Origin of the sequence: Streptomyces sp. NPDC020780 (assembly GCF_044334475.1) — a bacterium.
In the GTDB taxonomy this organism is placed as follows: domain Bacteria; phylum Actinomycetota; class Actinomycetes; order Streptomycetales; family Streptomycetaceae; genus Streptomyces.
In genome coordinates this window covers 115,343-173,013 of sequence record NZ_JBIRTB010000004.1, presented here as the reverse complement: position 1 = coordinate 173,013, position 57,671 = coordinate 115,343, and the positions used below count along the sequence as shown (strand labels likewise).

Sequence of the window (57,671 nt, the reverse complement as noted above, 5' to 3'; positions counted from 1 at the left end):
TCGCCCCTGACGGGTGTTGTCGTACATCGACTTCGGCGTTTCCGTGGTCATGGCGCGACTGTCCGTGTAGCGTTTGCGGTAGCTGTCATGGTTCCGAAGTACCGGTCGCCCGTGAGTACGCTTTCGCGGGCTTTTTTGCTGTTCAGAGTCTCTGAGGACCAGGGCGATCACCTCCGGTTCCCGCAAGGTGCGGGAGCCGACCTATGAGTCCCCTTGGAGGACAAAATGGCCAGCGGTACCGTCAAGTGGTTCAACTCGGAAAAGGGCTTCGGTTTCATCGAGCAGGACGGCGGCGGCCCGGACGTCTTCGCCCACTACTCGAACATCGCCGCCCAGGGCTTCCGTGAGCTCCAGGAGGGCCAGAAGGTGAACTTCGACGTCACCCAGGGCCAGAAGGGCCCGCAGGCGGAGAACATCACCACTGCCTGATCCGCTCTCACGCAGACGCCCGCTCCCGCTCACCGGGGGCGGGCGTCCGCGGTTGCGGCGGCCCCGTGCGTCCGGCCGGGCCGACCGGATCGGCGGGCCGCTGGCCGTACCTGCCGTGCCGGCGCGCTCGGCACCCCGTACGCGCACCGGTCCTCCCGTGGCGGAAAGGAAGTGGCGGCGGGTCGGAACGGGCACAAGCCGAGGGGGCTTGCCCGCACGGCGGCCGTGACCGGCCCGAGTGGGTGCCGGTCAGGTGCCGACGTACCGCGCGAGGTGCTCACCCGTGAGGGTGGAGCGGGCGGAGACGAGGTCGGCGGGCGTGCCCTCGAAGACGATCCGGCCGCCGTCGTGGCCGGCGCCCGGGCCGAGGTCGATGATCCAGTCGGCGTGCGCCATGACCGCCTGGTGGTGTTCGACGACGATGACCGACGTGCCCGAGTCGACCAGCCGGTCCAGCAGGCCGAGCAACTGCTGGACGTCCGCAAGGTGAAGACCCGCGGTCGGCTCGTCGAGGACGTAGACGCCGCCCTTCTCGGCCATGTGCGTGGCGAGTTTGAGCCGCTGCCGCTCACCGCCGGAGAGCGTGGTCAGCGGCTGGCCCAGGCTGAGGTAGCCCAGCCCGACATCGGCGAGCCGGACGAGGACGCGGTGCGCGGCGGGTGTGTGCGCCTCACCGGCGCCGAAGAACTCCTCGGCCTCGGTCACCGACATGGCGAGCACCTCGCTGATGTCGCGGCCGCCCAGGCGGTACTCCAGAACCGCAGGCTGGAACCGCTTCCCCTCGCACTCCTCGCAGGGGGTGGCGACGCCGGCCATCATCGCGAGGTCGGTGTAGACGACGCCGGCGCCGTTGCAGTTGGGGCAGGCGCCCTCGGAGTTGGCGCTGAACAGAGCCGGCTTCACGCCGTTGGCCTTGGCGAACGCCTTGCGGATCGGGTCCAGCAGCCCGGTGTACGTGGCCGGATTGCTCCGGCGTGAGCCCTTGATCGCCCCCTGGTCGACCGAGACGACACCCTCCCCGGCGGGGATCGATCCGTGCACGAGCGAGCTCTTGCCGGACCCGGCGACACCGGTGACGACGACGAGCACTCCGAGCGGGATGTCGACATCGACGTCGTGCAGGTTGTGCGCCGACGCGCCGCGGATCTCCAGCGCGCCGGTGGGCTTGCGGACCGTCTCCTTGAGCGTGGCCCGGTCGTCGAAGTGGTGGCCGGTGAGGGTGCCTGCGGCCCGCAGCCCGTCGACCGTGCCCTCGAAGCAGACGGTGCCGCCCACGGTACCCGCGCCGGGGCCCAGATCGACGACGTGGTCGGCGATCGCGATCGTCTCCGGCTTGTGCTCCACGACGAGCACCGTGTTGCCCTTGTCACGGAGCCGCAGCAGCAGGTCGTTCATGCGCTGGATGTCATGGGGGTGCAGCCCGATGGTGGGCTCGTCGAAGACGTACGTGATGTCGGTGAGTGAGGAGCCGAGGTGGCGGACCATCTTGACGCGCTGCGCCTCGCCGCCCGACAGGGTGCCCGAAGGCCGGTCGAGCGAGAGGTAGCCGAGGCCGATCTCCGCGAACGAGTCGAGGGTCTGGCCCAGGGTGGTGAGCAGCGGCGCCACCGACGGTTCGTCCAGGCCCCGCACCCAGACGGCCAGATCACTGATCTGCATCGCGCAGGCGTCGGCGATGCTGATCCGCCCGATCTTCGACGAACGGGCGGCTTCGCTGAGCCGGGTTCCGTCGCACTCGGGGCAGGTGGTGAAGGTGACCGCCCGGTCCACGAACGCGCGGATGTGCGGCTGCATCGCCTCCCTGTCCTTGGAGAGCATCGACTTCCGGATCTTGGGGATCAGGCCCTCGTAGGTGAGGTTCACGCCCTCGACCTTCACCTTGGTCGGCTCCCGGTGGAGGAAGTCCCGCATCTCCTGCTCGGTGTACGCGCTGATCGGCTTGTCCGGGTCGAGGAAGCCCGACTCGGCGTAGAGCCGAACGGTCCAGAAACTGTCCGACTTCCAGCCGGGAATGGTGAACGCGCCCTCGGCGATGGACTTGGAGGCGTCGAAGAGCTGGGTGAGGTCGATGTCGGAGACCGTGCCGCGGCCCTCACAGCGCGTGCACATGCCGCCGGTGCGGGTGAAGGTCGCCTTGACCGCCTTCTTGTTGCCGCGCTCGACGGTGATCGCGCCGCTGGCCCGCACCGAGGGGACGTTGAAGGCGAACGCCCCGGGCGGGCCGATGTGCGGCTCGCCGAGTCGGCTGAAGAGGATGCGCAGCATCGCGTTGGCGTCCGTCGCGGTGCCGACCGTGGAGCGGGGATCGGCCCCCAGCCGTTGCTGGTCGACGACGATCGCGGTCGTCAGTCCTTCGAGCACGTCGACCTCGGGCCGCGCCAGCGTGGGCATGAAACCCTGGACGAAGGCGCTGTAGGTTTCGTTGATCAGCCGCTGCGACTCCGCCGCGATGGTACTGAAGACCAGCGAGCTCTTCCCCGAACCGGAGACACCCGTGAAAACGGTCAGCCGGCGCTTGGGCAACTCGACGCTGACGTCCTTGAGGTTGTTCACGCGCGCGCCGAGCACGCGGATCAGCTCATGGCTGTCGGCATCGTGCGGCTCGGGTGACTGCGGCTCGGTCTTCGGCATCGTGCTCATGGTGTCTCCTGTGCGAAGGGGGCTGATCGCGGTGTTCTCGGTGGTGACGCTCGGCTCGGCCTGCCGACGCCGAGCAGCGTGTCCGGCCGCCCCTCGTCGGTGCCGGCGCCGCGGCTGTCCGGGTATGAGGGGACAGTGGCCGGGGGGTGGTGCTCTCCGGCCCGGTGATCCCCGGGCGTTCTCGGCTCAACTCTGTTCAGAAAAGGGGCGGTCCGGTGTGGCGTGCGGGTGGCCGGCCGCGCCGGGGGAGGCCCGGCGCCGGGTGGTCTTCATGGCGACAAAGCTAGTCGCGGCTCGGGTGCGGTGCTTCTCGATTCCTGATCATTTCTGTCTGTTGTCCCCGCCCGCTGTCCCCGCCCGCTGTCACCGGCGGTCACGGCCGTCCGAGCAGCACCCGCACCTCTGGCTCAGGGTTCGGGACCACCCCTGGCGGATCGCAGGCGGGAGGAAAGCCCGGGTCCGGCATCCGATAAGGTCCTGGGGCCCGCGCAGACGGCGCGAACCGGCCAGTGATCGCCCCCGGCGGTGCGCGCCTCACCGCGGTGGCCGGCTACCTCCAGACCCGCACCGCCGTGCAGGTTAAAGGTCGGGATAAAGTCGGGAGTAAATGCGCTAAGGTTGCGAGGGAGGTGATCATGCCGACCGAGGACGAACTGTTCAACGCGGTGGACGCGTTGCTCCAGGGCGTGCCGGAGCTGCCGTCCCCGCAGGAGCGGGCCCGGCTGCGTGAGGCCGCCGGTGTGACCCAGGCACGTCTGGCGCAGGCCTTGCAGTCGACGACGCAGACTGTGAAGAACTGGGAGAACGGGCGGAGCGAGCCACGCCCCCCGCGCCTGCAGGCGTACCGGCGGCTCCTCGAGGGCTGGGCGCAGAAGTACCCCGCCGCCGGGCCTGCCACCGACCCGACCGACGGCCCCCCCGCCGAGCCTGACGACGGCCCCGCCGCCGGGACGGCCGGCGCGCCCGAGGACGTACCGGCCAAGGGCCTTCTGCCCGCCCCGGCCACCGCGGCCTCCGTCGCTACCCCCCCGGCCCAGGCCGCTCCCGCCCCGCCTTCCCAGCCTGTCGGGGGCCGGGACCGCGTCGCCGAGCGGGCTCGGGTTCCCGCCGTCGCACAGGTCCGGACACCTGATGTCGCGCACGCGCGGCCGGTGCCCGCCGGAAGGGAGCAGGCCGCCCCGACCGTGGACCGTGCGACGGCCGACCCGCACACCGAGGCGGGCCCGCTCGGTGTCCTGGACGGCGACGGGTCGGTGTACTGCGCAAGGGGCCTGGTGCTCGAATGCCCGGCCACCACCCTCCCCGCCCTGGTCGAATGGACACTGGCCGAGGCGAAGCTCGGCGCTCCCCGGCTGCACCGCTGGGGCAAGGACAGCGACCCGCTGATCGTCCTCACGGCGGCGGCAGCGGAACGCCTCGGCCTCCCCGCCGTCCTCGACGACCGCAGGAACCTGCGCCTGCCCGACGAACACAAGGTCATCAGGCAACTGCACCGGGCGAAGTGGAAGCTGACGAAGCGGGGCTTCGGGCCGTGGGCGCGGGTCTACCGCCCGGCCGCCGACGGACGGCGCCGGTGCGTCCAGTTCGCCGTACTGCCCTGGGGAGCGCTGGACACGCGCTCGTGGGGGAGCGCCGAGCGTCTGCCCCCGCAGGACCTGGCAGCGGTCCTCGCGGCCTACGCGTCCCGGGTGATCACCCCGCGTGGATCGACAGCGGTCTCCGGTCTTGAACTGATGACCGCACTGCGTCCCCCCACACGACCGGTCAAGGACGACGCGACCGGCGCGTGGGTGTCAGGCCCGACACCCGGTTCGCTGACCGCACCTGTCGATCCGGCCCCGCCCGAGGCCCCGGCGGAGCACCCCGTGGCCGCCGCCCTCCACGGCCGCACCCACACCCGCACCCCCGCCGAGGTCCTGGACGAGGAGGCGTACGAATGGACGCGCGACCCCCAGCTCCTCACCGACGCCGAATGCGCCCGCCCGTACGCCGTGGGCATCGACGTGAACACCGCGTTCCTGGCCGCCGCCAATCGCCTGGTGGTGGGCCTCTGCGGACCGGTGCACGTCCAGGCGCCCGTCTTCGACAGGAAGACACCCGGCTCCTGGCTCGTCGACCTGTCCGGCATCGAACTCGATCCCCGCCTCCCTTCCCCGTTCACCCCTCACGGAGCCCGGCCCGAGGGCCCCGCCTGGTACGCGACGCCGACCGTCGCCTACGCCCAGGAGCTCATCGACACCTACCGGCTGCCGGTGCGTCTGCGGCCCTCGGAGGCCTGGATCCGCCCTGAGGCCGGCCCTTACCTGGACCCCTGGTACGCCCGACTCAGCGAGGCGTACAAGGCCACCATGGCCGACCTCGGCGTCACCTCCGGCATGGCGGAGGGGGAGTTCCTGAGGGCCATGGAACAGCACAAGCAGAACGATCCGGCCACCGCCGCGGTGCTCTCGGCGATCAAGTCGACGATCAAGGGGGGCATCGGCAAACTGCGCGAACGCCCTCAGGGCGCGCGGTACACGTTCGGCGAACGCTGGCCCGCCCTCGAACGGCCCACCTGGCGGCCCGACATCCGCGCCGCCGTGATCTCGGCCGCCCGGGTCAACATGCACCGCAAGGTACTCAAGACGGCGCTCGCCACCCAGCAGGGCCCGCCGCCCTCCGGCCGTCTGACGCTCGACGACGGTGCACTCGTGCCCATCGCCCTGCTGTCGGACTGCGCGGTCTATCTCTCCGACGGCCCCGGCCCCCTGGACTTCCTGCCCCGCACGACCGACGGGAAGCCCGCTCCGGGAACCTTCCGGCTCGGCGTGTCGCCCGGCATGGTCAAACACGAGGGCACCAGGGAACTGCTGTGGGCCGTGCAGATGCTCGACGAGGGCCTCAATCCCGCCCGCCACATCAAGGGCGACGACCAGGACACCGGAGAGTAGGAACACCGCATGGGCATCCTCTACGACAGCCTCGACCAGGCGGCGGCGAACACCGTCACCCGGCCGGCACCCAAGTCCGCGAACGCGCAGATGCGCTACCTCGTCAAGCGGTTGAAGGGCACCAGAGCCGTGGCCGACCTGCTGGGGATCTCCCAGCGCACCGTCGAGCGGTACGTCAGGAACCAGATCAGGTCACCGCGCCCCGACCTCGCCGCCCGTCTCACGCGTCACGTCCGTGAGCGGTGGCAGCCGCGGGTGAGGGAACGGGCGCAGAGGACGGCCGCGACCTCCACCGGCATCGTCGTGGAGACCAGGGCGCGTTTCGGCTTCACCGCCGCACCGGGTACCACTGACGACGGGCGCATCCGGCGGATCACCCAGCACCTGCCACCGGAGTACGCCGCACGGCTCTTCGACGCCCGGACCGCGGGGGCCACCGAGCAGCAGCTCCGGGCCGTGATCGCCGAAGGACTCCAGGAGCAGTACTTCAAGGACGGCGGCCGGCGCGCCCAGGGGCTGCAGGTCGAGTTCACCGACATCGACTACATGGAGATCGATTTCTGACACCGCCGGTCAACGGTGTGGTTGCCCCGCTGTGAGGAGCCGAAGCGCGACAGCTGTCGCCATGGCCGGCTTGTCGTCACCTGCGGGATGCGGTACCGGAAGGTCGTTCTCTCACCCCTCGACGGCCTCTGCGATCCGCTGTGCGGCCTGGGCAGGGGTGAGGTACGTGGTGTCGACGACCTCGGCCTCGGCGTGCAGCCAGGTGCGGGCCGCCTCGGCGTAGGGCTCGAGGTATCGGAGACGAAACGGGGAGTCGGGGCCGCAAACGGTGTCGCCCGCGATGCGCGCGCGGAGGGTGTCCTGGTCGGCGTGGAGGACGAAGTGCCGGACCTGAACATCGTGCTGGACAAGGCCCGAGCTGATTTCGCGCCAGTACCGCTCGACCAGGACGGTCATGGGCATCACCAGGATTCCGCCGGTGTAGTCGAGGACCCGCCGGGCGGTCTCGACCACAAGCGGCCGCCACGGCGGCCAGTGCTGGAAGTTGTCCGTCGCGGGCAATCCTGGCTTGATGTCCATGAGTGTTTCGCCGACTTTCTCGGCGTCGAACACCCGTGACTCCGGGATCAGCTGCTGGAGGAGCGCACTGGTCGTCGTCTTGCCTGCGCCGTGCGTGCCGTTGAGCCATACGATCATGGACTTGACGCTAGCGTCGTGCGGGCGCGGGGACAGGCAGAGGGGAGAATTCGGTCCGGTCGATCTCCTCTCCCTGACAACCAGCCTGCTTCGACGGCTTCACCTCGCCGGCTCACTCGGCTCCGCGGGAGACAGCTCCTGAGCTCCGGCTCACGTGATGAGCCGAAGCGCGACAGCTGTCGCGAAGGCGGCGTGTGGCAACCGAGATCGTGGCAGGCACCCGCCCCCTGCGTGCGGCCGTCGGCGGGTGCCTGCAGAGAGCTACCGGGAGGGGACCCCTCGGTGTTTGACCTCAACCATGGTTGAGCTTCTAGGTTCCTTCCAGAGCGCCGGAGTGGACCGGCGCTGGCTTTCACGGAGGTTCGTCATGGTCGAGAGCGCAGCGCACATCGAGATCCCCGACCGTTACCGCTATGCGGTGATCCCGCACATCATGGTCGATGACGCCGCCGCGGCGATCGATTTCTACCGACGGGCGTTCGGCGCTCGTGAGGACTTCAGGATCGACGCCCCGGGCGGCGGGATTCTGCACGCGGAGGTCACCATCGGGCGGTCGTCGCTGATGCTGGGCGACGCCAGCGTGGACGAGGCCGAGGCCGGCTCCTTCGCCGCGCCCGCCTCGCTCGGTGGAGGCACGTCCGTCACGCTGCATGTCTTCGTGCCGGACGTCGACAGCCTGGCGAAGCGCGCAGAGGCTGCCGGCGCCGAGATCCTCCAGCCGCCGACAGACATGTTCCATGGTGACCGGACCGTCATCCTCAAGGATCCTTCGGGGCACATGTGGGTGTTTCTGACTCACATGGAAGACGTCTCGGAGGAGGAGCTTCGGCGTCGGCTGGCTGCCGCCGGGTGACCCTCCGCTGACGTCCACGGTGACCACCGGATGGACCGAACCCGGGAACAGCGACTGTGCTTTCCGAGCCGCTCGTGACAGACCGCGAGCCGACCCGGTGGCGACACGTGTGCTGTACCGACTCGAAGATGCCGGTGAGTGGCAGCTCTTGGTGTCCGCGGGCAGTGCGACAGCACGGTCCCGCGCGGTCCTCGTCGGGAGACCGATACCCGAAGCGCGGCGGTCACGGGCCCGTTCCCGGCCGGTGCGACCATGGTGAAGAGGACTGTGGTCAAACCACGCTTCTCCTTGTCATGATGCCGTCCCGTCCGTACAGCACACCGGCACGGGGTCTCGGTGGACGCCTCCGGCACGCCGCGCCGGTCGGGTACGGCACCGGCACCTAACGTCGACGGTATGGACAGTGATCGCCTGAGCTGGCGGCGGTGCTACCTCAGCGGGGCGGTGTTCGCCGTCTGTATGGCGGGCACCACGCTACCGACCCCCCTCTACGGCCTCTACCGGGAGAAGTTCGGGTTCTCCGAACTCACGGTGACCGTCGTGTACGCCCTCTACGCCTTCGGCGTCATCGGTGTGCTGCTGGCGGTGGGCAACGCCTCCGACATCGTGGGCAGACGGCCGGTTCTCCTGTGCGGCCTGGGATGCGCGGCGCTGAGCGCTGTCTGCTTCCTGGGCGCCGACGGACTGGGCTGGCTGTACGCGGGCCGGCTGCTGTCGGGCCTGTCCGCCGGCCTGTTCACCGGGGCCGCCACCGCGTACGTCATGGAGCTGGCGCCCCACGGCGGCGGCTCCAGGGCATCGCTCGTGGCGACGGCCGCCAACATGGGCGGCCTGGGCTGCGGTCCGCTGCTCGCCGGGATCCTCGCCCAGTACGCCGCCTGGCCCCTCCACCTGCCGTTCGCCGTGCATCTCGCCCTGCTGGCAGGCTCGGTCGCCGTCCTGCTGAGCCTTCCCGAGACCGTGGCGGAACAGCGGCGGCTGAACACCGTTCGGCCGCAACGGCCGGCCCTGCCCGCCGAGGTCCGGGCGGTGTTCAAGCCCGCTGCGATCGCCTCGTTCGTGGGATTCGCCCTGCTCGGGGTCTTCACCTCGGTCAGCCCGGCGTTCCTGGCGGAGTCCCTGCAGGTGACCGATCACGCGGTGAGCGGACTCGTCGTCGCACTGGCCTTCTTCGCCTCGATCGCCGGACAGTCAGCCGTAGGCCCGCTCGGTGTACGGCGCTCGCTGCCCCTGGGCTGCGCGCTGCTACTGGGCGGGCTGGTCCTGCTCGCGGGGGCCCTGTGGGGGGAGCTTCTGCCGCTGGTGGTCCTGAGTGCCCTCGTCGGGGGCGCCGGGCAGGGGCTGGCGTTCCGCGGCGCCCTGTCCGCGGTGGCCGAGGCTTCTCCTGCGGACCGGCGCGCCGCGGTGATCTCGACGCTGTTCGTCGTGGCCTACGCGGGGATCTCCGTACCGGTCATCGGCGTGGGGATCCTGGTGGGACCCGTTGGACTGGAAGGCGCAGGGCTTGTGTTCATCGCGTGCATGGCCGTTCTGGTCACCTCGGCTGCCACCTACCTGCTCCGGCGCCCGCTGCAGTTCAGCACCTGAGTACCCGAGTGCCCTGGCAGGCTCCGGCGAACGCGCCCTGGCCATGACCTCGTCCCGTCCTCGTCGGCATCGCGGCAGGCCGCGAAGGCGACCGGGCGGCGCCGCACGCCCCCGCACCGTCGACCGTGGGACGCGCATCGCCCAAGCCGGTCTCCCCGACCGGGTGATGGCCGCCCGGTCCGGCCGTTGCGACGTGTCCGGGCGTGCGGGCCGTCGTTGACCAGGGCATGAACCTGCGGTCGATGTCCCTGATGGTCGTTGTCCTCGCGAGTGCGACCGGCTGTGTGTCCGTGCCGGCCGGCCCGGCCGGCCCGGCCGTCTCGGCCCCGCCCCGGCCCGCACCGGCCGCGCAGGGCTCGGCCGCCCCCGGCGCACCCCCCGCCGTCCGGGACGTCCTGAGCGACTCCGGGGAGCGACCGGGCGGGAGCGGGCGGAAGAAGGAAGCGAAGCGTACCCCGGAGCACCGAGGTGCCGCGGCCGCGCCGCCTGCCCGGAAGGAGGTGCGGGAACAGCCGCGGCGATACACCCCCGTCCGTCCCCAGCCGCGTCGACCGGACACGTCGGGCCGGGTCCGGCCGGAGCAGACGTACGACATGGGCACCGTCTGCGCGGCCGGCCGCGGGGTCGCCTCCGCCGACATCGTGGGACTGTGCCGCAGCGCGTACGGGCGATGACGTCGTTCCCCCACCGCCTTCAGGTCCGGTGTCACCTCGGCCGGCCGCCGGGCCGCGCCGTCGCGTAGGGCCCAGGGCGTGTCACGCGGCTTCGCAGCGTCAACCCCTGGCCCTCGTACGGCCGTTCCGTAGGGCGGACCCGGCTGGCCGAGACCGGGAACACCCCGCTCGCGACCTGCGCGGCAGCGGTCGGAAGGGAGGGCGACCCGGGCGGCAGGACCCCTGGCTGAAACTTGCGATTAGGTTAGGCTAACCTTTGCCGCGTGAGATCTGGTGAAGAGACGCCCGGTGACTCGAGGCGCGGCCACAGGCTGTCGACCACAGCGATGACCGTGGCGTACGACGGGCTGGACGTCGTACACGATGCGGCCCTGACCCTGCGATCCGGCGAAGTCACCGCACTCGTCGGGCCGAACGGTAGCGGCAAGTCCACCCTCCTGCGCACCCTGGCACGACTCCAGCGGCCCAGGACGGGAACGCTCACCATCGGCGCCGGAACCGACGCCCTCTCCCTGACCTCCCGTGAGTTCGCGAGCCGAGTGGCGTTGCTGACGCAGAGCCGCCCCACGCCCAGTGGTCTGACCGTGCGCGACGTCGTGGAGTTCGGCCGCTACCCCTACCGGGGGCGGTGGGGCGGACGGGACCCCGACGGTCCTGCGGCCGTCGACCGCGCCCTGGACATGGCAGGCGTGAGCGAGCTGGCCGAACGCGGCGCCGAGAACCTCTCCGGCGGGCAGCTCCAGCGCGTCTGGCTGGCCGGGTGCCTCGCCCAGGAGACCGGCGTGCTCCTCCTTGACGAGCCGACGACCTACCTCGACCTCCGCTACCAGATCGAGCTCCTGGACCTGGTACGCGATCTGGCGGACGACCACGGCATCGCCGTCGGCGTCGTCCTCCACGACCTCGACCAGGCGGCCGCCGTGGCCGACCGGATCGTCCTCCTCCGGGCGGGACGCGTCGTCGTCGACGGCCTCCCCGAGGACGTACTCACCCCGGAGCGCCTGACCGACACGTACGGCATCCGGATCGACGTCGACACGGATCCGCTGACCGGCAGCCTGCGCACCCGCGCCATCGGCCGCCACCACACCAGAAGCGAAAGGCTCAGCACCCCCTCATGAGACGTCTCCTGCTCACCGCGGCCGCGGCGACCGCCGCCGCGCTCACCCTGACCGCCTGCGGAACGACCGAGCCGGCCGCCACCGACTCGGCGAAGGGCTCCGACCGCATCACCCTCACCGACGCCTCCGGCACCGACGTCCGGCTCGACGCGCCCGCCACCAAGGTCGTCGCGACCGAGTGGAACGTCGTCGAAAGCCTCCTCACCCTCGGCGTCGAACCCGTGGGTGTCGCCGACGTCAAGGGATACCGGACCTGGAACACCACCGTCCCCCTCGAGAACGCCCCGAGGGACATCGGCACCCGCGGCGAGCCGAGCATGGACGCGATCGCCTCCCTCTCGCCCGACCTCATCGTCGCCACCACCGACCTGCCCGCGTCCGCCGTGAAGCAACTGCGCAAGGTCGCACCTGTCCTCGAGGTGAAATCAGCCGATGCCGCCGACCCGGTCGGGCAGATGCTGGAGAGCCTCGACCTCATCGCCCAGGCCACCGGCACCGAGCAGCAGGCCCGGAAGGCCACGCAGCGGTTCGACGTCAAGGTCGCCGAAGGCAGGAAGGCACTCGCCGACGACGGCCTCGCCGGGACGGAGATCGCCTTCGCCGACGGCTATGTCACCTCCAACCAGGTCTCCGTCCGCCCCTACACCGGTGGCTCGCTCATCGGCGCCGTCAACGAGAAGATAGGACTCAAGAACGCCTGGACCCAGAAGGGCGACGAGAGTTACGGCCTCGCCGCCACCGACGTCGAAGGCCTTACCGCCCTCGGCGACGAGGTCCGGTTCGCCTACATCGGCAGCGACGGTGACAAGAGCAGCACGCCCTTCAGCGGAGCCCTCGCCAAGAACTCGGTATGGACGTCCCTCCCCTTCGTGAAGGCCGGCGAGGTCCACCGCCTGGACGACGGCATCTGGATGTTCGGCGGCCCCCGGTCGATGGAGGCGTACATCGACTCGGTCGTCGAAGCGCTGACGAAGTAACACGATGGCCGTCACCGCAGAGATGTCCGACGCCGCCCGTCCGTCGACGGCCGCGTCCCGGGCGGGCGCGGCCGCGGTGGCGGCCGCCCTCGTGCTCCTGGTCGCCGCCCTCGCCGTCGCCGACATCACACAGGGGACGGCCGCTGTCGGCCCCGCAGAGGTCTGGAAGGCCCTCACCGGCCGCGCCGAGGCGTCCGACGCATCCGTCGTCGTGGCGTCGCGGCTGCCCCGGATGACCGCCGGACTCCTCGTCGGTGCCGCGCTCGGCATGGCGGGCGCCGCCCTCCAGACGGTCAGCCGCAACGTACTGGCGTCCCCCGACACCCTCGCGGTGAACGCCGGTTCCTACCTGGCGCTCGGGCTGGTCGCCGTCACCGGCACGTCGCTGCCGCTCCTCGCGTCCTCCGGGGTCGCGTTCGCCGGAGGTCTCGCGGCGGCGGCCGTCGTGCTCGCGCTGTCCGGTCTCGGGGCGGGCACCGTCCGCCTCGTACTCGCCGGAAGTGCCCTGGCCCTCGGCCTCGGATCGGTGACCCAAGGCCTGCTCCTGCTGTTCCCCGAGCAGACCGAGGGCCTCTACCAGTGGAACCAGGGCAGCATCGCCCAGAACGGGTTCGACGCCGTGGTGCGGATGGCACCCGTGGCCCTCGCCGGCCTCGCGGGGCTCCTGTTGACCGCGCGTCGGGTTGACGCCCTCGCCCTGGGCGACGACCCGGCCCGCGGACTCGGGGTTCCGGTGCGCTCCACCCGCGTCACGGTGGTCGTGTTCGCGGCCCTGCTCTCCGCGGCGGCGGTCACCCTCGCCGGTCCCATCGGATTCGTCGGACTGTGCGCCCCCGCCCTCGTCCGCCCGCTCGGGCGCCGCTTCCGCGCGTTCGGCCGCGCCCGTGCGCGTGTCCCCTTGGCGGGTCTGGCCGGTATGACGCTGGTTCTCGGGTCCGACGTGCTGCTGCGCGCCGCCGTCCCGGCGGACTCGGCGGTGCGGGTGCCCACCGGCGTGGTCACGAGCATCGTCGGCGCCGTGTTCCTGATCGGGATGGCGGTCCGGGCCCGGGACACCTCCGACGGTGCCGCGCAGGACCGGTTGCACATCCGCAGCCGGGCGGTGTTCCTCACGACCACGGCCCTCCTCGCCCTCGTACTCGTCGGCGTGACGGTCGCCGCCGTTCTGCTGGGAGACAGCCCGCTCCTGCTCGGCGACGTCGTGAACTGGTCGCAGGGCCGGGCCGGTCAGGCCGTCTCCTTCGTCCTCGACACGCGTACGCCCAGGGTGCTTGCCGCGCTTTTCGCCGGTGCGGCACTCGCGCTGGCAGGGACACTGGTGCAGGCGGCGACCCGCAACCCACTGGCCGAGCCCGGTGTCCTCGGGGTCACCGGAGGGGCCGCGCTCGGGGCCGTCATCCTCGTGACCACCGTTCCGGCCGCCGGTTCGTGGGGCGTGGCCGGTGCCGCGTTCGCGGGGGCCGCGGTGAGCGCCGTCGTCGTCTTCGGACTCGCCGCGCGCGGCGGATTCCCGCAGAGCCGACTCGTGCTGGTCGGCATCGGGTTCGCCACCGGCACCACGGCACTGATCAGTCTGCTCGTCGTCCTCACCGACCCGTTCAACGCGACGAAGGCGCTCACCTGGCTGTCGGGATCCACCTACGGGCGGACACTGCCCGACGTCCTGCCCCTCGCGGTCGTCCTCGCCGTGGGCTGTGCCGTCGCGTGGGCACGGCGCGGGGAACTGGACCTGGTGTCACTCGACGAGGACACTCCGAGGCTCCTCGGTCTGGACCTTGCGTGCGGACGGCTGGGCTTCCTTGTGCTGAGCGTGCTGCTCAGCGCCACCGCCGTCGCCGCCGCGGGAACGATCGGCTTCGTGGGGCTGGTGGCACCGCACGCGGCGCGAGCCCTCGTAGGCCGGCGGCATGTCCGGGTCGTGCCCGTCGCGGTCCTGCTCGGAGCCCTGCTCGTCTGCACGGCGGACCTGCTCGGCCGCACCGTGATCGCACCGGCCCAACTGGGTGCCGGTCTGATGACAGCCGTGATCGGAACGCCCTACTTCCTCCACCTCCTCGTCCGCAGCCGACGGTAGGGGCGGGACGCGTCCGGTCGTAGTCGTAGTCGCAGTCGCAGTCGGGTGCGGGCCCCTTCCCCGTGCGTGCCGGAGGAGGGGCTTCCGCACGGGTCGGCCGGCCCCGGTCCGCCTGAGGCGCCGGGTTGTCAGTGCCGGGTGCGAAGCTACGGGTATGGACGAGCAGATCATGCGTAAGAGGGTCTACGGAGGCGACCACGACGATCCCGACCCCGGCCCGCGGCCAGGGCGGTCGTACGTCGAACTCGTGGGCGGCCCCTTGGACGGCCTGCTCCTCGACGTCACCGGCCGGACCGCGGAACAGTTGCGCCAGGGCGTCTCGCTGCCCACGGAACTCGGCCGCTACGGGGCGGGTGGACGGGCGCTGTACGAGCCACGTGTCGATGACCCGCGCCTGTTCGACTGGGACGGTGACAGCCCGTGAGACCCCCGCGCGTGCCGGCTCCGCTTTCGGTTCCCCGTGCGTGTCCGGGCCACAACCGGTCAGGGCGCCCCGGCTGGTCCGGGCGGTCCGCAGTGCGTCCGGCACGGGGCCGGGCAGGCCGCCGCAGCTGAGGTGTCCGGCGGGAGCCCGATCCGGTCTCCGGCGCCGGTGACCGGCGGCCCGTCCCGGGCCGTACCACGACGACCTGCCGCGGAACGCGGAACGGGCCTGCCCGACCGCCGAACAGCCCCGTGCGGGAGGAGGCTAGGCCGGCACCGGGGCATCGTCGTCGGAGACGGCGGGAGCCGGGGCGACCGGGCTGTAGAAGACGGACCGTCCCTGCTTGGAGCGTTCCAGGATGCCCTGGGCGACACCCTGCTCGAGGGTGTTGCGCACGACGGTGACCTGCACCTTGCGCTTCGGGTGGGACTCGGTCAGAGCGGCGGCGACCTCGGAGGCCGACTTCGGCTCCCTCTGGCCCGCCAGATATCCGGCGATCAGCTCGCGCCAAGTCGGCTCGCCCGCAGCGCTCTTGGCAGGTGCCTTCTTCTTGGCAGCGGGCTTCCGCTCCGTCTCCACCTCGGCCTTCGCCGCGCGTGACACCTTCTGCGGCGCTGACTTGCCCTTGGGGCGGCGCGCTGCCGGCACGGACGCCGACTTACGGGACCTGGCAGCCGACGGGGTGCTCCTGGAGCTGCCGCCGAGCACCTCCTGCATCTTGCTCAGCACCTGCTCGCTGTCCTGCAGCTGGACGAGCTCGTCCTGCAGCCTGGTCAGGTCCGCACGCACGCGCTCCTGCTCACTCCGGTTCGCCGCGAGATCATCGGCGACCCTCTGCGCGTAGTCGGCGGTGACACCTGACGGGGGAGCGTTTTTGGCCATGAGTGCCTCGTTCTTCGATGTGTGTGAAACGGGTATAGCGGCTGATGCTACCCACACCAACGAAGAGAACGCCCCGGTGGACACCATCCCGACACACTCATTCCTCACTCGCAGGCCATCGCTCTTCCGGCAACTTCCCCTGACACAGGCTCCGGTGGCGTGAAGTCGACGGCCGTACGCGGCACCGAGCGTCCGCCGGATCTCCCGGCAGTCTCATGGCCGCGCGGCCCCTCCCGTGCGGCAACCCGCCGGTTCTGCCGCTCCTGGGGAGGCGTGACCGGTGTCATCCGGCGGCCGACCGCAGCCCGGTGGGAAGTGGTTCCGGTCGAGCGCCCCGGGGAGGTCCCGGACGCAGGTCCACCACCGCCTCGGGACCGGTCGGCTCCAGGAGCAGGTCATGATGGCGGCAGTGAAATGCGGGCAGGGGGGCAGACCGGTGTGCCGTCGCCGCCTGCGGACGAAGGAGAAGTGCGATGAGCGGACACGGCGCCGAAGCCGTCCGGACGGGACCGCTGCGGCAGGTGATGCGAGGGCGGGACCCCGGCGAGGCCCACCGGGCATCGACGCCGTTGGAGCTTCTGTTCGACCTGACCTTCGTGGTCGCCGTCTCCCGCGCGGCGGCACAGCTCCATCACTCGCTCACCGAGGGCCACGTCGGTGCCGGGATCGCCGCGTATGCTGCGGTGTTCTTCGCGATCTGGTGGGCGTGGATGAACTTCACCTGGTTCGCCTCCGCGTACGACACCGACGACGTGCCCTACCGGCTGCTGACACTGCTGCAGATGGCCGGCGTTCTCGTCCTGGCCTCCGGCGTGGACGCCGTGTTCACCGACCACGACTTCACCGTCGTCGTGGTCGGCTACGTCATCATGCGGGCGGCACAGATCACCCAGTGGCTCCGGGCCGCCGCGGAGCACGAGGAGGGTCGCGCCGGCGCACTGAGGTACGCCGCCGGAATCGCCGTGGTACAGGTGGCGTGGATCGCCCGGCTGTGGACCCCGGACGCATGGGCCTGGACCACCTTCCTGATCCTCGTCGCGGCAGAACTGGCCGTGCCGGCCTGGGCCGAGGCGCGGGGCGGTCCGACCACCTGGCACCCGGGTCACATCGCCGAGCGCTACGGACTGCTCACCATCATCGTCCTCGGTGAGGTGATCCTCGGCTCGCTCGCAGCCGTCCGGAGCGCGGTGGCCGGCCAGGGCCTGTCCGCGCCCGTCCTCATGATCGCCATCGGAGGGCTCCTGCTGGTCTTCTCCCTGTGGTGGCTCTACTTCACGGGAACCGACGCCGGGCTGACGACCCTGCGTACGGCCTTGATCTGGGGCTACGGCCACTACGCGGTCTTCGCCGCGCTGGCCGCGATCGGCGCCGGCCTGGAGACCGCCCTGGGCGCTGTCGAACACCACGGTCACCTCTCCGGCCGGGGGGCCGCCCTCGCGGTCGCCGTTCCCGTGGTGATCGCGCTGCTCGTGCTGGGGGCGTTGCACCGGGTCACCGCGACGGGCACCGTGGGCCACGCCCTGCCGGTGGTCACCGGCGCGCTCGTGGTGCTGGGTCTGGGCTTCGCCGTGCCGGTACTCGGAGTCGGCGGCGCCGTACTGGGGATGGGTCTGGCCATGAGCGCCACGCTGGCGGCTCACCTCTTCGCCGTACGCCACCACCGGGCCGTGAAGTGATCCACGGCCTCCCCCCGTTCGCGGCCAGACGCCTGGTAGCCGTCGCCGAGGAAGGCGGCCTCGCGTGCGCCGTCGCCCGACTGCGCCTGTTCCTCACGGCGTTGACGGGTTTGCGGTGGGCCGGCCCGTCGACAGGACGGAAGAGACCGGCGAAGCCCCGAACAGCCCTTGTGCAAGGGTGACTTTCGGCAGTTCCGGTGCGCTCCGGCGCCTGCGTACCGTGGTGCGCGTGGACAGAGCGATGATCGAAGCCGTGGCCCGGCGAGCCCTGGGGCCGGGAAGTCTGCTGACCCTCGCCGCCGCGGCCTGTGTCGGGCTCAGCGCCGCCAGCTCATGGTGGGCCCTGCCGGCGGCAGCAGCGGCGTTCTTCGCCGGGCGGGAGCCGGGCAGGACGGGACCGGCGCTCCTCGTGCTGGCCGCGGTCGTGGCGGGCGGGGTGGTGGCGGTGGCCCTGGTTCCCTCGTGGCTGCTGATGGCCGGGCGTTTCGTGGCCGTGGGGGTGGTCGCCGCGATGCTGCCCTGGTTCGTCGGCCGATTCTGGCGGCAGTACCAGGAACTCGTCCGGGCGGGCTGGGAGCGGGCCAACCGCCTGGAGCGCGAGCACCAACTCGTCGCCGAACAGGCGCGGTCCCGGGAACGGGCCAGGATCGCCCAGGACATGCACGACGTCCTGGGCCACGACCTCAGCCTCATCGCACTGTCGGCGGTGCGCTCAAGCTGGCCCCCGGGCTGGACGAGACCCATCGTGCCGCCGCAGGGGAGATCCGCGCCAGGGCGGCCGCGTCGGTGGAACGGCTCGGAGAGGTGATCGGCATCCTGCGGGAGCAGGCGGGCGACGAGCCCACGCGAGCTGCCGATACGGGCATCCGCCGACTGGTCGACGACGCCGCAGCCGTGGGGATCACCGTCAGCCTGCGGACCGAGGGGGACCCCGGCGCCGTGCCGCCCCAGGCCGCGCGGGCAGCCCACAGGGTCGTTCAGGAAGCTCTGACCAACGCGGCCAAACACGCCCCTCAGGCACCGGTGAGCGGACGAGTGGCCCACACGTCCGAGGAGACGACGGTCCACGTCCGCAACGGCCCCGCCCCGGCGGGAGGCGTCCCGGCCGGCGTTTCCCGCACGGGGCGGGGACTGATCGGCCTCGACGAGCGGGTACGTCTGGCCGGCGGCCTCTTCGGGCACGGCCCTTCCGGGGGAGGCTTCGAGGTCACCGCTCGCCTGCCGCACCGGCCCACCACCCGGCGTCCGGCCGCAACCTACGAGGTGCCGCCTCCGACACTCCCTGTCGAGCACGCACATGCCCGCAGCCGGGTGCGTCGGGCGCTGGCCACCGCCGTCGTGCTCCCTCTCACGGCATGGGCCGTCCTGAGCGCCGTGCTCATGGGGTGGGACATCCGCTCGGCCCGGATGTCCGTGCTGGACGCCGGTGTCACCCCTGACGATCGTCGGGGGCCGAAGCGGACCACCGCTCGGCCGGTGAAGCCCGTCCTCGCACAACGGGCCCACCGCTCGGCCGGTGCGGAGCACCACAGCGGAGCCCGGACCGGCCGGGCGGCCCCGTAGGCGGTCGCACGCCGCGCCGGGCCGTGCGGAGAGACGGCCCGGCACCGCTTCCCGGCCGTACGGGCCGGAGCGGGCCGCGGTCCCCGGCGTAGCCCGCGGCCCGTGCGGTGCCACTCCCGCGGACGTCCTACAGGCTGTCGCCGAACGCCTCGGCCAGTTCACGCCATTCGGCCCGTGGCAGACCGGCCCCGCCCTGGCCGTCGGTGAGTACCTGGAGCGCCACATGGTCGGCACCGGCGTCGAAGTACTCCTGTGTACGGGCCTTCACCCGCTCGGTGCCGCCGAGAGCGAAGAGGGCGTCGAGGAGCCGGACGCTGCCGCCGTCCTCGAAGTCGCTCTCCGTGAACCCCAGGCGCAGCAGGTTGTCGGTGTAGTTGGGCAGTTGGAGATACATCTGCAGCATGGTCCGCGCCGTCGTGCGGGCCCGGTCGAGGTCGGTGTCGAGCACCACCGAGAGTTCCGGTGCGAGCAGCGCGTCCGGGCCCAGGGCCTCGCGCGCCTCCGCCGTGTGCCCGGTCGTGACGAGGTAGGGGTGCGCGCCCAGTGCCCGGTCTCTCGCCAGCTCGAGCATCTTCGGGCCGAGCGCCGCGAGGACCCGGCGTCCGGAGTCCAGGGGCGGTGTCGCGGCGTCGAGCCCGTCGAGGTAGGCGACCATCGCGCTGTACGGCTTCGCGTACTGCGGGACCATCGGGCCGTGGCTGACGCCGAGACCGAGGACGAACCGCCCGCGCGCGCTCGCGTCCATGGCCGCGACACGCGAGGCCACATCCTCGGCGGTGTGGTCCCAGATGCTCAGGATGCCGGTGGCCACGGTGATGGTGCGGGTGGCCGCGACGACAGCGGCGGCGTCGTCGGGTGAGGGACTGCCCCCGATCCAGACGGTGCCGTACCCCAGCTCCTCGAGTTCGGCGACCGCCTCGGTGATCGCCCCCCTGCCGTCGCCGTCCGTCCGCGACACGTGCAGGGCGGCGCTCCAGATGCCGATCCGTCCGAACGCTTCGTCTGATGCAGAAGTCATGGTGTGATCAACCGCGGTGGGCACCCTCTATTCCCGACCGGGCGGGCGTTCATCCGTTAGGCGGCACGGCCCCGGTCCACGCGGAGGTACCGGCGGGCCACCTCGACGGAACGCCTCACGGTCTCCGGCGCGGGTTTCCCGGCCGCGGCGACGACTGCGCCCGGCCCGCTGTCCTGCGCGCCACCGGCGCCCACCCTCTCCGGTCCCGGCCGGCAGACGGTCATCACCGGCGTACGGCGGACGACCTCGTGAAGGACAACGCCTTCACCGCAACGCGTTCGCGCGGGACCCGCGCCGGAGGGGACCGGCCCTCAGTCCACCTCGGGCAGGTGGCCCGACTCCAGAGTCCGCAGCGCGCGCGAGGCGTCGAACGGCAGGATCGTCACCGCTACGTGCGGCAGGTGGACCAGCGCCTTCGCCATCGCCTCGCCGGTCCCGCGGTGGAGCAGCTTGCCGAGAGCGCCGGCGTACAGCCGCCGGGGCACGAGCACGGTCAGCGACGTCTCCCCGTCCCGGGTGGTGCGTACGGCCAGTTCCCGCATCGCCTGGCGCAGCCGGCGGTCCGGGCAGGCCACCAGCTCCAGCGGCACGGATGTCGCGGACGTCGACTCCCAGACGGCCGACAGATGTCGTGCGTGGGTCTCGTCGATCGCGAGGTGCACGGCCTGGATCTCGTCGGGCCTGAGTTCATGGGCGTACCGCAGGGCCTTCAGCGTAGCCAGGTCCAGCGTGTCCACGAGGACGAACACCCGGTGGCGGCGCGCCCCCGGGCGGTCGGCGCCCGGCGGCAGCCGCTGCAGGGCGGCGGTCTCGCGCCGGTACTCGCGGTTGATGCGGATCAGCGCCCAGACACCGAGCGGGAAGACCACGACGACCAGCCAGGCGCCCTCGGTGAACTTGGTGAACGCGAAGATCAGTACCACTGCCGCGGAGACGGCCGCCGCGAGCACGTTGACCGTGATCTTCGACCGGCGCCAGGGCTCACGCCGCCGCAGGTGGTACGCGGTGAGTCCGGCCCCGGCCATGGTGAAGGCGGTGAACACCCCGATCGCGTACAGGGCCACCAGTCTGTCCACGCTGGCGCCCGTGGCGAGCAGCAGCGCCAGCGAGACGACGGTGAGCGCGATGATGCCGTTGGAGAACGCGAGCCGGTGGCCCCGCCGGGTCAGCAGCCGCGGCAGGAACCGGTCCTCCGCGACGAAGCTGGCCAGGATCGGAAAGCCGGTGAACGGTGTGTTGGCACCGGTGTAGAGGACCAGTGCGGTCGCCAGCTGTACGAAGACGAGGCCGGCCGTGCCCAGCGGCCCCTGACCGAAGGCGAGGTGCGCCTCCTGAGCGATGACGGTCGGGGTGCCGTCGGTGTACGGCACGGCGTGCGTGAAGTGCGCGAGCGTGGAGACACCGAGGACCAGGACGGCCAGGACGACGCTCATGGTGATGAGGGTGTGCCGCGCATTGCGGCCCTGCGGTTCGCGGAAGGTGGAGATGCCGTTGGAGATCGCTTCGAGCCCGGTGAGGGACGAACCACCGTTGGCGAACGAGCGCAGCACGATGAAGAGCGTGGCACCCTGCAGCCAGCCGTTCCCCGGGGTACCCAGCGGCACGACACCGGCGGCCCGGAGGTCGGCCTGCGGCAGGTCGCCCGCGAGCCCGCGTACGGTCGCGACGAGGAGGACGAGGCCGATGGCGGCCATGAAGAGATAGGCGGGCAGCGCGAACATCCTGCCCGCCTCGCGGACTCCGCGCAGATTGCCGTACGCGAGCAGCATGATGACCGCAACGGAGACCGGCAGCTGCAGATGGTCCAGCCCCGTCCAGCTGTTGCCGACGAGGTGGGCGAGCGAGATGAGGGCGTTGGTGCCGGCTGACACCTGGACCGCGACGGTGACGATGTAGTCCACGAGCAGCGCCACGGCGGCGATCTGCGCCACGTTCGGGCCGAAGTTCTCCCGGGCGACCACGTACGAGCCGCCCGCCCGCGTGTAGATGGTGACCACATCGCTGTAGCAGAGCGTCAGGAGCAGCAGCACCAGCAGGATCGCACCGGTCACCGGCATGACCACGGTGAACGCTGCGGCCCCGATGACCGGCACCAGCACGCGGAGGATCTGCTCGGATCCGTATGCCGACGAGCTGATGCAGTCGGAGGCGAGCACCCCGAGCGCCGTCCGGTTGCCCAGCTTCTCGTCGCGGATGTGCTGAGTGGTGAGCGGCTTCCCGAGGAGGCGTCGCTTGACGCGGTACATCGGCCGGTCGAGGGTCATGCGTCCATGAGAACGACTGCACGCTCCCGAGCGGCGCAGGCACCACGGGCGGGCACTCGGACGGCATCGCGCCCCGCGTCATGGAAGAGGGACGAACCGGTCCGTACTCGCGCCCGGGGGCGTTCCGGCAGGCGGGGCCCGAGGCCCGGCCGACGCGAACGTCACCTCCCGCCCACGAGCCGGCCCGTGGGGGGCGGCGACACGACGCACCGTTCTCGCGGGTGTCCCCGCCCGCTTCATGAGCCACCGTGCCCTTCCCTTGCCTCGCGCGTACGTCGCACGCGTGTGTACCCGCACGGGCGACGAGGGGCGTCAGTCCCGCCTGACCACGCAGAGGGCCCAGATGATGAAGCCCGAGATCGCGATCATCACCACCGACCAGACGGGGGCGTAGGGGAGGGAGAGGAAGTTCGCGATGATCACGAGCGCGCCGATGGCGACACCACCGACACGGGCCCACGTCGCGGTACGGACCAGTCCGACGCTGACGATCACGGCGAGTACTCCCAGGACGAGGTGGATCCAGCCCCAGCTGGTCAGGTCGAACTTGAAGGTGTAGTTCGGCGTGGTGACGAAGACGTCGTCCTTGGCGATCGCCATGATGCCTCGGCAGATGTCGAGCACTCCGACGACCAGGAGCAGGACGCCCCCGGCGACCGTCAGACCTCCCGCCCACTCCTGCCTCTCCGGCTGCGCGTGCCGTGTGTGTGTCGCGGTCATGATGGGTCCTCATCTCTGTCGGGGCGCACGCTCAGCGCCCGGCGGCGGTGGTGCCGCCCGTCTCCGGGGGGCCGGCATGCCCGTGGCCGGCCAGTATCAGGGTCTTCGCCCTGCTGAACTCCTCGTCCGTGATGTCGCCGCGGGCGCGTATCTCGGACAGCTTGGCGAGATCGTCGACACTGCTGCTCCGGTCACCGCCCTCGGTCGCCTGCCTGATACGGGCGTCGAAGGCTTCCTGCTGCGCCCGGGCGTGCCTGATCTCCCGGCGGCCCATGTCCCTGCCGCGGGCGACCACGTAGGCGAAGACACCCAGGAAGGGCAGGAGGACGGTGAGCGCCAGCCACCCTGTCTTCGCCCACCCGCTCAGGGCGTCGTCCCGGAAGATGTCGGTGACGACGCGGAAGAGCAGGATGAACCAGAGGATCCACAGGAAGAACAGGAGCATGCTCCAGAAGACGCTCAGGATCGGATAGTCGTACGCCAGGTAGGTCTGTGCGGCCACGTCTGCACCCATGTCGTTCCTCCGTCCCGGCGCCCACCTGGCCGCCGCTCGGTGTCCTTCCCAGTGTGGGCGCGGAAGCGTCCGGTCGCCTCTTGCGCGGGTGAGGCTACGGGGATCCGGGAGGCCCGGCCCAGGCCGCTCAGGGCCGCCGCAGAGGTGACAGGGTTCTCCGGCCTTTCCTGCGGTCGTGCGCCTGCGGACCGGTCCGCGGTCCACCCGTTCGGGTGACCTGCGGCCTCGGGCGTGATGTGTGCAGCGGACCGGGCAGTGCGATGCCAGGGGGGCAGGGGGCAGCCCCACGCGGTGGCGGCCCCGTCCCGGCCCGCCGCTCCGGTACGTCGCCGCTCGCGCGCGCTCGGTCCCTCCGCGACCAGCGGTGAGCTTCCCCGCTCGCGCGGGGCCGGCTCACCGCGTGGCGCCGGGCCGGGCATGACCAGTCCGCCGCCGGTGCCTTGAGGAGTGCGGTGGAGGACAGCAGGGGCCGGATCCCCGGGCGGGCACCGAGGAACGGTCTCCGCAGCCCCTCACGCCGGGCGTCCAGGAGCAGCCTGACCGACGAGTGTGCGAGCCCCCTGCGCCGTCGCCCGCCTCCAGCGCGGCCCGGGCCCTGCCAGGCGCTACCCGGACGGTCGTGGTCACCGCCGGACCGGCCCCGCACCCCCCGTGATGCCGGCGAGCGCGTCGGCCGCCGCATCCGGACGGCCTGCGGCGAGCAGCATGGTCCCGTACACATCCACCGGCCGGGATCCTGCCCTGACGGCACGGGGACAGGTCACTCAGCGCGCCTCACGGCCCGCGCCAGAGGTTGGCGAAGGCGGCGTTCTCGATGGTCCGCCTCTGGCGTACGGCCTCCAGCTCCATCACCGCGTCATGAACGGCGGCCACCACGGTCGCCACCGCCTCGTCGTCCAGGCCGCGTTCGTCGTCGTCCCCTTCGGCGTCGATACCCACGGCCGAGGCGAGGGCGGCCAGGACCGGATCCCCTCCCTTCCAGCGCTCACAAGCCCTGCGGCGGGCAGGCGTATCGACCGGTTCCACTGCTTTCGATCCGAAGGACAGCCGGCCGCCCCGCTTGCGGGCCAGCTCACCCTCTTCCTCCAGTGCGGCCTGATACGTGGCCGAGAGATCCCGGCCCCGGCGCCACAGCCAGTCCTCGATCCGCTCGTAGGGCGGCTGCCGGGCGAGCTGCGCCGCAGCCTCGTCGAGAAGCCGATCGTCCGGCGGGGGCGGCAGGTCCGGCACGATGCGGTCGTCGTCCACAGCAACGCCCCCCGTAGCGATGAGATCGATCAGCTCGGCACCCGCGAGGGCGAGTGACAGGTCGCCCTGCCCCACGGTGTGCTCGGGCCCCGGACCCATGGCGATGATGAACAGGTCTTTCGCCGTGGTCATGAACGGCTCCCCTCGGAGACATCGACGCAAGTGCGCCCCACCTGCCGGCCCACATCCGGAGCTGGTGCGACGGTGGGACGGCCCTTCCGACCAGTATCCTCTCCGCCCGGGCAGCCTGAAGGCGCCCGGAAGACCTGTTCGAACGGCGCTTCGAGCGAGTGATGTTCGCCGGGCGCTGACATCTGCCCCTCCACCCGGCCGGGGAGTCCCGCACCCACGGCGTCTGCTGGTCGAGGAAGCAGCCCACGCCGCAGACATCCTGCACAGCACCCGCCGCCACTCCATCGTCTCGGTCGCCGAACAGCATGAGGCCAGCTCCCCCAGGGCTCGGCCAACCGCACCAGTCAACTCACCGTGTCCGTAGTTCTCTCCGCCGCCAGGGAGCGGATGCGGGGTATCGGTGAGGGCAACAGCCACAGCAGCGACAGGGCTCCGCCGACGGCGGCCACGAGAAGGGTGGCCCGCAGGCCGACGAGGGTGGCCAGGAGGCCGCCGACGATGGCGCCTACTGGCCGTATCCCGTAATTGATCGTGCTGTACGCACCGGCCACGCGACTGCGGAGGCCGTCAGGGATGACAGAGGTCTGCAGGGCGTTGAGGTTGACGTCGAACAGCATGACCCCGAAGCCGGACAGGAACTCGCACGCGGCCAGAGCCCCGACGCGGAGCCAGAACGGGCCGTCCGCGGCGGCAGCGATGGCGATTGGCGCGGGGAAGAGGACCGCTCCCACCATGATGCTGCGCCCCACCCCGAACCGCCGCGAGAGGTGCGGAGTGACCAGAGCTCCGAGGAGGGAACCCGTCGCCCCGACGCCGAACGCGCTACCGATGACTCCCGCGGACAGTCCGAGGGTCCGGCTGGCGAACAGCACCATCAGCCCACTGCCCGCGAGGAAGGTGAAGAAGTTGACGGTCGCCGCGCATCCGAGACTGGCCCGCAGCACGGGGTGACGGACGACGAGTGCCAGTCCCTCCCTCGCGCGCCGCAGGAGCGGAGGCGCGGAGGCGTCGGCTGCCATGGGCGGTTCCAGGACCGACACGCGACCGATCAGGACCGCCGATGCCAGAAAGGTCAGGGCGTCGACGGCGAGTGTGACGGGAGCGGTGAGGGCCTGGACCAGGGCGCCGCCGACGGCCGGCCCCGCGACATGTGAGGCGGATCGGCCGGCGCTCAGTTTGCTGTTCGCGTCGACGTAGGACGCGCGTGGCACGAGACCTGCGAAGAACGGCGGATAAGCGGTGTTGAACAGTACTCCCGCAGCGCCCGTGAGCAACGCCACGGCATACAGCTGACCGAGCGTCACCACCCCGAGCAGGTGAGCCGTCGGGACGCTCAGCAGGACTGCGGCGCGCACCAGGTCGGCGATGATCATCAGGCTGCGCTTGCGGGCCCGGTGGTCGACCCAGGCCCCGAGGAAGAGCGCGAGCAGGTTCGGGACCCAGATGAGGGCGGTCAGCCACGCTACCTGGTTGGCCGAAGCGGTGAGGGCGCCTACGGCGATCAATGGCAGGGCCAGTTCGGTGATCCGGTCGCCGAACTGGGAGACCGTGTTTCCGGCCCAGAAGCGGCGGAACCGTTGATCCCGCCACAGGGATATCGCAGCGATCCGGCCCGGGCCGCTCACAGGGTCTGCCCGGTCTGCTCCTCTGCGTCTTCCGGCAGGACGTACCGCAGCAGTTGGACACCGCGGACGTCGGCCGGCCGCTCGGCCGGGTCCCGAGTGACGTACGGCGCGAGGACCCTCTCGATCCCCTCCTCGATGGCGGCGAGTTCCTCGGCCGAAACGACGAGGCGGGTGTGGGCCAGCCCGGCCGTCCGGCGCCACGCCGGATCGAGTTCGGGCTCCACCTCGGCAGCCCACCGGCTCGGCAGATCGGCGTAGCGCAGGAACATCTGCTGTGACAGCGCCCGTGCGGCCGACCGGCCCTCTTCGTCTCCCGGGTCCTGCGGCGCCTCGAACCGGAAGCCGCGGGCCGCCGCCTCCCACATCCGCCGGCGGCGGTCCGAGCCGGGCTCGCTGTCGCGAACCAGTCCGAAGCCGGCCAGGTGCCGCAGATGCCAGCTGGTCACCGACGGCGTCGCCCCCACGTCCGGCGCGAGCTGGGTCGCGGTCGCAGGGCCGTACCGCAGCAGCCGGTCAAGGATCGCCAGCCGCACCGGATGCGCCAACGCACGCATCGCTTGCGGGTCACTGATCTCGATATCGCCCAAGCAGTTAGGGGAGTCCATGACGTGAGAGTGTCCTCTCGTAATATGTGAGAGTCAACTCTCATATCGCCACGATGTGAAAAGGTCTCACGCGGTGATCCGCATGCCGACGACCGAGAAGTGGCCTCCCGGCATGGCACCCCCACCGGCCGGGCATCTCCCCTCGCTCGTGCCCCGTCACCGTGCGACGGGCTCACCTGATCTTCCGCACGGCTCTCGGGCTTCGACCGGGAGCAGCACCGGAATGTCGGCCGCAACGTGTGGCCGCCGGGCCGGTGGGGATGTCCGTGGCGAGGCGTGTGCGTGTGGTCAGGGCCACCGGCCCGGCGACTTCGTAGGACTCGGCGTGGTCGATGGTGGGGGCACCGGGAGGCGAGCGTTCGCTGTGCCCGCGGCCGGACCGATGCTCCCGAGGATGCGGCCGGGTGACAGGACCCGGCCCCTCGAACTCCGCCGGACGGCAGGCGCCCTGCGGCACGGGGGCGAGGGGTGCCGCAGTAAGCGTGAGTGCCCCCGCTGACTCGTGGCGCCCGGACAACTGCTGCGACCGATGCGGGTGTTAGCTTCTTCCTTGTGGCGGACTACCAGGACGGGACCAGGGCGGCCTACGACGGGGTCGTCGAGCTCTATGCGTCGATGTTCGCCGACCGGCTGGAGACTCAGCCGTTCGCGCGGGCCATGGTCGGTACCTTCGCCGAGCTGGTGCGCGGGACGGGCAATCTGCGGGCAGCCGACGTCGGGTGCGGACCGGGGCATCTGACGGCGATGCTGCACGACTTGGGGCTGGACGCCTTCGGAATCGATCTCTCCCCGGCCATGATCGCCCACGCTCGGCGGGCACATCCGGCGCTGCGCTACGACGAGGCGAGGATGGAGGCTCTGCCGGTCGAGGACCGTGCGCTCGGCGGAGTGCTGGCCCACTACTCGATGATCCACACCCTGCCCGGGGAGCTCCCCGCGCTGCTCGCCGAACAGGTGCGTGTCCTGGCGCCCGGGGGGATCCTCCTCGTCTCGTTCTTCGGGACCGAGGGGACGGAGCCGGTCCGATTCGATCACAAGGTGGCGCCTGCCTACAGCTGGCCGGCCGACCGGTTCGCCAACTTGCTGACCGCGGCCGGGCTCTCCGTGGTCGCTCGGCTGCTTCACGATCCGGTCTCCGAACGCGGCTTCCTCGACACCCACGTGCTGGCCCGCCGCCCCTGAGACCGGACAGGCCCGCGCGCGTCCCTCCGAGGGCCGGCTCAACCGGAGGGCGTGACGGGGGCCGTGGGCCGAACCACCGCTCGGCGGCGCCGGGTCCCTTGAGCCGTTCTAGCGCCTGGTCTTCCGCGCCCCTCCCGGTCGGGAATGCGCCCGTGGCGGCGATCTCCTGTGCGTACCGGGGTGGCGGCACCGCCACGGCGGCCCGCCACTGCGCCCACTGGGCGGTCGAGTGGGTGGGCGCGAGGGGCGCCAGGCCGGCTGACGACCGCACGCTGCCGGGGTGACCGATGGCACCTCTGGCTCCCACCCCTGTCACACGAACGATCTCGCGGCCCTGTTCGGCGATCTCTCTCCGGCGGCCCCATCCGCCTGGCTGGTCAGGTGGGGGCGCGCACCCGGCGTACGGGGGCTCGACGTGATCTTCACATGCTTCTGGTGTGCGCGGGCGTACGCCGGAGGCTATCCGAAAACGTGCGGTGCATATCCAGTTCTAACCGCACCATACGGACATCTGGTGGCCGAATGTTTCCGCAGAGGGCTCTTCGGTAAATCCCTGGCGTGGTCGTGCCTCCTGTCGGCTCATTGCCTACGTGCGGGCAATCTGGTGAATGCGCGCCTTTCCTTGCCCCCGGTCCTCTAATGTGATTGGCGTGAACGGGTGCTGTCGGGTTAACCCTGGATCGGTCAGAGAGTGGGGGTTCGGCGCGGTGGCGCGGAATGACCGACACGATTGGCCTGGGCACAGTTGATGGACATGACGTGGAAAGCGTGAGAACAGGTGGGGGGACGGCCGTGACCAATCCTTTCGATGACGAGTCGGGACGGTTCGTGGCGCTGGTGAACGACGAGGGTCAGTATTCCCTGTGGCCCTCGCATATCGAGGTTCCGGGTGGCTGGCGCGTCTATGGGTCCGAAGGGACGCGCCAGGAATGTCTGGACGTCATAGAAGGAGCCTGGACCGATATGCGCCCCGCCAGTCTGGTGCGGGCGATGGGAGCCGACGCCGGATAGGACGACGGCCGGACGTCGAGGTGTTTCCCCAAGTCAAGCGGCATGGGGGTGCAGCGATCTGATCAGTTTCGCTCTTCCGTGAGCGAAACTGATCAGACGTGATCAAGTGGTTGCCGCCTATTTTCGAATCTGCCTATTTCGCCTGCGCATGCTTTTTTCCGTGCCATGGAAGGCAGTCTTGGGACCCGCCCGCCCATGACGCACGCGAGACGACGCGAGGCGACAGGATTCCCCCCTCGGGCGGTCCGTCGGCATGCCCGTCCCGGCTCATTGGCGGCGCGCGGGTGCCGCATGGCTCATCTCCCCTCACGCCGACCCCGGCATCGACGAGCTGTGCACTCGCATGGTCGGTTCCGCCCGGCTTTTGTTCACCGTCCCCTGAATCTCTCCCCAAAGGTGTGGACCGGCATGCAGGAAAACCGTGTACCTCCGCCGAACACGGCGCCTGAAGACCTTCTCGAACTGACCGCGGCTCAGCAAGGCGTCTGGTACGGGCAGCTCGTCGACCCGCACAGCCCGAAATACAACATCGGAGAATGTTTCGAAATCCATGGTGACCTCGACGAGGAAAGCTTCACCGTGGCGCTCGGCCGGGCCGTGGCCCTGTGCGACAGCCTCCACCTCGAGTTCGTCCCCCAGGGCGAAACAGTGCGTCAGCGCGTCGTCCGCCACCCCACGGCCGACAGCGACCGGCTCCACGTGGTCGATCTGACGAGCTCCGACGACCCCGCCGCCGCAGCCGAGCGCTACATGGCCGGTGACATGGCCGGCGTCGACCGGCTCGATGCCCCACGCCACCACTTCGCGTTGCTGCGTCTCGGCGCCCGGCGGCACTACTGGTACGTCCGCTTCCACCACATCGCCGTCGACGGCCTCGGCGGCGCCGTCTTCGGCCGCACCGTCGCCGACCTCTACGGGCGTGCCGTCCGCGGCGAGAACCTTGCCACGGCCCAGCTGCCCGCCGCGCCACTGCGAGACCTCGTGGCCGACGAGGTGACCTACCGCGATTCGGACCGGTACGAGGTCGACCGCGCCTACTGGACCCGCAAGTTCGCCGACGTGGCGGGCGCGGGTGCCGGAGGTGGCGAGGCGCATGCGCGTGGCGGTCCGGCTCTCGTCCGACGGCGCACCGCCGCCCCGGCACAGAGCGCCCCGGCGCAGGCCCCACTGACACAGACCGTACCCACCCGGACACCACAACCCCAGGCAGCACCGGCCCGTTCCGCCGGGCCCGGGCCCGCGCCCCACACACCCCCGGTCGCGGATGTCCGGATGCACACCGGCGAGACACTCCCCGTCACCGTCCTCGACGACCTGCGCAGGCTCGCCACCGGCAACCGCACGAGATGGACCGCCGTCCTCGTGAGCGCGGTCGCCGCCTACGTCGGCCGCGTCACCGGCGCGCAGGACGTCACCGTGGGCCTCGCCTCCAACGGCCGGCACGGCCGGCTGCGGCACGTCGTCGGAATGACCTCGAACATCCTGCCGCTCCGCCTGACAGTCACCGCCGACATGACAGTCGGCGCCCTGGTGCGCACCGTCGCCGCGGAGATGGCCGGCGCCCTGCGCCACCGCCGCTTCTCCCGCGAACAACTCGCCCGTGAGCTGAACATGACGGACGGCACCGCGCGCCTGACCGACGTCGTCGTCAACATCATGGGCTACGACTACGACCTCGACTTCGCAGGCAGTCCGGCACCCTCCCGCGTGCTGTCCGTCGGACCGGTCGACGACGTGTCCCTCTTCGTCTCCGAACGGGCGGAGGGCGAAGCGCCGTTGATCGGTTTCGACGCCAACCCGGAACTGTACGACCCCGAGGACGTGCGGCTGCTCCAGCGGGCGCTCGTCTCCTACCTGACGGCTCTGGCCCACGCGGATGCCGATACACCCCTTCGCGACGTGCCGTTCCTCGACGGCATCGCCGCCGCGACGCTGCTCGCCCAGGGGCGGGGTGCCGAACTGCCGCGCGCCAGGACGGCCTCGAGCCTGCCGGAGGCCTTCGGCGCACAGGTCCGTCTGACGCCCGGCGCCCCGGCCGTGGTGGACGGTGCCGTCGCCCTCTCGTACCGGCAGCTGGCGCAGGCGGCGGACGGCCTCTCCGGCGCCCTGGCCGGCTGGGGCATCGGTGACGAGGACGGAGTCGGTGTCCTCGTGGGACGGTCGGCGGCCCTGGTGTCCGCCACGCTCGGCACGGTCGGTGCGGGGGCCGCGTACGTGCCCCTGGACGCGGCCTGGCCCGCCGAGCGGCTTCGCCGCGTCACCGAGGTCGCCCACGTCCGCGCTCTGGTGGTCGACGGGACCACCGCCACCCGGCCCTGGGTCGAGGAGGCGGCCGCCACCCTGCCGGTGATCGTCGTCGACGCTCTCGGCCGCGTCGTGCGCGGCGCCCCGCCGCGGCCGGGACCGCTGCCCGGAGTCTCCCGCGCCGACCGGCTCGCCTACGTGATGTTCACCTCCGGCTCGACCGGCCTGCCCAAGGGCGTCGGCGTCACCCACGCCGACGTCCTGGCACTGGCCGCCGACACCGCGTGGACGGACGGTGCGTGCGAGGCGGTGCTGCTGCACTCCGCGTACGTGTTCGACGCCTCCACGTTCGAGATATGGGTGCCGCTCCTGAACGGCGGGTCCGTCGTCGTCGCGCCTGCCGGGGTCCTGGAGGCGCCGGCTCTCGAAGACCTGGTGCGCCGCCACGAAGTGACCGCACTGTTCATGACGACGGCTCTCTTCAACGTGGTGGCCGAGGCCGATCCCATGGCCTTCCGCGGGCTGCGCCTCGTCGCCACAGGCGGCGAGGCCGCCACCCCGGACCTGATGCAGCGGGTGACTGCGGCCGTACCCGGCACGCGCGTCCTGCACGTCTACGGGCCCACGGAGACCACCACGTTCGCCACCCGCCACCAGGTCGCCACCGGCACGCCGGGCGTCCCGCCCATCGGCCGGGCCCTCGACGGGATGCGCCTGTACGTGCTCGACGACACCCTGGCGACGGTGCCGCCCGGTGTCGTGGGGGAGCTGTACGTGAGCGGCCACGGCGTCGCCCGCGGATACCAGGGGCGCGCGGCGCTGACCTCCACCCGGTTCGTCGCCGACCCGTACGACGCGCACGGTGGCCGCATGTACCGCACCGGAGACCTCGTGCGCTGGACCGCGCGCGGCGACATCGAGTACGTCGGACGCGTGGACGGGCAGGTCAAGCTCCGGGGGTACCGCATCGAGCCGGGCGAGATCGAGAACACCCTGCTCGCCGACCCGGCCGTGCGGGCCGCCTGCGTCCTGGTCCGGGAGGACGTACCCGGCGACCGGCGGCTCGTGGCCTATGTCGTGGGAGCACCGGGCACCCGGCCGGACGATGCCGCCCTGGCCCGCAGAGCAGGACGCGCGCTGCCCGCGTACATGGTGCCTTCCGCGTTCGTCAGCCTCGATGCGCTGCCCCTGAACGCCAACGGCAAGGTCGACCGCCGGGCCCTGCCCGCCCCCCACGCCACCGCCACCGCGGGCCGCGCCCCGCGCACCGCCTACGAGGAGGTGCTGGCCGGCCTGTTCGCGGACGTCCTGGGTGTGCCAGCCGTCGGCACCGACGACAACTTCTTCGCCCTCGGCGGCCACTCCCTGCTCGCCACCCGCCTCACCGGCCGGGTGCGTGCCGCCCTGGACGCCGAAATCGATCTGCGTACCCTCTTCGAGCACCCCACGGTCGCCTCACTGGCGGCCGTCCTCGACGCCGGCGGGACGGCCCGGCCGCCCCTCACCCCGCAGCCACGACCGGACGTGGTGCCGTTGTCCTTCGCGCAGCAGCGCCTCTGGTTCCTCAACCGCGTCGAGGGCCCCGACGACACCTACACCGTCCCCCTCGTCCTCGAACTCGAAGGCCCCCTCGACACGGAAGCGCTGCGCGGCGCCCTGGCCGACGTGGTCGCCCGGCACGAGAGCCTGCGCACCGTCCTCGCCGAGCACGACGGGGTGGCCCGCCAGGACATCCTCGGCGCGTCCGCCGCCGCTGCACTCGTCCCCCTCCCCGTCGAAAAGCCCCCGGCCGGAGAGAGCGCCGACACCTGGGCAGAGGAATCGGTACGCCGCCTGTCCGCGGCGCCCTTCGACCTCTCGCGCGACGTCGGCCTCCGGGCACACCTGCTCCGCCTGGGCCCCGCCCGCCACATCCTGCTCCTCGTCCTGCACCACGTCGTCGCCGACGGCTGGTCCCTCGCCCCGCTGTGCCGTGACCTCGGCGCCGCCTACCGCGCCAGGAGCTCCGGCGCGGACACGCCCGGCTGGCCCGTGCTGCGGGCGCAGTACGCCGACTACACGCTCTGGCAGCGCCGGCTGCTCGGCGACGGCCGCGCCCCGGACAGCCTGGCCGCGCGCCAGCTCGCCTTCTGGCAGGAGGCGCTGCGGGGCGCCCCCGACCTGCTCGACCTGCCGCTCGACCGGCCGCGCCCGGCGGTAGCCCGCCACCGGGGCGCCGCGGTCCCCTTCACCCTGCCCGCACCGGAGCACGCGGCGCTCACCCGGCTGGCCCGTGCCACCGGCTGCACCCCCTTCATGGTGCTGCAGGCGGCCCTCGCCGTGACGCTGCACGCCCACGGTGCCGGCACCGACATCCCGCTGGGCACCGCGGTGGCGGGGCGCACCGACGAGGCCCTCGACGACATGGTCGGGTTCTTCGTCAACACCGTCGTCCTGCGCGCGGACCTGTCGGGCGACCCCACCTTCCGTGAACTGCTGGAGAGGGTGAAGGAGTTCGACATCGCCGCCTTCAGCCACGGCGACCTCCCCTTCGAGCGGCTCGTGGAGGCGGTGAACCCGGAGCGCTCCGGAGACCACCACCCGCTCTTCCAGACCATGCTGGTCCTCCAGAACCAGGAGAGGGCAAGGCTCGATCTCCCCGGCCTCAGCGTCCACGACCGGTCCCGGCCCACCGGGGCCAGCAAGTTCGACCTGACGTTCTCGCTCACCGAGGTCGCCGGCCCCTCCGAAGAACCCGCCCCGGCCGGGGGCACGTCGGCAGACGCCCGCACCGCCCCGCGCGGCATCGGTGGCCACCTCGAATACGCCACCGACCTTTTCGACGCCGCCACCGCCCACGCACTGTCCGCCCGCTTCGCCCGCGTCCTCACCCAGGCCGTCACCGACCCCGGCCGCCGGGTCGGTGACCTCGACCCCCTCGCGCCGGACGAGCGGAACCGCCTCCTCGGCCTCGGACGGGGGCCGGAGCCCGCACCGCCCACCCGTACCGCCCCCGAAGCGGTCCGGGAGTGGGCCGTGCGCACGCCCCACGCCGTCGCCGTGCGCGACGAGCACACGAGCCTCACCTACGCCGAACTCGACGCCCGCGCCGACACCCTGGCCCACGTCCTGCGCGGGCGGGGCGCAGGCCGCGAGGACCGGGTGGCGCTCGCCGTCCCGCCGTCCGTGGACACCGTCGTCGCCATGCTGGCCGTACTGCGCGCGGGCGCCGCCTACCTCCCGGTCGACCCGCAGTACCCGCCCGCGCGCATCCGGTACATGCTCGAGGACGCACGCCCCGTCCTGCTGCTCACCACCACGGACGTCCACGCGGTCCTTCCCGCCTGCGACGTACCCTGGCTAGCCCTCGACACCCCGGCCGCCCGCCCCACCGGACCCACCGGGCCCACCGGGCCCTTCCCGCACACCCCCCACCCCGCCGACCCCGCCTACGTCATCCACACCTCCGGCTCCACCGGCCGCCCCAAGGGCGTGGTCGTGCCGCACTCCGCGCTCGCCAACCACATGGCCTGGATGGCGCGGCACCTCGCCGTCACGCCGGACGACCGGGTCCTCGCCCGCACCTCCACCAGCTTCGACGCCTCCGTGTGGGAGCTGTGGCTCCCGCTGACGAACGGCGCGGAAGTCTGTCTCCTCCCCGCCGACGCCAACCGGGAACCCGGCACCCTCGTCTCCTGGATGAGCCGATTCCGCGTCACCGTCGCGCAGTTCGTGCCCTCGCACCTGGCCCTCGTCCTCACCGAGGCGGCACACGCCGCACCGCTCCCCGGACTGCGCGCCGTCCTGTGCGGCGGCGAACCGCTGCCGCGCGCCCTCGCCGACGACGTCGCCGAGCTGTGGCGGACCGAGGTGCACAACCTCTACGGGCCGACGGAGGCGACCATCGACGCGACCGCCCACCGCGCCCACGGACCGCAGACCGACGGGCAGGCGGACGTTCGCACACCCTCCGACACCGTGCCGATCGGCCTCCCCGTCGACACCATGCGCGCCTACGTCCTCGACGGCCGGCTGCGGCCCGTACCACCCGGCGTCACCGGGGAGCTGTACCTGTCGGGTCCCAACCTCGCCCGTGGGTACCTGGACCGGCCGTCCCTGACCGCTGCCCGGTTCGTGGCCGACCCGTTCGACGCCGCCGGCGCCCGCATGTACCGGACGGGCGACCTCGTCCGGTGGAACCGGCACGGACTGCTCGACTACGTCGCCCGTGCCGACGACCAGGTCAAACTGCGCGGCTTCCGCATCGAGCTGGGAGAGGTCGAGGCCGCGCTCCTCGCGATACCCGGAGTCACCGCCGCCTGCGCCGTGATCCGCGAGGACCCGCACGGCCGGCGCGTACTCGCCGCCTACGCCGTGACGGCGGACCCCGCACCGCGCCCCGGCGCCCTGCGCGACGGCCTCGCCGAGACCCTGCCGCACTACATGGTGCCCGGCGCCGTCGTCGTCCTGGACAGCCTCCCGCTCCTGCCCAACGGCAAGGTGGACCGGCGCGCCCTGCCCGAACCCGCGGCCGGGGGCGTCACGTCCGGCGGGCCGGGCGGCGGCACCCCGCGGGAGGACCTGCTCGCCGGCATCTTCGCCGACGTCCTGGGACGGTCCCGCGTCGGACCGCACGACAGTTTCTTCGCTCTCGGGGGGCACTCGCTCCTGGCCATGCGCGTCGTCAGCCGCGTCCGTGCCGTCCTGGGCGCCGAGATCGCCGTACGCACCCTCTTCGAGAACCCGACCGTCGCCGGCCTGGCCCGTGCCCTCGGCACACCGGGCCCGACCCGCCCACCGGTGGTGCCCGTCGCGCAACGGCCGGACCCGCTGCCGCTGTCCCCCGCGCAACAGCGCCTGTGGTTCCTGAACCGGCTCGAAGGTCCCAGCTCCACCTACAACATCCCGCTCGTCCTCGAACTCGACGGCGACCTCGACACGGACGCCCTGCGCGCGGCGGTGCGCGACGTCGTGCAGCGCCACGAGGCGCTGCGCACCGTCTTTCCCGAACGGAACGGCGTCCCGCACCAGGTGGTGATTCCGGCCGACTCCGCCGCACCCTCCCTACCCCTGGTGCCCTCGGCACCCGCCGCACTCGAGGACGCCGTCCTGGCCGCCGTACGCGAGCCGTTCGACGTCGTCGCCGATCCGCCGCTGCGCGCCCTGCTCCTGCGCGCCGCACCCGGTCACCACGTCCTGGTGCTCGTCCTGCACCACATCGCGGCCGACGGCTGGTCGCTCGCCCCGCTCGCCCGCCACCTCGGTGACGCCTACCGGGCCCGGCTGGCGGGCCGGAAGGCCGAGCAGCCGGCCGGAACCCTTCTCCAGTACGCCGACTACACCCTCTGGCAGCACGCGGTCCTGGGGGACGGCACCGAGCCGCACAGCGTCCTGCGCCGGCAACTCGACCACTGGCACACCGCCCTGGCAGGCATGCCGGGTCTGATCGACCTGCCGCTGGACCGGCCCCGCCCGGTCACGGCCGACCCGAGGGGAGCCGTTCACACCTTCGAGGTCCCCTCCCGCCTGCACACCCGCCTTCTGCGCCTCGCCGCGGAGTCCGGCAGCAGCCTGTTCATGGTGCTCCAGGCAGCGGTGGCCACCCTGTTGCACCGGCACGGCGCGGGTGACGACATCCCGCTCGGCTCGCCCGTCGCCGGCCGCCCGGACGAGGCGCTGGAGGACATGGTCGGCTTCTTCGTCAACACGCTGGTCCTGCGCACGGACCTGTCCGGCAACCCGACCTTCAAGGAACTCCTCGTACGAGTACGGGAGTTCGACCTGGCCGCGTACGCCCATCAGGACGTTCCCTTCGAGCGTCTCGTCGAGAGCACCAACCCCGTCAGGGCGCGCAACCACCACCCGCTGTTCCAGACCATGCTGGTCCTGCAGAACCAGGACGCGGTCCACGCGGAGCTGCCGGGACTCACGGTCCAGGACCGGCTCGTGCACAACGGCCTGAGCAAGTTCGACCTCACCTTCGCCTTCACCGAGGAGCGGGCCGGGCTCACCGAAGAACCGGCCGCACCCACCGAGGAGCGGGCCGGACGCGGCCTCACCGCCGGGATCGAGTACGCCACCGCCCTCTTCGACCGGACCACCGTCGAAACCCTCGCCACCCGCCTGGTCCGTCTCCTGGAGCAGGTGACCGCCGACCCCGGCCTGCCCCTGACGGGCTACGCCCTGATGACCCCGGAGGAACAGGCCCACCTCGCACACCGGGGCACCGGACGCCCACTGCCCGCGAGCACCGGGGACGCCACCCTCCCCGTGCTCTTCGCGGCCCAGGCGCGCCGCACACCCGCGGCCGTGGCCGTCACCGACGGCGAGGCCACCCTCACGTACGCCGAACTGGACAGCGTCTCCGCCGAGATCGCACGCGCCCTGGCGGGCCTGGGCGCCGGCGTCGAGGCGGGAGTCGGCGTCCTGCTCACCCGGTCGCCCGCGGTGGTGTCCGTCTCGCTCGGCGCCGTCCGCGCGGCCGCCGCCTACGTCCCGCTGAACGCGAGCTGGCCCGGGGAACGACTCGACCAGGTCGCCGCGGTGGCGGCCGTACAGGTCCTGGTCGTCGACGAGGACGCCCTCGCCACCGTCTGGGTCGCCGAGGCGGCCCGCCGGCTCCCGGTCGTGGTCGTGGACCGGCTCGGCCGGATCCTGCGGGGCGCTCCCGAGCAACTGGCCCACCCACCCGCCGTGCCCGGCCCCGGCGCGCTCGCCTACGTCATGTTCACCTCCGGCTCGACCGGCGCACCCAAGGGTGTCGGCGTCACCCACGCCGACGTGGTGGCGCTCACGGCCGACTCCGCCTGGGACGGCGGCGCAGCCGACGCGGTCCTGATGCACTCCGCGTACGTCTTCGACGCCTCCACCTTCGAGATCTGGGTTCCGCTCCTGCGCGGCGGCCGGATCGTCGTGGCCCCCGACGGCGTCCTGGAGGCCGGCGTCCTCGGCGACGCCGTCCACGAACAGCATCTGACCGCCGTCTTCCTGACGACCGCTCTGTTCAACGTGATCGCCGAGACCGACCCGGGCGCCTTCGCCGGACTGCGACTGGTCTGCGCCGGCGGGGAACCCGTTTCCCCGGACACGATGCAACGGGTCGCCGGCACCGCGCCCGGCGTGCGCGTCCTGCACGTGTACGGACCCACGGAGACCACCACCTTCGCCACCCGCCACGACGTGACGGCCGGCCTGCCGCCCGGTCCGCCGCCCATCGGCCGCCCCCTGGACGGCATGCGCGCCCACGTCCTCGACGGCTCACTGAGCCCGGTACCGCCGGGGGTCGTCGGAGAGCTGTACCTCGCCGGACACGGCGTGGCCCGCGGCTACACGGGCCTTCCGGGGCTTACCGCCACCCGCTTCGTGGCCGACCCCTTCGATCCCGCGGGCGGGCGCATGTACCGCACCGGCGACCTCGTCCGCTGGACCCGCGACGGCCGGATCGCTTACGTCGGCCGCGCCGACGCGCAGGTGAAACTGCGCGGCTACCGCATCGAACCCGGCGAGATCGAAGGGGTGCTCGCCTGCTGCGACGGCGTCGCCGACTCCTTCGTCGTCGTCCGCGAGGATCCGCCCGGCGACCGACGGCTGGTCGCCTACGTGGTGCCCGCCGACGGCGCGCGCCCCGACACCGCCGACCTCGCCCGCGCCGTCGGCCGGTCCCTGCCCGCCTACATGGTGCCCTCCGCCTTCGTCCTGCTCGGAGCGCTGCCCCTCACCGTCAACGGCAAGGTCGACCGGCGCGCGCTGCCCGCGCCCGGGCAGCACGCCCCGGCCGGGCGCAGCGCCCGCGGTGCCCGCGAGGAGATCCTGTGCGGACTCTTCGCCGACGTGCTCGGCCGCGACACGGTCGGTGCGGAGGACGACTTCTTCGCACTGGGCGGCCACTCCCTGCTCGCCACCCGCCTCGCCGCGCGCATGCGCCGCGCACTCGGCGTGGAGATCCCGGTCAAGGCCCTCTTCGAACACCCCACCCCGGCGGCGCTCGCCGCCGCGCTGAACGGAGCGGAAGCGGCCCGGAGCCCCCTGGAGCGGGCCCCGGCCCGCCCTGACCCGATGCCGCTGTCCTACGCCCAGCAGCGGCTGTGGTTCCTCAACCGCTTCGAGGGCCCCAGCGCCACGTACAACGTGCCGCTCGTGCTGCGCCTGCGCGGCCCACTCGACGCGGACGCCCTGGAAAGCGCCCTCGCGGACGTCGTCGAACGCCATGAGAGCCTGCGCACCGTCTTCCCCGAAACCGACGGCGTCGCGCGTCAGGCCGTCCTCGACGCCGCGGGCGCCGACCTCGACCTGACGCCCCGCGACGTGCACCCCGCCCACCTCGAAGAGATCCTGCGCGCCGAGGTGGCGCACGCCTTCGACGTGCGTACGGACCTCCCCGTACGCGCCCGGCTCATGCGGCTGGACACCGAGGACCACGTCCTCGTGCTGCTCGTCCACCACATCGCGGGCGACGGCTGGTCCCTCGCCCCGCTCGCCCGCGACCTGGGACAGGCCTACCGGGCGCGCGTCGAAGGCGTGGAGCCCTCCTGGACGGAACTCGCCGTCCAGTACGCCGACTACACCCTGTGGCAGCGCGCGCTGCTCGGCGACGCGGACGACCCGGACAGCCGGGCCGCACGTCAGCTGGAGTACTGGCGCACCGCGCTCACCGGAGCCCCCGGCCTGCTCGATCTGCCCTACGACCGGCCACGCCCCACCGTCACGGCGTACCGCGGCGACGCGTTCGCCTTTCCCGTCGGCGCGGACACCCACCGGGCCCTGGCGGAACTCGCCCGTGCCCGGGGGTGCAGCCTCTTCATGGTGCTCCAGGCGGCCCTGGCGGTGCTCCTGGCCCGGCACGGCGCCGGGGACGACATCCCGCTCGGCACCGCCGTCGCCGGACGCACCGACGAAGCCCTCGACGACCTGGTGGGCTTCTTCGTCAACACCCTCGTCCTGCGCACCGACCTGAGCGGTGACCCCACCTTCGCCCAGGTGCTCGACCGCGTCCGGGAGTTCGACCTGGCGGCCTACGCCCACCAGGACGTACCGTTCGAGCGGCTCGTGGACTCCCTGAGCCCGGCGCGGGCCCAGAACCACCACCCGCTGTTCCAGACCATGCTCGTCCTGCAGAACCAGGCGGACGCCGAGGTCGACCTGGCCGGGCTCACGGTCACGGAACAGCCCGTGCGCACCGGCATCAGCAAGTTCGACCTGACCTTCACCTTCACCGAGACGCGTGACGCGTCCGGCCGTCCCGCCGGCCTCGACGGCAGCCTGGAGTTCTCCACCGAACTCTTCGCCCGTACCACCGCCCACGCTCTCGCCACCCGGCTGACCCGCCTGCTCGCCGTCCTCGCCGCCGACCCCGGCCGGCGGGTCCGCACCACCGACGTCCTGGACCCGGCCGAGCGGCGGAGCCTCCACCACGCCGCCTGCGCCCCGACCCGGCGGGTGAACGCCCGCACAGCGCCCGAGGCGTTCCGCGCCCAGTGCGCGCGGACCCCCGCGGCGACCGCCGTGCTCGACGGCGCGCACCGCCTCACCTTCGGTGAACTCGACGCGCTCTCCGACGACCTGGCCCACCACCTGCACGGCCGGGGCATCGGCCGCGGCGACCTCGTCGCCCTCGCCCTGGAAGGCACCGCCGACCAGGTCGTGGCGATGCTGGCCGTCGTCAAGGCCGGGGCCGCGTACCTCCCGGTCGACCTGGGGTACCCCCAGGCGCGTATCGCCGCCATGCTCGACGACGCCCGGCCGGCGCTGCTCCTCGTCCACGGCGCCACACGGGCCGCACGGTACGGCGCGTCCGTACCCTGCCTCGCCCTCGACGACCGGGCCGCCTGGTCCACCGGGCGCGCGGCTCCGCCGGCCACCGCGCCGGACCCGCGCGACACGGCGTACGTCATCTACACCTCGGGCTCCACCGGCCGCCCCAAAGGCGTCCTCGTCACCCACGCCTCCCTGACCAACCACATGGCCTGGATGGCGGACCATCTCGGTCTCACCGCCGGGGACCGGGTCCTGGCCCGCACGTCCCCGAGTTTCGACGCCTCCGTCTGGGAGACCTGGCTGCCCCTCCTGCACGGTGGCGCCACCTGCCCCGTGCCGCCCGCCGTCAACCACGACCCGGTCGCACTGCTGACCCGTATGCGTGAAGCGGGCACGACCCTCGCCCAGTTCGTGCCCTCGCACCTCTCGCTCGTGCTCACCGAGACCACCGGCGAGGCGCCCACGGCCCTGCGGGCCGTCCTGTGCGGCGGCGAACCCCTGCCCCGGAGCCTCGCGGAGCGCGTCCGCTCGGCGTGGTCCGTCGACGTGCACAACCTCTACGGACCCACCGAGACGACCATCGACGCCACCGCCCACCGCTACCGCGGCGGGCGACCCGGCGACCCGGCGGGGGAGGGGACCGTCCCGCTCGGCCGCCCCGTCGACAACACCCGCGCCTACGTCCTGGATCCCGCGCTCCAGCCGGTGCCCCCCGGCGTCACCGGCGAGCTCTACGTCGCGGGCGACGGCCTCGCCCGCGGCTACCTCGGACGCCCGGGCCTGACCGCCTCCCGCTTCGTCGCCGATCCGTACGGGCCCGGGGGCAGCCGCATGTACCGCACGGGCGACCTCGTCCGACGGGACAGCGACGGCCTGCTCACCTACGTCTCCCGGGCCGACGACCAGGTCAAACTCAACGGCTTCCGCATCGAACCCGGTGAGATCGAGGCCGCTCTCACCGCGCTCGACGGGATCACCGCGGCCTGCGTCCTCGTCCGGGAGGACCGCTCCGGGGAGCGGCGTCTGGTCGCGTACACCGTCTCCGACGCACCGCTCTCCGGCGGCGAGCTGCGGGCCCTGCTGGCGCCGGCCCTGCCGCCGTACATGGTGCCGGCCGTCTTCGTCCCCCTCGACGCGCTGCCCCTGCTGCCCAACGGCAAGACCGACAGGCGCGCCCTGCCCGCCCCGGAGCGCCCCGCCGCCACCCGGCCGGGCGGACAGCCGCGTACGCCGCAGGAGGGGATCCTGTGCGACGTCTTCGCCTCCGTCCTGCGCACTCCCGCCGTCCGTACCGACGACGACTTCTTCGCGCTCGGAGGGGACAGCATCCTCTCCATCCAGCTCGTCAGCCGCGTCCGCGAGGCCGGCCTCGCGGTCACCCCACGCGATGTCTTCGTCCACCGCACCCCAGGGGGCATCGCGGCCGCCGCCACCTCCCTGGACCGGAGGACCGCCGCACCGGCCGCGCCTGCCACCGGCGAGATGCCGGCGACGCCCATCGCCGCCTGGTTCCTGGAGCTCCCCGGCGCCACGGACGGGTACAACCAGTCCGGGGTGCTGCGCACACCGGCGGGCGCCGCGGAGGACGACCTCGTCGACATGCTCCAACTCATCGTCGACCACCACGACATGCTCCGCCTGCGCGTCACCCGGCCGGCCGGCGGCGCACCCCTCCTCGAAGCCCTGCCCCGCGGCTCGGTGCCGGTCCGGCGCCGTTTCACCCGGATCGACGTCGAAGGTCTCGACGCCGCCGCCGTCCGCGCCGCCGTCACCGAGGCCGGCGAACAGGCCCGCAGACGGCTGCGGCCCGGACAGGGAGAAGTCGTCGAGGCCGTCTGGTGCGACGCCGGGCCCCGCAGCCCTGGGCGGCTGCTGCTCGTCGTGCACCACCTGGCCGTCGACGCGGTCTCCTGGCGCATCCTCGCCGCCGACGTCGCCGTCGCATGGGAGTCCGTCACAGGCGGAGCAGGGGCAGCGGCGCTGCCCCCCGTCACCACGTCCTACCGGCAATGGGCGCAACTCCTCGCCACCCAGGCGCTGGACACCGCACGCGAGGCCGAACTCGGCTTGTGGCAGCAGGTGGTGAGCACCCCTGACCCGCAACTGGGCTACCGGCCGCTCGACCCCGATCGGGACACCGCCGACCGGACGCGCACCCTGGTCACCCACCTGCCCGCCAGTTGGACGAAAGCCCTGCTCACCACCGCCCCCGCAGCCTTCCACGCCGGGGTGGACGACGTCCTGCTCACGGGGCTCGCCCTTGCCGTCGGCTCCTGGCGCGCGGAACGGGCCGCCGCACCCGGCGGGTCCCGGACGGCCGGCACCGCCGTCCTCCTCGACCTGGAAGGACACGGCCGCGAGCACCTCGCCGACCACCTCGACCTCTCCCGGACCGTCGGATGGTTCACCAGCCTCTACCCGGTCCGGCTCGACCCCGGACCCGTCGACGCCCGCGATCCCGGACGCTTCGACGCCGATCTGGTCGAACGCGCCCTCAAACGCGTCAAGGAACAGCTGCGCACCGTACCCGACCACGGCATCGGCTACGGGATGCTGCGCCGCCTCAACCCGGCCACCGGCCCGCGGCTGGCCACCGCGCACAGCCCCCAGATCGGCTTCAACTACCTCGGCCGGTACACCGCCGCGCACACCGGTGCGGACGGAGGCGAAGGCGCCGACTGGGAGGTCCTGCTCGACGGCGGCGGCCCGCGCGCCCAGGACCCCGACATGCCCGTCCACCACGTCCTCGACATCAACGCCCACACCGAGGACCTGCCGGACGGCCCGCGCCTGGTGACCCGCTGGACCTGGCCCAGCGATCTCCTCAAGGAGGAGGGCGTGGAAGCACTCTCCGGCGCCTTCCTCCGCGCGCTGCGCGCCGTCGCGGAACACGCCGAACGGCCCGACGCGGGCGGCTGGACGCCCTCCGACCTTCCCCTGGTCTCGCTCGACCAGGCCCAGATCGACCGACTGCAGAACAAGTGGGGTGGACGCAAGTGACCGGGTTCCGACTGGAAGACGTACTACCGCTGACGCCGTTGCAGGCAGGCATGCTCTTCCACGCGCTGTACGACTCCCAGGCCGTGGACGTCTACACCGCGCAGTTCGTCTTCGACCTCGAAGGCCCCGTCGACGTCCCCGCCCTGCGCGCCGCCGTCGACGGCCTGCTGCGGCGGCACGCCAACCTGCGGGTCGGCTTCCTCCACGAGGACCTGGACGAGCCCGTGCAGGCGGTCGCCGCCGAAGTCCCGGTGCCCCTGGAGGAACTGGACCTGAGTGCCGCCGACGGCACGCGCACGGCACAGGAACGTCTCACCGCGTTCCTCGCCGCCGACCGCACCCGCCGCTTCGACCTCACCACTCCGCCGCTGATCCGGTTCACCCTGGTGCGCACCGCGGCCGGACGCCACCGGCTCGTCATGACGAGCCATCACATCCTGCTCGACGGATGGTCGATGCCGCTGCTCGTACGCGAACTCTTCGAGCTGTACGCCCACCGGGGCGACGACATCACCCTGCCACGCGTCGCCCCCTACCGCACCTACCTCGCCTGGCTGGCCCAGCAGGACCGTGCCGCCGCCCTGGACACCTGGCGCACCGCCCTGGCCGGAATCGAGGCTCCGACCCTGCTCGCCGGGCGTGCCGGGACGGACGTGCCGGCCTCGGCGTGCCTGCCCGAGACCCTCGTCCTCGACCTGGACGCGACCACCACTCACCGCCTGCGAGAAACCGCCCGCGCCCACCGGCTCACCCTCAACACCCTGGTCCAGGGCGCCTGGGGGCTGCTGCTCGCGCACCTCACCGGGCGCCCCGACGTCGTGTTCGGGACCACCGTCTCCGGCCGGCCGCCGGAGATCCCCGGCATCGAGTCGATGGTCGGCCTCTTCATCAACACCGTGCCGGTACGGCTCCGCCCGGTTCCGGGCGAGACCCTCGCAGCGCTCCTGACCCGCCTCCAGGAGGAACAGGGCCGTCTCCTCGGCAGCCAGCACGTGGGGCTGACCGAGATACGAGGGGTCACGGACCTGGACGAACTCTTCGATACTCTGGCGGTGTTCGAGAACTACCCGATGGACGCCGAGGCCCTGCGCACCGCCGAGCAGGGACTGCCCGGCGGCCTCGCCGTGACCGGAATCAGCGGCACCGACGCGGCCCACTACCCGCTCACGCTGACCATCGCCCCGGGCGACGCACTGCGGATCACCTTCGGTTACCGGGCCGCCGTCCTCGACCGCGACGAGGTGGCCCGCGTCGTCGCCCGCATGCGACGCCTGCTGACCGCGATGGCGGCAGGGCTCGACGGCCGCGTCGACGCCGCTCCCGTCCTCCTGGACGGCGAACGGGAGGCGCTCGTCTCCCGAGGCCGCGGTGCGGAGCTCGCAGGCGGCTCCCAGGAGGAGAGCGTCCCGGACGCCGTCGCGCGGCGTGCCGCCCTGAGCCCGGACGCCGTCGCCGTCTCGGGAGCGGGCGGGCGACTGACCTACACGCGGCTCCACCGCCTGTCGGCCGAGCTGGCCGGCGCTCTGACGGGGCACGGAACAGGCGCGGAGGACGGCGTCGGCGTCCTCATGGGCCGTTCGACGGCCGTGGTCACCGCCTCGCTGGGAGCCCTGCGCGCGGGCGCCGCCTACGTACCGCTCGACCCGCGCTGGCCCGCCGAACGGCTCAGCCGCGTGGCGGAGGTGGCATCCCTGCGCGCACTGATCGTCGACGAGACCACCCGCACGCACCCCTGGGTGCTCCGGCTCGGCCCCGATGTCCGTGTGGTGACCGTCGACGCCGCCGGCCGGGTGCGGCACGGCGCTCCGGCCGTCCCGGGGGCCCTCCCCGCCCTCACGGGCGGCAACCGGCTCGCGTACGTGATGTTCACCTCCGGCTCCACCGGCCTGCCCAAGGGCGTAGGCGTCACGCACGCCGACATCACCGCACTCGCGCTTGACCGGACGTGGGGCGACGGCGCGGCCGACGCGGTCCTGATGCACTCGGCGTACGTCTTCGACGCCTCCACCTTCGAGATGTGGGCGCCCCTGCTGACCGGTGGCCGCGTCGTCGTGGCACCCGAGGGCGCCCTCCAGCCCGCCGTGCTCCGGGACCTCGTCGCCCGGGAGGGCGTGACCGCGGCGTTCCTGACGACAGCCCTGTTCAACGTCATCGCCGAGACCGACCCCGGGGCCCTCGGCCTGCTGCGGCTGGTCGCCTCCGGAGGCGAGACCGCGGCGCCCGGCGTGCTGCAGAGCCTCGCCGCCTCGCACCCCGGTACCACCTTCCTCAACGTGTACGGGCCCACCGAGACCACCACCTTCGCGACACGCCACCACGTCCGCCCCGACGACGCCCCCGCCGGTGTGCCGCCGATCGGAACGCCCCTCGACGGCATGCGCGGCTACGTGCTGGACGCGGCCCTGCGCCCCGTACCGCCCGGCGCCGAGGGCGAACTGTACGTCGCCGGCCCGGGCGTCGCGCGCGGCTACCTGGGCCGCTCCGCCCTGACCGCCACCCGGTTCGTCGCCGACCCGTTCACCGGGGCGGGGGAGCGGATGTACCGCACCGGCGACCTCGTGCGCCGGGGCGCCGACGGCACCCTGCACCACGTCGCCCGGGCCGACCAGCAGATCAAACTCCGCGGCCACCGCATCGAGCCCGCCGAGATCGAGGGGGTCCTGCGCGCCGACGCGTCCGTGCGCGCGGCCTGCGTCCTCGTCCGCGAGGACCTGCCCGGTGACCGCACCCTGACCGCCTACGTCGTTGCGGCCCCCGGGCACACCCCTGACCCGGAACGGCTCGCCGCGCACGTAGGCCGACGGCTGCCCGCCTACATGGTGCCGGCCGTCGTCCAGCCACTCGACGCCCTGCCGCTGACTCCCAACGGCAAGCTCGACCGGGCGGCCCTGCCCGCGCCCGCCGCCCTGCCCGTGGTGGCGGGCAGGCCGCCGCGCAACGCCCATGAGGAGATCCTCGTCGGCCTGTTCGCCGACGTACTGGGCGTGGCCCGCGTCGGCGTGGACGACAGCTTCTTCGCGCTGGGCGGCCACTCCCTGCTAGCGACCCGGCTCGTGGGCCGCATCCGCACCGCCCTCCACACGGAGACGGAGATCCGCACCCTCTTCGAGCACCCCACCGTCGCCACGCTCGCCACCGCCCTGAAAGAGGCGGCCCGCCCCGCCCGCCCCGCCCGCCCCGCCCTCGTGCCGCAGGAACGGCCCGGCGTGCTCCCGCTCTCCTACGCCCAGCAGCGTCTGTGGTTCCTCCATCGCCTCGAAGGCCCCTCCGCCACCTACAACATCCCCTTCGCTCTCCGCATCGACGGGCCGCTCGACGCCGAGGCCCTGCGCCATGCCCTGCGCGACGTCGTCAGCCGGCACGCCGCCCTGCGCACCGTCTTCCCGGAGCGCGACGGCCGCCCGCACCAGCACATCACCGACCCCGGCGACATCCGTCTCCCGTTCACCTTCGAACCCGTCCGGGAGGCAGAGCTCCCCGGCCGGATCGCAGCCGCCGCGACCACACCGATCGACATCGAGCACCGCCTGCCTCTCCGGGCGACGCTGCTGGGCCCGGCCGACGACACCCACGTCCTCGTCCTCGTGATCCACCACATCGCCGCCGACGGCTCCTCCCTCGCGCCCCTCACCCGCGACCTCGGCGCCGCCTACCGCGCCCGCGTCCGCGACGAGGCCCCGGCCTGGACCGACCTCCCCGTCGAATACGCCGACTTCACTCTCTGGCAGCGTCGGCTGCTGGGTGACGAACACGATCCCCGCAGTCTGGTGGCTGCCCAACTTGCTTTCTGGAAAGATGCGTTGGAAGGGCTGCCGGAGGTGACCGACCTGCCCCGGGACCGGCCACGTCCCGCCACACCCCGGCACACCGGCGCCACCCACGACTTCTCCCTCGACCCCGCCACCGTCCGCCGGATCGCGGACCTCGCCCGCGCCGCCGGGTGCAGCGTCTTCATGGTGCTCCAGGCCGCACTCTCCGCGGCGCTCTCCCGGCACGGCGCGGGCGACGACATCCCGCTGGGTACGGCCGTCGCCGGACGCAGCGACGAGGCCGCCGCCGACCTCGTCGGCTTCTTCGTCAACACACTCGTGCTGCGCACGGACCTGACGGGCGACCCCACCTTCCTCGAACTTCTCGGACGGGTGAAGGAGTTCGACCTCTCCGCGTACGCGCATCAGGACATTCCCTTCGAGCGCCTGGTGGAGCTGCTCAACCCGAGGCGTTCGCGCAACCACCACCCCCTCTTCCAGACCATGCTCATCCTCCAGAACCACACCCCCGCGGCCCCGCTCGACCTCCCCGGCCTCACCACGGGCGGCATACCGGTCGACCCCGGCGTGAGCAAGTTCGACCTGTCCTTCACCTTCACCGAGACGTACGACGAGAGCGGCGCACCCCGTGGCATGCGGGGGGCCGTCGACTACGCGACGGAACTCTTCGACACGGCCACGGTCCGCGGCCTCGCCGACCGGCTCGTCCTGCTGCTCGACGCCGTCACCACCGACCCGGAACGCCGGCTGAGCGCGTACGACGTCCTCACCGCTGCCGAGCGCTCCCGCCTCGCCGCCTGGGGGAGCGGCCCCGCCGACGAGGTGCCCGGGTCGCCCGTCCCCGCGCTCTTCGAGCAGTGGGCCCGGCGCGCCCCGCACGCCCCGGCCGTCCGGGATGCCGGCACCACCCTCACCTACGGCGAGCTCAACGCCCGCGCCGACGCCCTCGCCCGTCACCTCGCCGCCCGGGGCATCGGCCCCGAGGACCGGGTGGCCGTCGCCCTGCCCCGCACCAACGACCTGGTCGTCGCGCTCCTCGGCGTCCTCAAGGCCGGGGCGGCGTACGTGCCGCTCGACCCCGACTATCCCGCGCGGCGCCTGTCCTACATGCTCGAGGACTCCCGGCCCCGCCTGCTCCTGACCACCCCCACGGTCCGCCGCCGGCTCCCGGAGTGCGACGTGCCGTGCGTGGACACCGACTACCTCGCCGACGAGGGCGGCACATCGGCGTTCGCGCACCCTGCCACCCCCACAGGTCCGGCGCGGACCCTCCTACCCGAGCACCCGGCGTACGTGATCTACACGTCCGGCTCCACCGGCCGGCCCAAAGGGGTCGTGGTCACCCACCGGGGTGTCGGCGCCATGGCCAGGACCCAGAGCGAGCGGCTGCGCGTCGCTCCGGGGAGCCGCATCCTGCACATGGCGTCCGTCAGCTTCGACGCGGCGTTCTGGGAACTGTGCATGGGCCTGCTCAGCGGGGCCTGTCTGGAGATCGCCGAACGTGACGCCCTGCTGCCCGGGCCCACCCTCGCCGAGCTGGTCCGCGAGCGGGGTGTCACCCACCTCACCCTGCCGCCCGCCGCCCTCGCGGTCATGCCGCCGGGCTCCCTGCCCGCCGGGACCACGCTGGTCCTCGCAGGCGAGGCGTGCCCTCCCGCCCTGGTGCACCACTGGGCACGGGACCGGTTCCTCGTCAACGCCTACGGCCCGACGGAGACCACCGTCTGCGCGACCATGAGCGCCTTCCAGCACGCGGACGGACCGTCCGCCCCGGACCGCTCCGTGCCCATCGGCGTCCCCGTCACCGGTACCCGCGTCCACGTCCTGGACGACCGGCTCGCACCGGTGCCGCCCGGCGTGATCGGTGAACTGTATGTCGCCGGTGGGGGAGTGGCCCGCGGATACCACGGCCGTCCCGCCCTCACCGCCTCGCGCTTCGTGGCCGACCCTTCCGACCGGGCGGGAGTCCGCATGTACCGCACCGGTGACCTGGTGCGGTGGACGGCCGACGGGGAGCTCGTCTACGTCTCCCGCGTCGACGACCAGGTCAAACTACGCGGCTTCCGCATCGAACTCGGCGAGATCGAAGCCGCCCTGACCGCCCTGCCCGGCGTCGCCGCAGCCTGCGCCGTCGTCCGTGAGGACCGGCCCGGGGACCGACGGCTGGTCGCCTACACCGTGCCGGCGGACGGCGCGGCCGGCCCGGACGACGCGGAGGTACGCGCGCACCTCGGCGCCACCCTGCCCGACCACATGATCCCCGCCGCACACGTACGGCTCGAGGCGCTGCCCGTCACCCCGAACGGCAAGACCGACCGCCGTGCCCTGCCCGCACCCGACCGGGCCGTACCGGCCGGTGGCCGCGCCCCGGCAGGCGCCCGCGAACGCGCCGTGTGCGAGGCCTTCGCGGAGACCCTCGGCGTTCCGGAAGTAGGCGTCACGGACGACTTCTTCGCCCTGGGCGGCCACTCGCTCCTAGCCGTCACCCTCGCCCGGCGGATCGAGGAGCGGTGCGGCCGGCGCCTGTCTCTGCGCGCCCTGTTCGCGGCACCCACCGTCGAAGCCGTCGCCCGCCTCCTGGAAAGCGAGGCCGGGGGCGAGCACCGGGGGGAACCTGCCGACTCGGACCTCGCTGCCGAGGTCCGGCTCTCGGCCGACATCACCGGCCGGACCGGCGACGCCCCCGCACCCGCCCCCTCCGGCAGGCGCTTCCGCCCGTCCGCCCGGCCCCTGCTGACCGGCGCGTCCGGCTTCCTCGGCGCCTTCCTCCTGCGCGATCTCATCGAGACCACCGGCGGCCCGGTCGACTGCCTCGTACGGGCGAAGGACGAGCACCACGCCGCGCACCGGCTGCGCGCCAACCTGGAGCGCTACCGCCTGTGGAACCCGCGGTACGCGGGCCTGATCCGCCCCGTCCCCGGCGACCTGGCCGCACCGGGTCTCGGCCTGTCCCCCGAGGACCGCACCGCCCTCGTCCGCCGCCTCGGCCCCGTCGTCCACAACGGCGCACGCGTCAACTTCGCCGCCGGATACGGTGAGTTGCGCGCCCCGAACGTAGCCGGTACCGAGGAGCTGCTGCGGCTGCTCGCCGACTCGGCCTCACCCGGGATGCACCACGTCTCGACCACCAGCGTCTACGCCCCGTGTCCCGATCCCGTCCCCGTCACGGAGATGACCCCGACGGGCCCGGTGTCCGCCTTGCCCGACGGATATGCGCAGAGCAAGTGGGCCGCCGAGCAGCTCGTCCTGCAGGCCCGCGGGCGCGGCCTTCCGGTCACCGTCTACCGCCCCGGCCGCATCAGCGGTGACACGACCACCGGCGCCTGCCAGGACCGTGACCTGCTGTGGCAGCTCATCAAGGGGTGTCTGCAGGCCGAGGCGATCCCGGACCTGCCGAACGGCACGACCGACTGGGTGCCCGTGGACTACGTCAGCGCTGCGGTGGTGCGACTGTCGGCGTCCCCTTGCACGGGTACGGAGACCTTTCACCTCACCAACCCGGAGGCACCCGGCCTGGACCGCGTCTTCGACGTGGCGGCCCGCCTGGGCCACCAGGTACGCACCGTCCCCGTACCGGACTGGCAGGCGCGCATCGCGGCCCGGCACGACAACGCGGCCCAGCTGTTCCTCGGCGGCGAGGGACGGCCCCGGCGCGAGGGGCCGGAGCACCCGCGCTTCGACTCCAGCCGGACAGCCGAGGCGGCAGGGGCCCTGGGAGTCCATCTGCCACCGCTGACGGACGATGTCCTGTTCCGCTACCTGACCTACTTCCACGGGACCGGCTTCCTGCCTGCCCCGCGGCCGGCACGGGCCAGGGCCTGACCGGTCCACGCACCGGCGAGCGCGCCCGACGGGCCGATGCCACGCGTGCCACGAAGAGGCGAGAACGGTCGGGATGCCTGCCGCCGCCGATCCTGACGGCGCCAACCGTCAGCTGCTGACAGAGTGATCCCGCGCGCTGACTCCGTCCGCCCCGGCCTCCACCACCTCCATGGCGGCGGATGCCGTCCGTGCGAGGCCGGTCTGCTGTGCCACTCCGTCGACGGCTGTACCGGTCCGTGTGCCGGCATCTGCGGCCGTCAGAGCGGTGCCCGTCAGCACCGGCGCCAGATCGTCGGCTTGAGCGGCAGGGGCCGAGGCAAGGAGGAAGGTTCCGGCCGCTGTCGCGGTGAGGGTTCGCCATACGTTCATGAGCGGTACAACGTGCCCCTCTCGCAAAGGACACGCAGCCGGCCCGCAGGGCGGCCTGCGCACGCTTTCGGCTCGCCGGCCGGCAGCCCCGGGCCGGACGGGCCCCTCGAGAGGGGTACGCCTCCCGACGGTCGGATGCGTGTTCTTCCCTCATCCCCCTACACCTCATCGGAACGCCGGCCCGAGCTCGTGGGCCGGCTCCCTGTGAAAGCCACACGTAACGCCCTCTCGGCGCGCAGACGCAGTGGACGGTACGGGCTGGACCTCATCGTTCCGCCCCCGCCCCTCGGCCGCCGCTCCTCCCGGGACACGGCCCTGGAGAGTACGGTTCGAGCGACCCGCTGAACAGGTGCGACGCTATGGCGTGCGGCTTGAGGTGCCACGCAACGTGCCGGTGCTTCCGGTCAGTCCGGGGACTGCCCCGTGCGTGTGTGGGGGGTGCGCCGATGTGCCTGCAGGAGGCGGTGTTGCTCGGGGGTCAGGACGACTTCCCCGACGGGGAGTTTGTCACCGAGCAGGGCCGCGTGCGTGGCTTGCGTCAGGGAGAGTGTCACTCCGACGGCGTCGAGTTCCGAGAGCGTGACCATCCCCTCCACCGGTGTCACAGGCGGGGGAACCGGGGCCCCGGACGGGATGGAGGTGCCGGCGGTTTCGCCGTCGCCGTACGCGGGGACGGCCGGGTCCGCGCTGCTGGCGTCGTAGTGGTCCCTGCCGTTGTAGTGGATCTCGATCACTTGGGAGGCGCCGCTGGGGCGCACGCTGCGGGTGTCGGCCAGGCGGCCGTCGTACGCCACCTCAACCCTGGCTTCGAAGGCGTGGGCGAGCAGGGGCAGGAAGACTTCGCCGACGTCGTCGAGGTAGCGGTCCTCCCAGTGGGACACGGCGTCCAGGACCGCGTGTCTCTCCGCGGTGTCCAAGGGGGCCGTACTCGTCGGGTACACGGCCGCCAGTTCCCCTCGCAGACCTGCCACTGACCGGTCGACCAGCGTCTCGGCGTCCACGCCGTGGTGCGCGAGCAGTGAGACGAGCCCGGCCCGGTGCAGTCGCGCGATCCGGTCCCCGAACTCCGTCACCGTCGACAGGCGCAGCTGCCCGACGACGGAGTGGGGCAGGCGGCCCTCGCTCGCCGTCAGGTAGGTGGCGACGGCTTCGCGCATGGCGGTGGCGACGGCGGTCTCCGGGCCGCCGGGGTAGTGCGTGGTCGTGGACCTGACCACCGCGCGGCCGCTCAGGTCCGCGCGTACGGTGCCCGGGTCGCCGAGCCAGGCGTACGCGTCGGGGTGGGACCGCGCGAGGCCGGGCAGCCGGCTGCGTATGTACGCGGGGTCGCTCGCCATGAACGAGAAGAGGAGGCACTCCCCGGTGCCCGGAACCTGCACCGGCCGGCCTCGTGCCGCGTCGGACGGACGCGGAGCGGGCGGGGACGGCAGAAGGGGAGAGGCCCGTTCCGTGTCCGTGTCCGTCTCCGTCTCCGGATCCGGCTCACCGGTTCCGGGGCCGCGTACCGGCCCGTCGGTCCGGGGCCCCATGGTCGGCCCACCGAAACCGGACCCGACCGCCCCACCCGTCGGTTCGGCCACCTCGCCGGCCGGCTTCGGGGCGGCCCCGGCCGGCGCGGCGACCTCACCGGCCGGTTCGGCCGTCTCGTCCGTCTCCTCGGTCGGCCCGACCGTACCGCCGCCGCTCGGTTCGGCCGTGGTGTCGGTCGGTTCGGTCACCGCACGCGGCGGCTCTACCCAGCCGTCGGCCGGTGCCGCCACCTCCCTGGCCGGTTCTACCGGCCCGGCCGCGGGTCCGGCCGCATCGGCGGTCGGATCCGTCGTGCCGACCGGCCCGTCCGGGGGCGTCTTCGTCTCAGTCCCGCCCCACGTGTCCGTCCCCCGAACCACTGTCGCCTCGGGTACCGCGAGCCGGTAGTGGCGGCCGGTCAGGCTGAGCACCACACGCGGTCCCGGGCGACGGGGCGGTACGTCCAGCGAGTGTGTCAGGTGCCCTGTGGGGTCCGGCGGGAGCGGACGGAAGTCCTGGAAGCGCCCCTGGTCGTCCACGACCGTGATGTCGACCCCGAACGTCCGGGCGGCCAGCACCGGCAGCAGGTCCGCGGCACCGTGGTCCCAGCCCGCCTCGCCCTGCGCGTTCCCCGGGCGCATCAGCTGGGCGACGGCCAGCGCGGCCCGGGCCTCGGGGCCCGGGGTCACGGAGTGCGGCATCAGGCCGCCCAGGCCGTCGAACTCGCGTCCGCCGGGGGTGCCTTCGCCCAGCGGTCCGGACCCGCGCAGCCCCGCCCCGGTTGCTTCGGCGTCGCTGAACGTGTCGGTCTCGTCCGGGGCGACGGAGTCGAGCAGGTCCGCGTCCGACGGGTCCGTGAGCCGGGCGGCGAGCGCCCGCCGCGTCGTGTCCACCGCTGCCCGCCGGTCCGTGATGTCCACCCCCAGGTCGGTGAGCAGATGCGGCGCGCTCCTGCTCAGCCCGTCCACGAGCGCGTGGAGGAAGGCGTCCCCGTCCTGGGGCACGTCGTGCAACGCGTACGTGACGTGGTCGGGCGAGATCAGCCGGGCGCCGTCACCGGTGCCGGTCCTGGTGTACACCGCCGGCCGGGGTGCGGCCCGCAGCCCGGTCGGCGGAGGAGCCGCGGCAGGCTTCCGGTAGCTCACGGCTGGGGGCTCCGGCCGTCCCGCGAGACGGGCCAGGCCCTCGGCGGTCGCCGCCTCCTGGTGCCAGCGGGTGAGCTGGTCGGTCGCCGCACGCACCCGGTGGTACTCGGCTGCCGCGGTCTCCGCCGTCGTCCTCAACGCGTCGAGCAGAGCGCGCCGGTTGTCGAAGGCGCTGACGGCGGCATCGCGTCGGCCGGTGGCTGCCGCGACCCGGCGTGCCGCTGCGGCCACCGCCTCCTCCGCCCTGGTCACCTCGCGGTCCGCCTCCTCCGCGGGCCCCCGCAGGACGGCGGCCCTGGCTTCGACGGACCGCAGGAGTTCCTCGGCCGTGGCAAGCGACCTGCGGGCCTCGGCGATCTGCTCACGCAGCAGCTCCGCCCAGCCGTCGTGAGCGACCTCACCGGCGGACTCCACAGCCGCCGCGAGGTCGGTCCGTGCCGCTCCGACCTGCTCGCGCACCTCGTCCCGGCGGGCTGTCGCCGCGGCCAGGGCGTCGCGGGGCGCTCGGGCGGCCCGGACGGCTGCCTCCAGACGCCGGCGGTCCCCTTCGGCGGATGCCAGCGCGTCCGCGAGGGCGAGGTGCGCGGCGTTCCGCTCCTCCTTGAGGCCGATCGCCGGGCGCCGTTTCTTCCAGTACGCCTTGTCGGCGTCGACCCACGCCTTGCTCGCGGCGGTGACTGCGTCCCACGCGGTTGCCACCCGGGCGGGGAAGTTCGTGTCGTCGATCAGCCCGAGTTCCCTGGCGACGTCGTCCCTGACCCAGGCCAGGGCGTACGCCTGGGAGCTCACGGCCTTCGGCCCGGGCCGCACATGGCCGAAGGTCCCCCCGACGAAGCGGCCGAGCCGGGTGTCCTTGATACCCCGCCGTACGTCGGCGACGCTCAGCCAGGAGGTGGGGACGGCGAACAGGAACACCCGCCCCGTCTTGGGCTTGGTGTTGATGGAGGTCAACTGGTCCGCCGAGGTGGGCAGCGCCTCACCTTCGGCGGCGTACGGCCCCGTGCCCGACCCGCCCAGCTGGTGGAGGCCCGTCTTGTCGGAGCTGATGAGCACGCCCGCCCCGAGCGCGGAGTCCTGGGTGTTCTCCCGGCCCACAGATGCCGCGGCACCGACCCCGGTCCGCCGGAGCACCTCCATCTTCTTGCCGTCCGCGACGGTCAGCAGCCGGGCACGGCTGAAGTCGGGTTTGGCGTACAGGTCGAGCTGAGCCCGCTCGTCGCCGGCGATGTTCTTCTCGCTCAGCCCCGGTACGCCGTAACCCTGCGGGGTCGTCGCCCGGTGGTAGTACGCCGTCAGGGCGGCGTTGCCGGTCGCGTCCTCCAGCGCCTGGGCCGAACCGGTGCCCAGCCGGGTCAACCCGGTGTCCCTGGCCCGGCGCGGTGAGTCGGGCCCGTCCATGGAGAACCCCGCGTCGTAGGAGAGGGCGAGCGCGTAGGTGTTCGCGACCTGGATGTCGGCGAGACCGACGATACGGCGCACGTCGAAGCCGGTCTCGGGGAATCGGAACGGTCTCGGCGAGCCGTCCCCGTGCGGAGTGTCGGGCCCCAACACGTACGGCGAGAGGTCCTGGCGGGGGGCGGCGAGTCCCGTCAGTCCGGGCGCCTCCAGCAGCCCGTCGCCCGGACCGGTCTCGGGGGCCATCAGACTCATCGGGACGTGCTCGCGCAGCGTACCGGCGGGGCCCTCCTCGGTGAGAACCTGCTTCCCGCGGAACCGGTCGAACCCGGCACGCACCGGGCCTCGTTGCCCGGAGGGCGGATCGTCGGCCTCCAGCGTGATCCGCAGGGTGTAGGGAGTCGCGATCTCCGCGTACGGTTCCGTCGAGGCCACCCGGAACACGGTCAGGGTCGATGCGCTGCGGCTCTCGCCGCTGGATTTCCGGCCGGATCCGGTCTCCGTGAAGGTGGGGCCCGCGGCCACCGCCGTGGCGTTCTCCGTGTGGACCGCCTCCCCGACGAGGTAGCCGAAGTCGGCGCCCTTCGTCGTCTCAGCGCCCTCGGTGACGGTCTCGATCGCCCGCCGGTTCTCCTCCATCTCCACACTGTGGTCCAGCATCGTGAACTCGGCGCGGCCTGGCACCAGCTGGACCCTGATGCGGACCTGCCGCTTCCCCAGGCGGACGCTGTGCCACCCCCACGCCCCGGTACGGGCCGGGACCGACGCACCGCCGCCCGTCATCTCCTTGTCCAGGGCACGCATGACCCGGGACGAGACCAGGGTGCGTACGCGTTCCCGGCCCGCGTCGTCGAGACCGAGCGTGGCCACCCGCCGTTCGAACGCGGCCAGCACCGCCGACGGGTCGAGCGCGTTGACGGCGTACGTACCGAAGTTGTTGTCCCCGAGCCACGGCTGCGGGGACCAGCGCTCACGGGTGTAACGCGGCACCTCACCCATGCCGTCGTCGATCAGCCCCACCAGGTGCGCACTCTTCTCCGGCACGTGGGCCAGCCAGCCGCCGGGCACGCTCGTCATCCGCCCGGCCGCCGAAGCCAGCCAGTCGGGCACGAGCGGCCGGCCCACGGCCGCGGAGCCCAGCAGGCTGGACGCCAGCGCCAGCCAGTGCTCGGCGGTACCCGACACGAGCACCTGGTGGCCGAACCCCTTGCGGTTCATGTCGTGGACGAAGGAGCGGGTGACCGTCCTGCTCCTCTGGTCGGTCCTCGACCAGGGGCTCGCGACCAGACCGTACGTGCCCAGCAGCCCGGGTCCGGCCGCGTGGGCGCGGGCGTAG

At 72.6% G+C, this 57,671-nt stretch carries 29 protein-coding genes and 2 pseudogenes (2 of these 31 running past the window's edge); 19 read left to right on the top strand and 12 right to left on the bottom strand.

Translation table 11 applies throughout. From position 1 onward, the window contains the following. Both ACH4VO_RS09550 and ACH4VO_RS09545 read left to right on the top strand, forming a co-directional pair. On the top strand, positions 1-10 hold the 3' end of the coding sequence (locus tag ACH4VO_RS09550; RefSeq protein WP_360988588.1) for a glyoxalase superfamily protein. It extends 377 nt beyond the left edge of the window; the window shows 10 of its 387 coding nt (coding positions 378-387); its start codon lies beyond the left edge, outside the window; the stop codon is at positions 8-10. A gap of 215 nt (positions 11-225) precedes the next feature. Further along, positions 226-429, top strand: a complete 204-nt coding sequence (locus ACH4VO_RS09545; RefSeq protein WP_069170173.1) for a cold-shock protein — start codon at positions 226-228, stop codon at positions 427-429. Positions 430-678: 249 nt separating this feature from the next. On the opposite strand, the gene ACH4VO_RS09540 is transcribed toward ACH4VO_RS09545, so the two are convergent. Next, positions 679-3,069 (bottom strand): excinuclease ABC subunit UvrA, encoded by a 2,391-nt coding sequence (locus ACH4VO_RS09540; protein ID WP_360988590.1) that lies wholly within the window; start codon positions 3,067-3,069, stop codon positions 679-681. A gap of 635 nt (positions 3,070-3,704) precedes the next feature. Here ACH4VO_RS09540 and tap point away from each other — a divergent pair. After that, positions 3,705-5,999: a telomere-associated protein Tap gene (gene tap / locus ACH4VO_RS09535; protein WP_360988592.1), complete on the top strand. Its 2,295-nt coding sequence runs from the start codon at positions 3,705-3,707 to the stop codon at positions 5,997-5,999. 9 nt (positions 6,000-6,008) lie between these two features. Then, positions 6,009-6,563: a telomere-protecting terminal protein Tpg gene (tpg, locus tag ACH4VO_RS09530; RefSeq protein ID WP_360988594.1), complete on the top strand. Its 555-nt coding sequence runs from the start codon at positions 6,009-6,011 to the stop codon at positions 6,561-6,563. Between the two features lie 111 nt (positions 6,564-6,674). Here the strand turns inward: tpg and ACH4VO_RS09525 are convergent, their stop codons facing one another. Further along, complete coding sequence (locus ACH4VO_RS09525) at positions 6,675-7,199, bottom strand: ATP-binding protein (protein ID WP_360988596.1); 525 nt, start codon at positions 7,197-7,199, stop codon at positions 6,675-6,677. A gap of 367 nt (positions 7,200-7,566) precedes the next feature. Between ACH4VO_RS09525 and ACH4VO_RS09520 the strand changes: the two genes are divergently transcribed. The 6 genes from ACH4VO_RS09520 to ACH4VO_RS09495 all read left to right on the top strand — a co-directional run bounded on the left by ACH4VO_RS09520 (position 7,567) and on the right by ACH4VO_RS09495 (position 14,909). Next, complete coding sequence (locus ACH4VO_RS09520) at positions 7,567-8,052, top strand: VOC family protein (RefSeq protein WP_360988598.1); 486 nt, start codon at positions 7,567-7,569, stop codon at positions 8,050-8,052. A 396-nt stretch (positions 8,053-8,448) separates the two neighbouring features. Next, entirely contained in the window at positions 8,449-9,639 is a 1,191-nt protein-coding gene (locus ACH4VO_RS09515) for an MFS transporter (protein WP_360988600.1), read from the top strand. Positions 9,640-10,576: 937 nt separating this feature from the next. Continuing rightward, positions 10,577-11,434: an ABC transporter ATP-binding protein gene (locus ACH4VO_RS09510; RefSeq protein ID WP_360988602.1), complete on the top strand. Its 858-nt coding sequence runs from the start codon at positions 10,577-10,579 to the stop codon at positions 11,432-11,434. Continuing rightward, the gene (locus ACH4VO_RS09505; RefSeq protein ID WP_360988604.1) at positions 11,431-12,411 is read left to right on the top strand and encodes an iron-siderophore ABC transporter substrate-binding protein; all 981 of its coding nucleotides are present in this window, start codon (positions 11,431-11,433) and stop codon (positions 12,409-12,411) included. Before ACH4VO_RS09510 ends, ACH4VO_RS09505 begins: the two co-directional genes overlap by 4 nt. A gap of 4 nt (positions 12,412-12,415) precedes the next feature. Beyond that, positions 12,416-14,485, top strand: coding sequence for an iron ABC transporter permease (locus ACH4VO_RS09500; RefSeq protein ID WP_360988606.1), 2,070 nt, complete (start codon positions 12,416-12,418; stop codon positions 14,483-14,485). A 154-nt stretch (positions 14,486-14,639) separates the two neighbouring features. Next, positions 14,640-14,909 (top strand): hypothetical protein, encoded by a 270-nt coding sequence (locus ACH4VO_RS09495; RefSeq protein WP_360988608.1) that lies wholly within the window; start codon positions 14,640-14,642, stop codon positions 14,907-14,909. 264 nt (positions 14,910-15,173) lie between these two features. Here the strand turns inward: ACH4VO_RS09495 and ACH4VO_RS09490 are convergent, their stop codons facing one another. Next, positions 15,174-15,791, bottom strand: a complete 618-nt coding sequence (locus ACH4VO_RS09490; RefSeq protein WP_360988610.1) for a hypothetical protein — start codon at positions 15,789-15,791, stop codon at positions 15,174-15,176. Positions 15,792-16,264: 473 nt separating this feature from the next. Here ACH4VO_RS09490 and ACH4VO_RS09485 point away from each other — a divergent pair, with 473 nt between their 5' ends. From ACH4VO_RS09485 to ACH4VO_RS09475, 3 genes are all read left to right on the top strand, one after another. Then, positions 16,265-17,467, top strand: coding sequence for a low temperature requirement protein A (locus tag ACH4VO_RS09485; protein ID WP_360988612.1), 1,203 nt, complete (start codon positions 16,265-16,267; stop codon positions 17,465-17,467). A gap of 229 nt (positions 17,468-17,696) precedes the next feature. Then, on the top strand, positions 17,697-18,275 hold the full coding sequence (locus ACH4VO_RS09480; RefSeq protein WP_360988614.1) for a histidine kinase: 579 nt from the start codon (positions 17,697-17,699) through the stop codon (positions 18,273-18,275). After that, positions 18,254-19,030, top strand: coding sequence for a hypothetical protein (locus ACH4VO_RS09475; RefSeq protein ID WP_360988616.1), 777 nt, complete (start codon positions 18,254-18,256; stop codon positions 19,028-19,030). The genes ACH4VO_RS09480 and ACH4VO_RS09475 overlap by 22 nt, the downstream gene beginning before the upstream one ends. Before the next feature lie 127 nt (positions 19,031-19,157). Here the strand turns inward: ACH4VO_RS09475 and ACH4VO_RS09470 are convergent, their stop codons facing one another. The 7 genes from ACH4VO_RS09470 to ACH4VO_RS09440 form a co-directional block, all read right to left on the bottom strand. Continuing rightward, positions 19,158-20,048: an LLM class F420-dependent oxidoreductase gene (locus ACH4VO_RS09470; protein WP_360988618.1), complete on the bottom strand. Its 891-nt coding sequence runs from the start codon at positions 20,046-20,048 to the stop codon at positions 19,158-19,160. A 311-nt stretch (positions 20,049-20,359) separates the two neighbouring features. Continuing rightward, positions 20,360-22,312 carry an APC family permease gene (locus ACH4VO_RS09465; RefSeq protein ID WP_360988620.1) on the bottom strand — a complete coding sequence of 651 codons (1,953 nt, stop codon included), beginning with the start codon at positions 22,310-22,312 and terminating at the stop codon, positions 20,360-20,362. Between the two features lie 312 nt (positions 22,313-22,624). Beyond that, the gene (locus ACH4VO_RS09460) at positions 22,625-23,032 is read right to left on the bottom strand and encodes a hypothetical protein (RefSeq protein ID WP_360988622.1); all 408 of its coding nucleotides are present in this window, start codon (positions 23,030-23,032) and stop codon (positions 22,625-22,627) included. Between the two features lie 31 nt (positions 23,033-23,063). Next, positions 23,064-23,534, bottom strand: coding sequence for an SHOCT domain-containing protein (locus ACH4VO_RS09455; RefSeq protein WP_360988829.1), 471 nt, complete (start codon positions 23,532-23,534; stop codon positions 23,064-23,066). A gap of 786 nt (positions 23,535-24,320) precedes the next feature. Then, positions 24,321-24,926 (bottom strand): GPP34 family phosphoprotein, encoded by a 606-nt coding sequence (locus tag ACH4VO_RS09450; RefSeq protein ID WP_360988624.1) that lies wholly within the window; start codon positions 24,924-24,926, stop codon positions 24,321-24,323. 344 nt (positions 24,927-25,270) lie between these two features. After that, entirely contained in the window at positions 25,271-26,551 is a 1,281-nt protein-coding gene (locus ACH4VO_RS09445) for an MFS transporter (protein ID WP_360988626.1), read from the bottom strand. Then, entirely contained in the window at positions 26,548-27,156 is a 609-nt protein-coding gene (locus ACH4VO_RS09440; RefSeq protein ID WP_360988628.1) for a helix-turn-helix domain-containing protein, read from the bottom strand. Before ACH4VO_RS09440 ends, ACH4VO_RS09445 begins: the two co-directional genes overlap by 4 nt. 552 nt (positions 27,157-27,708) lie before the next feature. Between ACH4VO_RS09440 and ACH4VO_RS09435 the strand changes: the two genes are divergently transcribed. The 6 genes and pseudogenes from ACH4VO_RS09435 to ACH4VO_RS09410 all read left to right on the top strand — a co-directional run bounded on the left by ACH4VO_RS09435 (position 27,709) and on the right by ACH4VO_RS09410 (position 51,917). After that, on the top strand, positions 27,709-28,338 hold the full coding sequence (locus ACH4VO_RS09435; protein ID WP_360988630.1) for a methyltransferase domain-containing protein: 630 nt from the start codon (positions 27,709-27,711) through the stop codon (positions 28,336-28,338). 792 nt (positions 28,339-29,130) lie between these two features. After that, positions 29,131-29,349 (top strand): MbtH family protein, encoded by a 219-nt coding sequence (locus tag ACH4VO_RS09430; RefSeq protein ID WP_360988832.1) that lies wholly within the window; start codon positions 29,131-29,133, stop codon positions 29,347-29,349. Between the two features lie 408 nt (positions 29,350-29,757). Next, a complete protein-coding gene (locus tag ACH4VO_RS09425; RefSeq protein ID WP_360988632.1) occupies positions 29,758-44,325 on the top strand; it encodes an amino acid adenylation domain-containing protein in 14,568 nt (4,855 codons plus the stop codon). Continuing rightward, a pseudogene (locus ACH4VO_RS09420) lies at positions 44,307-45,665 on the top strand (condensation domain-containing protein); the annotation flags it as partial. The gene ACH4VO_RS09425 and the pseudogene ACH4VO_RS09420, both read left to right, overlap by 19 nt. After that, a pseudogene (locus ACH4VO_RS09415) lies at positions 45,654-47,186 on the top strand (amino acid adenylation domain-containing protein); the annotation flags it as partial. The pseudogenes ACH4VO_RS09420 and ACH4VO_RS09415, both read left to right, overlap by 12 nt. A gap of 51 nt (positions 47,187-47,237) precedes the next feature. Then, positions 47,238-51,917, top strand: coding sequence for an amino acid adenylation domain-containing protein (locus ACH4VO_RS09410; protein WP_398440920.1), 4,680 nt, complete (start codon positions 47,238-47,240; stop codon positions 51,915-51,917). Positions 51,918-52,025: 108 nt separating this feature from the next. On the opposite strand, the gene ACH4VO_RS09405 is transcribed toward ACH4VO_RS09410, so the two are convergent. Continuing rightward, complete coding sequence (locus ACH4VO_RS09405) at positions 52,026-52,286, bottom strand: hypothetical protein (protein ID WP_360988636.1); 261 nt, start codon at positions 52,284-52,286, stop codon at positions 52,026-52,028. 404 nt (positions 52,287-52,690) lie between these two features. Next, positions 52,691-57,671 carry the 3' end of a hypothetical protein gene (locus ACH4VO_RS09400; RefSeq protein WP_360988638.1) on the bottom strand. The gene runs 6,272 nt beyond the window's last position, so only the last 4,981 of its 11,253 coding nucleotides appear in the window; its start codon lies beyond the right edge, outside the window — the gene reads right to left on this strand; its stop codon occupies positions 52,691-52,693.

What these genes read in the sequence shown, in the direction of transcription:
- ACH4VO_RS09545 (WP_069170173.1), top strand. Translation starts at nt 226, where the DNA reads ATGGCCAGCGGTACCGTCAAGTGGTTCAACTCGGAAAAGGGCTTCGGT.
- ACH4VO_RS09540 (WP_360988590.1), bottom strand. Translation starts at nt 3,069, where the DNA reads ATGAGCACGATGCCGAAGACCGAGCCGCAGTCACCCGAGCCGCACGAT.
- tap (WP_360988592.1), top strand. Translation starts at nt 3,705, where the DNA reads ATGCCGACCGAGGACGAACTGTTCAACGCGGTGGACGCGTTGCTCCAG.
- tpg (WP_360988594.1), top strand. Translation starts at nt 6,009, where the DNA reads ATGGGCATCCTCTACGACAGCCTCGACCAGGCGGCGGCGAACACCGTC.
- ACH4VO_RS09525 (WP_360988596.1), bottom strand. Translation starts at nt 7,199, where the DNA reads ATGATCGTATGGCTCAACGGCACGCACGGCGCAGGCAAGACGACGACC.
- ACH4VO_RS09520 (WP_360988598.1), top strand. Translation starts at nt 7,567, where the DNA reads ATGGTCGAGAGCGCAGCGCACATCGAGATCCCCGACCGTTACCGCTAT.
- ACH4VO_RS09515 (WP_360988600.1), top strand. Translation starts at nt 8,449, where the DNA reads ATGGACAGTGATCGCCTGAGCTGGCGGCGGTGCTACCTCAGCGGGGCG.
- ACH4VO_RS09505 (WP_360988604.1), top strand. Translation starts at nt 11,431, where the DNA reads ATGAGACGTCTCCTGCTCACCGCGGCCGCGGCGACCGCCGCCGCGCTC.
- ACH4VO_RS09500 (WP_360988606.1), top strand. Translation starts at nt 12,416, where the DNA reads ATGGCCGTCACCGCAGAGATGTCCGACGCCGCCCGTCCGTCGACGGCC.
- ACH4VO_RS09495 (WP_360988608.1), top strand. Translation starts at nt 14,640, where the DNA reads ATGGACGAGCAGATCATGCGTAAGAGGGTCTACGGAGGCGACCACGAC.
- ACH4VO_RS09490 (WP_360988610.1), bottom strand. Translation starts at nt 15,791, where the DNA reads ATGGCCAAAAACGCTCCCCCGTCAGGTGTCACCGCCGACTACGCGCAG.
- ACH4VO_RS09485 (WP_360988612.1), top strand. Translation starts at nt 16,265, where the DNA reads ATGAGCGGACACGGCGCCGAAGCCGTCCGGACGGGACCGCTGCGGCAG.
- ACH4VO_RS09470 (WP_360988618.1), bottom strand. Translation starts at nt 20,048, where the DNA reads ATGACTTCTGCATCAGACGAAGCGTTCGGACGGATCGGCATCTGGAGC.
- ACH4VO_RS09465 (WP_360988620.1), bottom strand. Translation starts at nt 22,312, where the DNA reads ATGACCCTCGACCGGCCGATGTACCGCGTCAAGCGACGCCTCCTCGGG.
- ACH4VO_RS09460 (WP_360988622.1), bottom strand. Translation starts at nt 23,032, where the DNA reads ATGACCGCGACACACACACGGCACGCGCAGCCGGAGAGGCAGGAGTGG.
- ACH4VO_RS09450 (WP_360988624.1), bottom strand. Translation starts at nt 24,926, where the DNA reads ATGACCACGGCGAAAGACCTGTTCATCATCGCCATGGGTCCGGGGCCC.
- ACH4VO_RS09440 (WP_360988628.1), bottom strand. Translation starts at nt 27,156, where the DNA reads ATGGACTCCCCTAACTGCTTGGGCGATATCGAGATCAGTGACCCGCAA.
- ACH4VO_RS09425 (WP_360988632.1), top strand. Translation starts at nt 29,758, where the DNA reads ATGCAGGAAAACCGTGTACCTCCGCCGAACACGGCGCCTGAAGACCTT.
- ACH4VO_RS09405 (WP_360988636.1), bottom strand. Translation starts at nt 52,286, where the DNA reads ATGAACGTATGGCGAACCCTCACCGCGACAGCGGCCGGAACCTTCCTC.